The sequence below is a fragment of the Pseudomonas sp. 05N432 genome, from assembly GCF_056396945.1.
This window is the reverse complement of the sequence record NZ_JBFTMM010000021.1, coordinates 56,662-112,773: the sequence shown is the minus strand read 5'-3', so window position 1 is coordinate 112,773 and position 56,112 is coordinate 56,662. Positions and strand designations below refer to the sequence as shown.

Genomic DNA, 56,112 nt, shown 5'->3' with positions numbered 1-56,112 from the left:
CCCGGTGATGCTCGGTTTCGTCAATGGCCTGGCGATTGTCATTGCCCTGGCCCAACTGGAGCATTTCAAGAGTGGCGGGACCTGGCTGAGCGGTACAGCGCTGTATCTGATGATCGGGCTGGTGGCGCTGACGATGGCCATCGTCTACGTGTTGCCGCGCCTGACCCGAGCCGTGCCACCGGCATTGGTGGCGATCCTCGGCGTCGGTCTGGCGGTCTACCTGCTCGGCCTGCCGACGCGCACCCTTGGCGACATGGCGCACATCGCCGGCGGTCTGCCTGGCCTGGCCCTGCCTCAAGTGCCCTGGAACCTGGAAACCCTGCGCATCGTCGCCCCTTATGCGGTATTGATGGCCCTGGTCGGGCTGTTGGAAACCCTTTTGACGCTGAACCTTACCGACGAGATCACCGAGAGCCGTGGCTACCCGGATCGCGAATGCGTGGCATTGGGCGCGGCCAATATGGTCTCCGGTCTGTTCGGTGGGATGGGCGGATGCGCCATGATCGGTCAAACCGTGATCAACCTCAGTTCCAGCGGTCGTGGTCGCCTTTCTGGTGTGGTCGCCGGAGTGATGATCTTGCTGTTCATCCTGTTTCTTTCGCCGCTGATCGAGCGCATCCCGCTGGCGGCACTGGTCGGGGTGATGTTCGTCGTGGCGCAGCAGACCTTCGCCTGGGCCTCGCTGCGGGTGCTCAACAAGGTGCCGTTGAACGACGTATTGGTGATCATTGCGGTAACGATCATCACGGTGTTCACCGATCTGGCCATCGCTGTGCTCTGCGGGATTGTCATTGCCGCGCTGAACTTCGCCTGGCAGCAGGCCCGCGAGCTATACGCCGACAGTTACCTGGAAGCCGACGGCAGCAAGCTCTACCGCCTGCATGGCACGCTGTTCTTCGCCTCGACTGCACCGTTCCTCAACCAGTTCGATCCCGCCAACGACCCGCCCGAGGTGACTCTTGACTGCCGCCACCTGAGCTTTGTCGACTACTCGGCCATCGCCGCGCTGAAAACGCTGCGTGAGCGCTACATCAAGACCGGCAAACAGTTGCACGTGTATCACTTGTCCGAACGCTGCAAGAAAATGCTCAAGCGCGCTGGTGTGGCTCACGACTGAGGTCGGCGCCATGGGCGCAGCTCGAGTTTGAGTTTGCGATATCAACGCTGGGGAAGGTTCCAGCGTTCGCGAAAGTGCTCGTACTCCGCTTCGGGCAGTTGAACCAGTAGAGGCGACTGACGCGGATCCAGCCAGCTGAACAAGCGAGCAATATCTGCCGGGTCCATGGCTGTGCAGCCAAGCGTCGGTGAGGTAGGGGCACGCCAGATGTGGAAGAAAATGCACGAGCCCGCGTCGGCGGACGCCGGCGTGTTGTGCTCGATGACAATGCCTTGTCGATACATGTCGTCATCGCGACGCATGTGTTCGGAGCTGTTCCAGTCCTTGGCAATCGTCGACCCGTCGACAAGCTCGTTATAGCGTTTGGAGTGGCTGTCATCCACGCACTCGGTGGTCGGTGTCAGCGGCAGGTAAGGCAGCCTGGTATCGGCCGAGCTGTTGTAGCCAAAAGCTGTTCCCAATTTGAACAGGCCGGCAGGCGCTTTCCCGTCGCCTTCACGTTTGACTGGCCCATCGCGTTGCTCGACGACACCGAGACCCTTGCCCCAGGCCAGCCCGCTTTTGCCGACAACCACCGGAAACGGCGCCCCGTATTTTTGAAGCGTTTTCCCTTGCCGCTTGTAGCGTTGGGCGGTCCCCTGGGTATCAGTCCAGTTTTTTGTCGTGACCACAATCAGCTGGTTGCTGGTGTCCAGCGCCTGAGCCGTAATAGGGAAATCCATGACGTTCTTCAGCGCATCATTCCCGGTGTAGGTGAAGTGCCACCATTCTTTCGAGTACCCGGAAAATCCCTCTTTCTGCATGGCGTTGCTGAGCCGCTGGCGATTCTCTTTGGCGGTCGCGTTGATCGTTGAACTGTCGGTATGCGCTCGTTCATCGAAGCAATCGAACCCTGTTCCCATGTCGACGGCACCATCATGCCAACGCTGCTCATAGGGCGCGGCGCAGTCAACTTGTGCGGCCGAGGGACTCCATGTCTGGGCGGGCAGAGCCTCCGGCCCGGTCAGCGTCAAATCCACCGTGCCGCCCTTGGAGTGATTAGAAACCCGGGCCACATAGCCCAGACGCCAGAAGTCTTGCTTGTCCACGCGAGGATAGAACTCGGCCTTGCGCGGGTCACCCGGTTGCGTCGCAAAACGTCCCATGTCGGCAACAGCCCGGCTGGGCCGATAGCAGTCAAATACCTTCAAGCCGTAGCCTTGAGTGCGCAACGCCGTTTGTACCCGGGCAAGGGCCTTGGCGGCGTCCAGCGACAACAGACACTCCGCAGCGTCGTAGCCGTCGAGTGGGTGTCCGGTGAAGTTGTGAGCACTGGCGTAGCGGATGTCTTGCTCGATACCCGGATCAATCGCACGCAAATAGACCATATGCTCGGGTCTTGGCTCGGCGCTCGCCAGGCAGGGCGCGATGATGGCTAGCATCGAGAGGCACAGCGGTTTGATTCTGCACAGCAGGCGCATCGATGCCTCCAAAGGTGCCGGTTTTCAATCCAGAGCAGGCTAATGGTTGTACCCGTTTTTCTCAATCAGGGTTAGCGGCGGTGAGTTGCCTTGTTGGGTAGATGGCATTCAACCCAGGCAGACGAGCAATTACTCAAGCGTCGTATTCCTCATGGGAATGCACGGCATAAAATTAATGAATTTTTATTATCGAAGTGCGTGGCGTAGCTTGATTTGAGGACATGGAGAATCGCCTTGAAATCATCACCTCTGAACGCAGCTGAAAAATTTGATACCTCACGGGCCAATGAGTACGGACGACAGAGCCGTATTGCATTGGCAGGCTATGACGCCTGCCACGATCTTGCGGCGTGCATGCTGGCGGCAAGCCTCGGTGACGCAAGCTCGGCGAGAATACTGGTCGTTGGCGCTGGCGGTACGGCCCAGGAGATTATTGCAATGGCCAGGTTGGAGCCGAGTTGGCGCTTCACTGCCGTTGATCCCTCCGAGCCGATGCTGGAGGCCGCGACGCAGCAGCTGGAGGCAAACAACTTACTTGATAGAACGGACGTGCACCTTGGTCAGGTTGACGACCTGCCACCGGACGCGTCATACGACGCGGCGACGCTGATTGGTGTACTCCATCATCTGGCTGGAGACGACGCCAAGCGACAACTTCTACGTTCCATCCGGACTCATCTAAAGCCGGGTGCGCCGTTGATTGTCGCGGGCAATCAATATGCCTATGCCAGTCAACCATTATTGCTTGCTGCCTGGGGGCAACGGTGGCGACAGCAGGGTGCGAGTCCGGATGAAGTGAAGGTCAAACTTGGGAAAATCCTTCAAGGTGCTGACCCTCCACACTCCGAAGCGGCAGTTCAAAAACTGCTGCACGACTCGGGATTCGGAGACGCTACTCGTTTTTTCAGCAGCCTTTTCTGGGGCGCTTGGGTGACGTGTAAAACTGTCTGAATGGAACCGATAGTCGGTTATTGGCCGACAGGAGCCTTCCGCCACCGGGAGCATTGGATCGTGATTGCGGACGATGCCGGTAACGTCGCGTGGCGGGTGACGCCCGTGCCATCATCGAAGGAGGGGTGATGAGGCGAACGTCCACGTCAGGGAAAAAAACACAAACGATGAATAAAGATGGTCTTCGAATCTATCGAAGCCCGAGGACCGACAGGACAAACAGGGCGATCACAACTGCCCCGACGATGTAGACGATGCTGCTCATGATATCCACCTCTCATACTGAACGGGATTGCGACACCAGGGTATTGCCAATACAAGATACGGCACTGTTGCTCGAAATTCCGTTCGGCAGCACACATAGCTCCGTTTTCATTCGCTACCTCCACTGGCCTGTACATTGGAAGCAGCGGTATGGCTTGGGTTCAATTTTTTACCGGTGTTCCCGATGGGTATCGGCTCCATCGGGATTCAACCGTGTGACGTACGTCGTTCACCAGGTTTGATTGTCTGCCTCAGGCAGTCCTACCGACCGCCAAACACCGCCGGCCTGCGCTCAGCAAACGCCGCCAGTCCCTCATCGAAGTCGCCGCTCTCACACGCCTGTCGACGCAGTTCTGCGATCTGCTCCATCGCCTGGACGGGCATCGGTTGCAGGTCTTCGAGGATGCGCAGCTGCTCCTTGACTGCGGCAATGGCCAGTGGCGCTTTGCCGGCAATCGTGCGTGCCAGTTCCAGTGCGGTGGCCTCCAGCACGTCGCTGTCGACCAGCCGGTTCACCACGCCGAAGTGTTCAGCGCGTTCTGCATCGAGCTTGTGCGCGCAGAAAAACATTTCCTTCAACACGTGAATCGGCAGGTTGTTGAAGAAACGCAGCAGCCCGCTGGTGGTGTAGGGCAAACCGATGTTTGCCGGCGTCATCGAAAAGCTCGCACTGCGATCCGCGACCACCAGGTCGCAACTCATCGCCAGGTCGACCGCGCCACCCCATACCGAGCCGGAGATCATGGCGATCACCACGCCGGGATAGGCGCGGATGCGGCGCAAGACTTTTTCGAGTGGCTTGCCGTAGGCAACCGGGTCGTGGTCGTGTTGCAGTTCGCGGATGTCATGGCCGGCGCTCCAGACGGGCTGGCCAACTTCGCTGCCGAGTATCACCACCGGTATACGTTGTGACGCCAGTGCGGCGAGGCTTTCGTCGAGGGCGTTAAGCAGTTGCGCGCTGAGGGCGTTGCGGTGGGTGGGGTTGCTGAAGACCAGCCGACCGATTCGTTCATCGACCATGTTGACGGTCACGGTGGCGGAAGAGGTTTGCGTCGGGGTCATTGTGCGGTTCCTGTTGATTGTGCGGATGCCATGGCTGGCGAATCACTGGTGTCCTGATACACGGCCTTCGCGGCCAGCAGCGCGTTGATCGACGCCGTGTCGAAACCTGCTTCGCGCAGGACTTCGAGGGTGTGTTCACCGAGCAGCGGCGGTGGGCGCTGACTGGCACCGGGCGCAGGTTCTGCGGCGTCGGTTGCGCTGAACACCGGGGTTACGACCTGGCGCAGCGCGCCGAGTGTCGGGTGCATGAGTGTCCGGGTCAGCTGGCTATGCAGCACCTGCGGATCGTCGAACACTTCGTCGAGTGTATTGATCGGGCCTGCGGGTAAACCAGCCTCGATGAACAGCTCGGTCCACACGCGTTTGCTGCGGGTTTTCAAGCGGCTTTCCAGAATGGCTTTCAACTCGTCACGTCGCTCGACCCGGGCTTCATTGGTGGCGAAGCGCGGGTCGTCCGGCAGCGCGGGTAAATCGAGCAGCACGCATAAACGTCCCCACATGGCCGAGGTGATCGGCGCCAGGTTGAGCGGGCCGTCCTGCGTCTGGAACACCCCGTAAGGCGCAATGACCGAGTGGGCGTTGCCCGTTCGGCGGGGGACATCGCCGAGGCTGAGGTAGCGTTGCCCGTGCACACTCAGCAACCCGACCAGGCTGGCCAGCAACGAGGTGCTGACGTGCTGGCCGCAACCCGTGCGTTCGCGCTCCAGCAGGGCGGCCATGACCGCCGTTACCAGCCACATGCCCGAGGTCAGGTCGCCGATGGCCGTGCCGGTGCGGGTCGGGTCGCCATCGACGAACCCCGTCAGGCTCATCAGCCCCGAGTAACCCTGGGCGATCTGGTCGAAACCTGGCCAACTGCTCATCGGCCCGTCGCTGCCAAAGGCGTTGATGCTGCCCATGATCAGCCGCGGATTGCGTGCGCTGAGCACCTCATAGCTCAGGCCCATGCTATCGAGGGTGCCGGGTTTGAAGTTCTCGATCACCACGTCGGCCTCATCGATCAGCCGCTGGATCGCGGCCAAGCCCTGGGGATTGCGGAAGTCGATGCACATGCCGCGCTTATTGCGATTGCACGACAGATAGTAGGTGCTCACGCCCCGGTCGAACGGGCCCCAGGTCCGGCTCATGTCGCCGGTTGGGCCGGGCTCGATCTTGATCACATCGGCGCCAAGGTCCGCCAGCACCATGGTGCAGAACGGCCCCGACAGTGCGCGACTCAAGTCGACGATCTTCACGCCTTGCAAAGCTTGCATACGGTTCTCCACTGAATGTTTGAGCGCTGCGGTTTTATTGCGGCAACGGTTGATCACGGGTTTCGACGGCAAACGGCAGGATCAGAATGCCGGCCACGAAGGCCGCAGCGGTCCAGGCGATGGGGGCGCCGAGCGAGCCGTGCCAGTGGATCGCGGCGGCCAGCAGGAAGTTGACGCCGGCGCCGATGAAGCGGCCGACCGAGGCGTTGAAGGCGAACGCCGTGGCGCGGATTCGGGTTGGATACTGCTCGGGCAGCCAGAGCGAGAAAATCGCGAAGTTGCCGCCGAAGAAACCGAGGAACACCAGCGACACCATGAACAGGTGCAGACCGTCGTCCATGTAGAACACCCAGCCAAAGGCGACCACGATCGACGTCGCCATACCCGCGAAGTAGATGCCCAGCGCAAGCCGTCGCCCAAGCCGCTCGGCCAGCCACGGCGCGACGAGGCAGCCGAGAATGGTACTGAGCGACAGCACCGCCGCGCCAATGGAGGCCAGGTGCACGGCGCCGACATGGTCGATGCCGGCGCGGGTCGCCAGGGTCACCACGGCCGTCGCTTCGTAAACCGAGCCGGCCCACAAACCGACGATCGCAACTCCGACCAGGGCTGAGCTGGTCAGCGTGCGTCGGCGAAAGGCCGGGGCAAAGATTTCCCACCATGTCGTGCGTGTAGAGGTGGTTGAGGAACGTGCGACAGGGTGTGCCACCTTGTGCGTCTGGGCAGGTTCTTTCACCTTCAGTGCGGTGTAGATCGCCACCGCCGCCGGGGCGAGACCACACAGGAACATCACGCGCCAGCCGTAGGTTGCGCCGACGGTGTAGTTCAGCAACGCGGCAATGAAGAAACCGAAGTAGTAGCCCGTTTGCAGGTAACCCGCGCCCATCTTGCGCCGGTCCTCCGGCCAGCTCTCGGCCACATAGGTGCCGGCCAGTGCCCATTCGCCGCCGACACCGATCCCGGCGATCAGCCGAAACGCCGCCAATTGCCAGATGTTCTCCGAGAACGCCGCGGCCCCGGTAAACAGCGAGTACACCAGGATGCTGGCTGCCAGCATCTTCACCCGGCCAAAACGGTCGGCGAGCGGCCCCCAGATAAACGACATTCCCCAGCCGATCAGAAACAACCCGAACAGCAGAGAACCGTACATGGCGATATTGGCGGGGGTTGGGGTGATGCCCGAGTTGGGCAGCAACTCGGTCAGGGCGGGAATCAACACCAGGGCGAAGATCACCGAATCCACGCCATCCAGCACCCATCCCAGGTAGACCGTCCAGAAGCCGCGAATCTGCTCGCGGGTCAGGGGCGTTTTGATCGGCTTCACACTCGTTGCTGATGCGGTTAATGCTCTGGACATTAAGATCTCCCATTGACCTTGATCAGGCCTATTGAGGCGCTGCGAGGCGGGGGACGCCGTCAGCGCTTCGTTTATTGTGAAATCAGTCTAGGCAGCGCATCTCATAAGCCACAAATATGAAATTCCTTTGGTCCCATCGGAAATTTATATAGAGTCAGATTCTTTGGACGCCCCCCGTCATGGACCTGCGCCAGTTGCGGTATTTCATCAAAGTGGTCGAGTGCGGCAACATCACCCGCGCCAGCGAGGCACTGCATATCGCGCAGCCCGCGATCAGCCAGCAGATGCGCAATCTGGAACGGGACATGGACACGCAATTGCTCGAGCGCAGCGTGCAGGGCGTGGTGCCCACCGCGGCCGGGCAGACGCTGTACCGGCATGCCATCGAGCTGCTGCGCCAGGCCGACGGCACCCGTGAACTGCTGCGTCAGGACGCCGAACTCCCGCAGGGCAAGGTCTCGGTCGGCATGCCGTCGAGTACGGCGCGGATGTTGGCGATTCCGCTCGCACGGACGATCCGCAGTCGGTATCCGGGTATCAAGCTGGAATTGATCGACGCCCCAAGCGCCGAGCTGGGAGGCCTGATCACGGTCGGGCGGGTGGCGCTCGCGGTGAATGTCGATGTGGTCGAAACCCGCGGGATGATCTCGCAGCGACTGCTCACCGAAACGCTGTACCTGATCGCGTGGCCGGAATTTCCGTTACCCGAGGGACCGGTGACGATCGACGCCCTGGCGAAGATGCCGCTGGTGCTGCCCTGTGCCCCGAACACCATTCGCAGTCGAGTCGAATCGGCATTGCAGGAGGCTGGACTGCACTGTGAGGTCGAGTTCGAAGCCAACTCCACGGACCTGTTGTTCTCAGCCGTCCTGGCAAAGCTGGGTGTGACGATCCTGCCTTGGGCAGCCGCCCATGCTGAACTGGATCAACAGAAGCTCAAGCTGGCCAGGATCGATCATCGGCTGTTCACCCGCGAGCTGTCTTTGTGCTGGCCTGACACTGCCGTACAGAGCAACGCGGTGCAAAAGGTCAAGGCGACCATTTTTGAACTGTTCGAGGCGTTTGGACACCACCCGGGGTGGGCGGACGGGCAATGACGCCTCCGGGTGGGGGGAGAATGACGCGGCAAGAGCCTTGGAAGTCGACGCTCGGTCACCTCAATAAGAATGAGCGTCAACCACACGCTTCACCGTGTCGAGTGCGACTTGCAGGGCATCCAGTTCCAGCGAGCCGAGCGCAAGCCTGATCGCGTGAGGAATAGGGGTAGAAGTCGCAAAGGGCTCTGCGGTCGATACCGAAACGTGCTCGCGCATCAGCGCCATCGCCACCTGGTCCGCGCGAACCTCTTCTCCCAAAGGCAGCCAGAGAAAATAGGAGGCGGGATGGCCGATGTACTTCAAGTCGGTCAACGTGGCCCTGGCTATGGCCTGTCGCTTTGCGGCGTCCTGACGCTTTTCGCGCTCCAGGCGATTGACCGTGCCATCGTCGAGCCAGTTACAGGCGATTGAAGTCATCACCCCGGGCGTGTTCCAAATGGTCGCGCGTATGGCTCTCTCGATAGCGGGGATCCAGGCGGAGGGCGCCGCGACAAATCCGACGCGCAACCCGGTGGCGACATTTTTCGAAAGGCCTGTCACGTACACGGTTCTTTCCGGTGCAAGCGCTGCCAAGGGAGGCGGTGCGTCCTCTGCGAGGAACGCATAGGCGGCGTCCTCAATGATCAGCAAGTCATGCTCGCGGGCGATGCTCACCAAGCGATGCCGCCAGCTTTCGCTGGCGACCCACCCCAGTGGATTGTGCAAGGTCGGCATGGTGTAGACGGCGCGGACCTTTCTGCTCTGGCACAGTCGAACCAGGGCATCCAGATCAGGTTCACCGCCGGCAGCAGGGAGGGGGGCCAGTTCCAGGCGCTGGGTGTCCGCGAGGACTTTGAAACCGGGATAGGTCAAGGCATCCGTCACGACAACATCGCCTGGGCGCAGCAGCCCCATGACCGTCACCGCCAACCCGTGTTGAGCGCCGTTGACGATCAGTACCTGCTCGTCGCTGACGCTCAAGCCTCGGCACTGGAGATGCCGGGCAACTGACGCACGCTCATGCTGTCGCCCGCCATGGGGCTGATAACGAAGCAACGCCTCCAGATCGCCCGAAGACGCCATTTGGCGCAAGGCGCCACGCAGCAGTTCTGCCTGGCCCGGTAGAGAAGGGTAGTTGAAGTTAAGGTCCAGAACACCGGTGGCGACCGCTTGCTGATCGATGCCTAACCCGGTTGGCAACGAGGTCTCCCGGACAAACGTACCTCTCCCGGTTTCGCCGCTGACCAGGCCCATCGTTTCAAGCTCTGCGTAGACACGGGTCGCCGTGGCCAAGGCGAGGCCTTCGTTGGCCGCAAGCTCCCGGTGTGTGGGCAGGCGCGTCCCAGGTGACAGGCGTCCTGCGCGAATGTCGGCCGCGAACGCGTCGACCAACGATTTATACCGGGAGCGAGCCATGGAGATGTATCCATTACAATAATTTGATTGTACTAATTATTCGCCATAGCCTGCGCCTGTACAACCGCTTCCCTCAGGCGGATGCCAGCCACATTTGCAGGAAGGCCCAACCATGCATATCGCCATTCTCACCTTCGAAGGCTACAACGAACTCGACTCCCTGATCGCACTCGGCGTGCTTAACCGCATCAAGAAACCTGGCTGGCGCGTGTCGATTGCCAGCCCAACGGCCCGTGTCCGTTCAATGAACGGAGTGGTGATCGAATCCCAGGCAACGCTTCGCGAGGCGAGCGAAGCCGATGCGGTGATTGTCGGGAGCGGCATGCAGACTCGCGAGGTCGTGGCTGACACCGCCCTTATGGCGCAGTTGCAACTTGATCCCTCAAGGCAACTCCTGGGCGCGCAATGTTCCGGCACGCTGGTGCTGGCCAAGCTTGGCTTGCTGGAGGGTGTACCGGCCTGCACGGACTTGACCACGAAACCGTGGGTTCAGGCGGCTGGCATCGATGTCCTTAACCAGCCGTTCTTCGCCAAAGGCAACATCGCCACCGCCGGTGGATGCCTCGCTTCGGTCTATCTTGCGGCCTGGATCATTGCCCGCCTGGAAGGCGTCGAAGCGGCAGAAAGTGCACTGCACTACGTCGCGCCAGTCGGGGAAAAAGAACAGTACGTTGAGCGCGCAACGCGCAATATCGCCGCGTATCTGCCGGATGGGCAGGTTGCTTGAGGGAGAGCCAAGGCGCCGACTCAACTCGTAATGCTGTTCATTTAAGCAATTTCAGACGCGCGGCATTCTTTGTAGCAGCTGCCGAAGGCTGCGTTCGGCTGCGAAGCAGTCGTGAGTCCAGTTGCCGTGGTTTACCTGACACACCGCAATTGCTGATTTTACGACTGCTGTGCAGCCGAACGCAGCCTTCGGCAGCTGCTACAGATCGCATTACGGCTTAAGTGAAGCATTACGACTCAACTCGGCTTTTGCGCAAGCTGCGCCACCAAAAACTCGATAAACGCCCGGGTCTTCTGCGGAACCCGACGTGCAGACGAGTAGACCGCGTTGATGGTGATCGGCGGGGCCTGCCATTCGCACAACACGGCGACCAGCCTGCCGGCCGCCAAAGCCTCTTCGACAATGAAGCTCGGCAGCAAGGCGATCCCCATGCCGGCTTCTGCGGCCTGGGCCAGCAGGTCGCCATTGTTGGCATGCAGCGGGCCGGTGACATGCACGCGCTGCGTCTCGTGGCCGTTGCTCAATTGCAGGCTGACGCCACTCTGCAGGTAGCCATAATTCAGGCATTGGTGGGTGCTCAGGTCCTTTGGCGATTGCGGTGTGCCCGCGCGCTCAAGATAGGCCGGGGAGGCGACCATGATCCGCGGAGCAGGCGCCAACAGTCGGGCCACCAGGGAAGAGTCCGGCAGGCTCGCGATGCGGATGGTCACATCGAAGCCGCCGCGTACCGGGTCGACCTGCTGGTCGCTCAGGACCAGTTGCAGCTCAATGTTCGGATGCTGCTCATGAAACAACGGGATCAACGGCCCGAGGCGCCGCAGGCCGAACGACATCGGCGCGTTGACCCGCAGCACACCGCGTAGTTCGCCAATGCCGTTACGCGCCCGTTGCTCGGCTTCGTCCACGGACGCGATCACTTCACGGGCCGCTTCGTAGTACTCCGCGCCGGCCTCGGTCAGGTGCAGGCTGCGCGTCGTGCGCTGCAGCAACTGCACACCGATGGCCTCTTCCAGCGCCTGAATCTGTTTACTGACTTTTGAGCGTGGCACATCCATCGCTCGGGCTGCGGCGGCGAAGCCGTTTGCTCCGACGGTGGCGACAAAAGCACGCATGCATTCGATCCGGTCCAAGATTGTCCCTGTTTTGGAAATAATGATTATGCATTTTAGGTAATTGTTTCAGTTTTATCCAGCAACTACATTAGGTTCCAAGCCGGTAGCACACCACCTCCAACGAGACCCGCACCGCGCCTTACAGCCTGAATAACTCAACCCTCCAGAACAGCGACATCAAAAGGAACACGCCATGTCTATTCGTGAATTGCTCAACCCAACCAACTCCGCTCTGATCCTGATCGACCACCAGCCGCAAATGTCCTTCGGCGTGCAATCGATCGATCGTCAAACCCTGAAGAACAACACCGTTGCACTGGCCAAAGCCGCGAAGATCTTCAACGTGCCGACCATTTTGACGTCGGTCGAAACCGAAAGCTTCAGCGGCTACATCTGGCCGGAATTGCTCAGTGTGTTTCCCGATCATCAGCCCATCGAGCGCACCTCGATGAACTCCTGGGAAGATAAAAAACTGGTGGAGGCGGTGAAGGCCACCGGTCGCAAGAAACTGATCATGGCCGCACTCTGGACTGAAGTGTGCTTGAACTTCCCGGCTCTGGAAGCGCTGGCCGAAGGCTACGAGGTGTACATCGTCACCGACGCATCGGGCGGGACAACCAAAGAAGCTCACGACATGTCGGTGCAGCGGATGATCCAGGCCGGTGCGGTGCCAGTGACCTGGCAGCAAGTGCTGCTCGAGTACCAGCGCGACTGGGCACACAAAGAGACTTACGATGCAGTGATGGACCTGGTGCGCGAGCACAGTGGTGCCTACGGCATGGGCGTGGATTACGCTTACACCATGGTGCACAAGGCGCCGCAACGTCAGGTCAAGTAAGCCGCGGAAAAATTCCGTTGCTCAACGGCGCAGTTCGCTGCGCCGTCACTGCCAACGGGCATGCTCGGAGAGTCAGTCATGAACATCGAATTGTCGGAAGGCGTGGTCACATTGCTGGTACGCCATCGGGTCAAACAGGGAGGGGATGAGGCGTACGAAAACTGGTTGCGTCGCACCGTCGCCACGGCGCGCACGTATCCAGGGCATCTGGGCATTGATGTGATGCGCGGACAAAGCCAGGGGCTGGCGCAGTTCACCAGTGTGCTGCGTTTCGCCACGACTGAACAATTGCAGCATTGGCTCGATTCCGAGGATCGCCGCAAGCTGGTCGAAGAGGCGCGGCCATTGCTCGCCGATGGCGACCAGACCGAGGTCAAGGCCGACCGTGAGTTCTGGTTTACTCCGACTGATGAGGCTGCGCCGCCCCCACCGCGCTGGAAGCAGTCCTGCGTGACCTTTTTGGTCATCCTGCCCCTGAGCTTTCTGGTGCCGATGCTGTTCAAGCCGCTGTTTGGCTGGATGCCCTGGCTGGGCGGTTATGTGCAAAGCAATGTGCTGATCACGGCCAGCATCGTGCTGTTGGTGGTCTACGTGTTCATGCCTCGGGTGACACGTCTGTTCGGAAAATGGCTGCAGCCGTGATCCGGCGAGCGAGGTCCTGCAGAGTGCAACGCCTCGCTGACCGTGAGCAGGTTCTCGTGTTGCGGGGCGATTTCAACGCTAAGCCAGGTACCGCCGGAACCAATCCAGCGTCCTGCTCCAGGCAAGCCTGGCGGCGGCTTCATCGTATCGAGGCGTGGAGTCGTTATGGAAACCATGGTTAGCGCCAGGGTAGATATAGGCTTCGTAAGTCTTGCCGGCAGCTTTCAACGCCTGCTCAAAGGCAGGCCATCCTTCATTGGTCCGCGTGTCCAGTTCGGCGTAGTGCAGTAGCAGAGGCGCCTGAATCCGGACGACCTCTTCAGCCCTTGGCTGACGGCCATAAAAGGACACGGCAGCACCCAACTCTGGATAGGCCACGGCTGCGGCATTGGCGACGCCACCGCCATAACAGAAGCCGAGGATGCCGACTTTTCCAGTGGTCGAGTCATCCTTCATCAGCCACTCGATGGCGGCGAAAAAGTCATTCATGAGCTTTTCAGGGTCGACAGTCTGCTGCAGCGCCTGACCCTTCTCATCGTTGCCGGGATAACCTCCGACCGACGTCAGGCCGTCGGGCGCGAGGGCGATGAATCCCGCCTTGGCCAACCGTCGGGCGACATCCTCGATGTAGGGGTTGAGCCCGCGATTTTCATGCACGACCACCACCGCCGGCACCTTGCCGCTGGCTTTCGCCGGACGCACCCGATAGGCACGGACTTGCCCGTGTCCCTTGGGGGAGGGATAGGTGATGTACTCGGCGATGATGTCCGGGTCGGTAATGGGCACTTGCTCGGCGAGCGCATAATTGGGGCTCAGGGCGGTGAGGAGTGCGCTGGCCGTCAAACCGCCTAACGTGAACAACGCCGCGCGATCCAGAAACTCTCGCCTATTGATCAGACCATGGGCGTAGTAGTCGTAGAGCTCGAGCAGTTCAGGGGAAAAATCTTTTGCAGTAAGACGGTTCATCTGTGCGCTCCCTTTGCATCAACCGGATTGCCACTGTGATGTCCAGCAATGCAGCGTAGACAATAATTCGCCCATGTTGCAGCTCGGCAACCAAACCCTACGGTTCGGGCAACAGCCATGGCGCGCCTTGCGCAAATTTTGCCTCTCGCCCCGGCGTTGCAGGTAGGTCGGGACAGCACACAGGATTCGACGGTGATCGCAGAGTTTTTTGGCAACCAGTCGATTGTCTGAAAACTCACCGATACGGATCGCGGCATTGAACCCCTCGGCGACGATGTCGACGAATCGCTCCGAGTATTCAACTTCCAGCGAAACCTCGGGGTAGGCCAGGGCAAACTCCGAGACCGTCGAACTGAGCCACAATCGGCCCATTGCGGCTGGCAGTGCGAGTCGCAAGCAAACCTCGTTTATTCAACCAGACAACAGGTTCTGATGACTCAGGGCGTAAGGACGATAGCACCTTGCGAGCGTCCGCTTTCCAGATCGGCATGCGCCAAGGCTACATCAGACAACGGATAGCGACGCCAGATTCGAGGCTTGATGATACCGGCGGCCACCGCTTGCAACTCCCCCTGTGCACGCTGCTGATATTCGGGGGCAGTGGCTGTATGCGCAGCGAGGGATGGGAGGGTCAGGAACAGCGAGCCTTTGGCGTTGAGGGTGCTGATCTCGACCGCAGACGGGGCGCCCGAGGCCATGCCGAAAGACACCATCAAGCCGCGCGGGCGAAGGCTGTCGAGGGAGGCTTCGAAAGAAACCCGCCCGATAGGGTCATGCACGACGTCAACCTTTTGTCCGTGGGTAAGCCCCGTTACCTGGGCGGCAAGTGTCGCGGCGTCGAACACCAGCACCTCATCACAACCGGCGGCCCTGGCGCGTTCGACACTCTCCTGTTTCGACACCACGCCGATTACAAAGGCGCCCAGATGTTTGGCCCAGGGCACCATGATTTGCTCCAGCGCACCCGCCGCCCCATACACCAGCACTCGCGAGCCAGGGCCAACGGGGTAGGTAGTCTTGAGCAGGTAATGGGCGGTGATGCCCTTGAAGAGTACGGCCGCGGCTTCGTCGAAACCGAGGTCGTCGGGAATCTTCACCAGTCGATTTGCCGGATAGAGGCGGCCGCTTGCGTAGGCACCTATCGGGCCCGTGGCATAGCTGAGGCCCGCCAGTTTCCTGAATTGTCACGGTGCTTACCATTTGGAACTCCAGATACACATTGGTCGTATGGGGAGTCTAAAGAGTCAACGCGCAAGCACTAGTCAGGGCAGTTGCAGTTCATTGCTGCAACGGATGCAGCAATAGGGAGCGAGATAACGAATCTCGTCGCCATGTGGCTTTGCAGGCAATCAGGTACGCGGATGTCAGGTCGTTATCGTCCATCTTGCTACTCGGCCACTAAACGCTTTCAGACACGTCAATCTGAAGTGCGAGCATGAGCTTCGTGGCGATGGCTGACGACGGGTCTATCGCTGCATCTACCATCACGCTAACGGCGCTCTGCGCCAGTGCCACGACGGGATGCGACAGTACGGCTTGAACAATGCCGTCACGCAGGGCCGCTTGGGTGATGGGTGTCAGGTCGTGGCATACAACTGTGGGAAGCGCGATGTTCTGGGCTTTCAGTTCGCGCAGGGCGTTGATGACGCCTGCGATGCCGCCGCCCGCCACATACAAGCCGACAAGGTCGGGCTGGCTGCTCAGAAGGTCGAGCGTGCCGGCATAGGCGAACTCTTCGTCCTCCAGGGTGAGGCGCGTTGCCAATAGCTCCCAGTCCTGGGATTGCTCCGCAAGAAAGGAGCGCACGCTCATTTCGCACAGTTCCTGGCACTGAAAACGCTGCGTTCCTACCATCACCGCCACAGGCCCCGCGTGGGGCGCCAGGTTCTTGATGAACCAACCAGCCGTGCGACCCATTGACCGGTTGTCGACACCGACATAGCTGGCGCCGGCCGACGCACTCAGCTCGGAAACCAGGGCAACAACGGGGATGCCGGCAGCACGCAACTGCGCCATCGCTTCGCGCACGGCGGGATGATCTGCCGCCACCATACCCAGAGCGTCAACCTCTCCTTGCAGCTTGAGGATGCGTTGTGCGGTGGCGGCCGGGGCGAGGTCATCGATGTAATGGATCATCACCCGAACCTGGGCGCGGACGCTGGATGCCGCTGCCTCGGCCAAGGCCTTGGCCAGCCCTTGATAAAACGCCACACCACGCTTTTGCAGCAGAAACCCCAGGCGTACGGTCGGTCGCTGCTGAAGCAGGCGTTGCTCGATCACATTGCGACCGTAGAAGCCTAGCCGGGCAGCGGCTTCGGCAATGCGCCGCGCGGTATCGGCACGAACGTTGGCACGCAGATTCATCACCCGATCCACGGTGGACAGGCTAACGCCGGCGGCCTCGGCGACATCTTCCATGGTTGAACGACGGCCGGCCGGGTGATGGGTCTCTGACATGAAATGAAAGGCTCTTTAATGTTTTTGACGGGTTCTGACAGGTATGGCTGCAGGACTATAGCAGTCGTGCACCCTGGCAACTTAGGATTTCTCCGAGCGAAACAGCACCACTCATAACAACAATCATCGGAACCTGACATGACCCTCCATATCTCCACTGCACCCTGTTGCTGGGGCGTAGACGACGTCAACAATCCTCATCTGCCAGCGTGGCAACAGGTGCTCAGCGAAGCCGCGCAAGCCGGGTATCGCGGCATCGAACTGGGGCCGTATGGCTACCTGCCGCTTGACGCTGCGGCAGTCGGCACGGTGCTCGCCGAGCAGGGCCTGCATGTAGTGGCCGGCACTGTATTCGACAATCTGGTCGATCCGGCCAATCTGCCGAACGTGCTGACACAAACCCGAAATATTTGTGCCTTGCTCAAGCAACTGCCAGCAGTGCCGCAGGAACCAGGGCAGCGCTTCGCCATGCCTTGCCTGGTGGTTATCGACTGGGGGCATGAGGAACGTGACTACGCGGCCGGACACTCCGAACGAGCACCCCGTCTGGCGCCCGATGCCTGGCTGGGCATGATGAACCACATCCGGGCCATTGCTGATCTGGCCTGGCTGGAGTTCGGCGTTCGTACGGTGATTCACCCGCATGCCGGCGGCTACATCGAGTTCGCCGACGAGCTGGCGCAATTGGTCACCGACATTCCCTACGAAGTGGCCGGCCTGTGCCTGGACACCGGCCATCTCTACTACGCCGGCATGGACCCGGTTCAGACCCTGCGCCAGTACGCGGATCGGCTGGATTACCTGCATTTCAAAGACATTGATCAGGCGGTGTTCGATCAGGTACGGGGTGAGCACATCAGCTTTTTCGGGGCCTGCGCCAGGGGCGTGATGTGCCCGATCGGCCAGGGTGTCATCGACTATCGCGCCTTGCATGAGCTGATCACCGAGCTCGGTTACCAGGGCTACATCACGGTCGAGCAAGAACGCGATCCACGTAACGCCCATGGCAGTCTGCGCGACGTTGCTGCCAGCCGCGCCTACCTCTCTCAGGCAGGTTTCTGATTTCTCTCACGCAAAGGACTTATCGATGATCAATGGCAGCAAGCGTATTCCCGAACCTCTTCGTTGGGCCATGGTTGGCGGTGGACGCGACAGTCAGATTGGCTACATCCACCGCAGCGCGGCATTGCGTGACCAGTCGTTTGTGCTGGTCGCCGGCGCCTTCGACCTGAACCCGGAGCGCGGTCGGGCCTTCGGCGTGGAACTGGGAGTCGACCCCGAACGCTGCTATGCCGACTATCGCAGCCTGTTTGAAGGTGAGGCCGGGCGGCCGGATGGCATCCAGGCGGTTTCGGTGGCGACGCCCAATGGCACCCATTTCGCAATCACCAAGGCCGCCCTGGAAGCAGGGTTGCACGTGGTCTGCGAAAAGCCGCTGTGCTTCACCCTCGAGGAGGCGCAGACGCTGCGGGAAATTGCCGTGTCGAACAACAGGGTAGTGGGGGTGACCTACGGCTACGCCGGACATCAACTGATCGAACAGGCCCGGCACATGATTGCCCAGGGCGAACTGGGCGAGATTCGCATGGTGCACATGCAGTTTGCCCATGGTTTCCATTGCGAGCCGGTGGAGGCGCAAAGCGAGGCGACCCAATGGCGAGTCGATCCGCGTTTCGCCGGCCCCAGCTATGTACTGGGAGATGTCGGCACCCATCCGCTGTACCTGTCGGAAGTCATGCTGCCCGAACTCAAGATCAAAAGGCTGCTATGCACCCGCCAGAGCTTTGTCAAAAGCCGCGCACCGCTTGAGGACAATGCCTACACGCTGATGGAATACGAAGGCGGGGCAATGGGCAGTGTATGGTCAAGCGCCGTGAACGCCGGCTCCATGCACGGCCAGAAAATTCGCGTGATCGGCTCTAAAGCCAGCCTCGAGTGGTGGGACGAGCGGCCAAACCAGCTGTCATTCGAAGTCCAGGGCAAACCCGCGCAAGTGCTGGAGCGCGGCATGGGGTATTTGCATCCCGATGCAGTGCTCGATGACCGAATCGGCGCGGGGCACCCGGAAGGGCTCTTCGACGCGTGGTCCAATCTTTACTACCGTTTCGCCGTGGCTATGGACGCCGCCAACCGCGGCAATCATGAGCGCTTGGCGACGCTGCGCTATCCGGATATCCATGCCGGAGTCGAAGGCGTTCGCTGGGTCGAGCGCTGTGTCCAGTCTGCAGACAAAGGCGGGATCTGGGTCGATTACTGAGACGAGTCCAGCGGTGTGTCACCCTCCATAAAAACAAAGGGATTAACTCACCGCTAGCTAAAAGACTACTGAACGAAGTCACCGGCAATCGAAGTCAGTTCGGTCAGATGGTTGCCGGGCTTTGCTGAAAAGTAGCCTCGAGTGGGCGGCAGTCCACCGCCTGTTGCGTCGCATATCGAGGGTTGCCAGGTCATTAGTGAGCCGCGTCGGTGACTCCCCGGTGACTTCGCACAGCAGCGCGGTTATAGCTTCTCCGTTGACCGTGCCGTGCTCTTGTAGAAGATCCGCGACAGCGGTGACAGCGGGCCAGTAGTGACGCACCAGACAGCAGGAGCGGGCGATTGCCCGGGATTCGGCGTCGAGTAGCTTTCGTGCAGGCAGCAAACTGATCAATTCGTAACCCCGGCACCGGTCCCCCCTGCCGCTGGCCCAGGTGAACTTGTCCGATTTGGTGCGCCTGTAGACGGCTTCGGCCACCGGGCCGGCGAAGCAGTCGAGAAGGTCGCGCTCAATAGAATCGACCATTGAGGGTAGGTATTCAGCAATCCCGGGCGCGTCGAAGGATGGGTGCGGGACCAGGTAATCAGCCTCGACCAACCCCTCTACGTTTTGCGGGTTGCCGCGCAGATCAATCATTGGGCCGGTGCAGGCTTCTGTCCTGGTGCGCACAGTGATGCGCTCGATGTGCTGACCATTCCACCAAAAAGCCAGGGCGTGGCCAGCTTCGTGGACGGCCGTGCAGCGCCGGCACTTATTCATGGTCTGGTCCTCTCCCGTACAGGCGTACGTCGTGTAACAGCTCTATTCCTTCCTTGGGTGTCAGGTAAAAGACTAGGCCTATCAGGACCGAATACGCCACCTATTAGCTGAGTGCTTTATAGGGGGCTAACCTTAACGGAGCGCTGGTGAAAACTGGCCGGTTGAGACCTGATAAGAGATACGAATAAGTCAGAAGCGTACTAGGCTTGCCGTGGGCCACCGTGCTGGTAACTCGATTGCCGCTATCCGGATTGCCCGTGTGACCACGACGATCAATTGATCGAATTGTTGGCCCTGCAGCTTATGTCATTGATTTCGCTCGTCGCTATCGCACGCCCACGCGGGGCCGGATAGCCGGATGAACACGACCAAAGGTAGCTCACACATGGCAACTGAATCGAAATGCCCGTTCAATCACGCCGCCGCAGGCGGTGGCCCGTCGAACCGCGACTGGTGGCCGAACCAACTGAATCTGAAGGTCCTGCACCAGCACTCGTCCCTGTCCGACCCCATGGACGAGGGCTTCAACTACGCCGAAGCGTTCAAAAAACTGGACTTTGCGGCGCTCAAGAAAGACCTGCATGCGCTGATGACCGATTCGCAAGACTGGTGGCCTGCGGACTTCGGACACTATGGACCGCTCTTTATTCGCATGGCCTGGCACGCCGCAGGCACTTACCGCACCGGCGACGGGCGTGGGGGGGCCGGCTCCGGTCAGCAACGCTTCGCGCCGCTCAACAGTTGGCCGGATAACGTCAGCCTCGACAAGGCACGCCGACTGCTCTGGCCGATCAAGCAAAAGTATGGTCGTAACATCTCCTGGGCCGATCTGATCGTCCTCACCGGCAATGTCGCGCTGGAGTCCATGGGCTTCAAGACCTTTGGTTTTTCCGGAGGCCGTCCGGACGTCTGGGGACCGGATGAGGATGTCTACTGGGGTTCCGAAAAAACCTGGTTGGGGGGCGACGTGCGCTATGGCAAAGATGAGAGCCCTACTGTCCAGGAGCGCAACCTGGAGAAACCGCTTGCCGCGGTGCAAATGGGCCTGATCTACGTCAACCCGGAAGGCCCGGAGGGCAACCCGGACCCGGTCGCTGCTGCAGTGGATATTCGTGAAACGTTCGCTCGCATGGCGATGAATGACGAAGAAACGGTAGCCCTGATCGCCGGTGGGCATGCCTTCGGCAAGACCCACGGTGCCGGGCCTGCGTCCAATGTGGGCGCCGAACCCGAAGCCGCAGGCCTTGAACAGCAGGGCTTGGGCTGGAAGAGCAGCTTCGGCACCGGCAAAGGTGGCGACACGATCACCAGCGGCCTGGAAGTGACCTGGACCACTACGCCCACGAAGTGGAGCAACAACTACCTGGAGAACCTGTTCGGTTTCGAGTGGGAACTGACCAAGAGCCCGGCCGGTGCGAACCAGTGGACGGCGAAAAACGGCGCTGGCGCGGGCATCATTCCCGATGCTCACGACCCGTCCAAGCGGCGTAATCCGACCATGCTGACCACGGACCTGTCCCTGCGATTCGACCCGATCTATGAACCGATTTCACGGCGTTTTCTGGCCAATCCGGATCAGTTGGCCGACGCGTTCGCTCGCGCCTGGTTCAAGCTGATCCACCGCGACATGGGGCCGCTTTCGCGCTACCTCGGTCCGGAAATGCCGAACGAAGAGCTCATTTGGCAAGACCCTATTCCAGCGGTCGACCATGCACTGGTCAACGACAGTGACATCGCCTCACTCAAGAGCAAGCTTCTGGCGTCGGGCCTGACAGTCTCGCAGCTTGTATCAACTGCTTGGGCGGCGGCTTCCACTTTCCGTGGCTCCGACAAGCGCGGTGGTGCCAACGGTGGGCGCCTGCGCCTGGCCCCGCAGAAGGACTGGCCGGCCAACCAGCCTGCGAAACTGGCGAACGTGCTGGCGACCCTCGAGAAAATCCAGAGCGAGTTCAACAGCACGCAGACTGGCGGCAAGAAGATCTCGCTGGCGGACCTGATCGTGCTGGCCGGTAGCGCGGGTGTCGAACAGGCGGCGAAAAATGCCGGTCACACCGTCACGGTGCCTTTCAGTCCGGGGCGGATGGACGCGAGCCAGGAGCAGACGGATGTCGAATCTTTCGGGTTTCTAGAACCCATCGCCGATGGCTTCCGCAACTACCTCAAGACCCGATACCGCGTACCGGCCGAGGCGTTACTGATCGACAAGGCGCAACTGCTGACACTCACCGCGCCAGAAATGACGGTGCTCATTGGTGGCCTGCGCGTGTTGAACACCAACGTCGGACAAACGCCGCACGGGGTCTTCACCCAGCGAACTGAAGCGCTGACCAACGACTTCTTCACCAACCTGCTCGACATGGGCGTGGAATGGAAGCCGGTCTCGGACGCCAATGAAGAGTTTGAAGGACGCGATCGCAAAACCGGCGACCTCAAATGGACAGGCACTCGTGTCGATCTCGTCTTCGGCTCAAACTCGCAACTGCGGGCCTTGGCCGAAGTCTATGCCAGTAGCGATGCGCAGGAGAAGTTCGTGAAAGACTTCGTGGCAGCCTGGACCAAGGTGATGAACCTTGACCGCTTCGACCTCAGGTAACACGAGCGTTGGACCCTGGATCCTGGAGTGGGCCACCTTGACCTGATCGTTCAGGTCGGGGGGGGCTCCGGGAACAATCAGACAAAATGAGAAGCATCGTCTACACGATGTGACAATCAGCCGGCGCGAGACATCGGTTGCTCTGTGCACCGATCACGGCGTTCCGTCGCGATGTAGCTCGTGTCGACCTTATTCTCGAAGAAGGGACAGGGTCCTGGCGTCTGGCTCACCAGCGAAAAACTGGTCGAGGGCCCGCTGGAACAGGGGCTGTTCGGGCTTGATGCTGGCGAACAGCGTGAGGCAGGAGCGCAACTTCAGGTCATCGGGGTGACCAAGGATGGCCAGCGCACTCTTGTCGCGGTGTTGCAGGAGGGTACTGACGCTTTCCTCCAGCCGTGGTCCCAACACATCATGCAGCAGATAGGCCCGGGCTTCGGCAGCACCGGAAATGGCAAAGCGCCGGGCCATCTCGCTATGCCCTAGGCCCTGCAGTTGCGGGAAGATGAACCACATCCAGTGGCTGGTCTTGTGCCCGGCGCGCAACTCTTCCATGACTCGGCTAAAAACCGGGCGCTGGGCCTCGACGAAACGAAGAAGATTGAAGGGATCGTGCATGCGTGTACTCCCTCAGTTGGCAGACACTGCGAACGCGCTATTACTTTTTGCACTCCGCTGTCACCACATGGCAGGTACTCGGCGTGCCACCGGATTGGCCGGCATAGCGTTTGCAATTATCCAGGGATTTTTGCCGAGCCATGCCCAAAGTGGAGCCCCAGGCCAAGCCGCCTTCGCCGGCAGAGGGTAGCGCTTTGGCGTAGCAGTTCGAGGCTGTGCTTGAGGTCGAATAGCGGTGTGCGGCAGTTTTGCTTGAGCATCCGGCTGTTAGCGCCAGGTTGATGGCGAGCAGGGAGATCAGGGCCCATGACGAGCATTGGCGCGCTGTTATGACGGTCATCCCATTTTTCCTGTATCAAGAGACGAGAGGTGTGTTTGTGGTCGTGCTCTATTCAGATTAGACCGTGTTGCGCCTACCTTTGGGCCGGTTCAGCGGACCGAGTGCATTTGGGGGCGTTTTTTGCCGGGCTGGCTCTTTCCAGTCCGTGATTGTCCAAAAGAGCCGCGCAAAGAACAACGGCTTGTCAGATATCACGAGCCGCTGTTGAGAACGTGCTTATCGGGGGAAGTTCACCGATGTCGGATCGGCCTCAAAGGTGATCCGCATCAATCACAGCCTTGAATCAGGCCTGGGCGCCAGCGGTAGTTGAACACGCTTGTGTCGACATGGTCGGGGTTGTCCCGTGCCTTGGCGCTGCGGCCGTAGGTGGCGTCATCGAACACCCATTTCGGCGAAGCCAATTAAAGTTGAAATGCACGGCGTTGCCCGACAGAATCGCGCCCCGATCCAGCCAAAGGTGCCGGACGTTCGTGGTGAAAAGGGGCGGCAGTTGAACGAACAGACATTGTCCATGCGCCTGGAGCGCGTGGCGGGGCATGTGCCAGCAGGTGCGCACCTGGCCGATATCGGCTCGGATCATGGCTACCTGCCGGTGGCGTTGATGCGCCGTGGCGCTATCGCGGCGGCGGTGGCCGGTGAGGTGGCATTGACGCCGTTCTGCTCGGCCGAACGCACCGTGCGCGAGAACGGCCTGGACCAGCGGATCACCGTGCGCCTGGCCAACGGCCTGGCGGCGATCGAGCCGGCAGACGGGATCACGGCGATCAGCATCTGCGGCATGGGCGGCGAGACGATCCGCGACATCCTCGACAGCGGGAAGGCGCGCCTGAGCGGCCAGGAGCGCCTGATCCTGCAGCCCAACGGTGGCGAGCAGCCACTGCGCCAATGGCTGATGGAAAATGGTTACCGCATCCTCTGCGAGGAAGTGCTGCGGGAAAACCGCTTCGACTACGAAATCATCGTCGCCGAGCGCGCTGGGCCGGTGATGTACACCGCCGAGGAGCTGTACTTCGGCCCGCTGCAGATGCAGGCACGCAGTCCGGTGTTCCTGGCCAAGTGGCAGCGCATGCTGCGCGAGAAACAGAAGACCCTGAGCAACTTCGCCCGAGCGCGGCAGGCCGTGCCCGAGGAGAAGGTGCAAGACATCGCCCGGCAGGCCCGGTGGATCAGCGAGCTGCTGGCTTGAGCCTCGGTCCAAGGGTTTGCACGGAAAGCCACCGAGCGGCGATGTTGCGGGCTACTCAGCGACGCCACGATCCATCAGGCAATTCGACCTGTCGTTGGGCCGCCGCCAAGGCAACCTTCAGCCCCTGTTTATCCAGAGGTATGCAGTAGGCGGGTTTGGCCCGTTCGAATCGCCAGCTTTCATCAAGGCTGCCAGCATCGACAGCGTCGAATCCGATCTCGTCGAGCAACGTGATCACCAGGGTTTTCGCGGCCGGGTCATCCGCAGCGATCGGCAGTGCGCGTCGGTCGGGTGCAGCTTTTGGGCGCGAGTCCTGCACCAGGTCTTGAGCGAGGATCGCGTTAAAAACCTTGACCACTCTGGAGTCGGGCAGATGCTCGGCAAGCAGGCGGCTGGTGGTGGTTTCGAATCGGTCCAGGATGGGAATGTGACCGTCTCGTTCCGGGTAGTAGTTGTTGGCATCCAGGACGGTTTTGCCCTCCAGCCACTTGGCCGGCACGCTTTGGTAATGCGCCAGGGGGATTGCCACGAGAACCACTTCGCCAAACTGCGCTGCCTCCTCGAGGGTCCCGACTTTACTGCCGGGAATGCCACTGAGCACGCTGCTCATGGTCTGTGGCCCACGTGAGTTGCTGAGCATCGCCTCGTGCCCCGCAGCGATAACCAATTGCGCCACTGCACGTCCGATGAACCCTGCGCCAATAATGCCTATTCGCATGTCCTTGCTCCGTTGGTTGTCAGGAAGAGGCTATGATGATTGGCAACCAATGGGAGATAAATCACCATCGCGGACTTAGTCTTGTTACCAGGAGTGTTGAATGATGGATCGCTTGACGAGCATGAGCGCTTTTGTGATGGCTGCGGAATCAGGCTCCTATGCCCGTGCCGCAGAGCGCTTGGGCATGTCGCCGCAGATGGTGGCCAAGCATGTTGCCGCTCTTGAGCACCGGCTGGGCGCGCGGCTACTGAACCGTACCACCCGGCGACAGAGCCTGACTGAACTGGGAAGTGCTTACTATGAACGCTGCAAGCATATTGTGAGCGAAGCCCAGGCTGCCGACTCCCTTGCGCAGATCATGAACGACACCCCTCGTGGCAAACTGAAAATCAGTGCTCCCGTGACTTTCGGTTCCTATAGCCTCATGCCATTGGTGACGGATTTTTTGCGTCAGCACCCTGAAGTGGAAATCGATCTGCATTTGACGGATCGCTTCGTCGATCTGGTGGAAGAGGGCTATGAAGTGGCTTTCCGGATCGGTCCCCTGGCCAACTCCAGCTTGACCGCCAGACCGTTGGTGCCTTATCGGCTGGTGGCCTGCGCGGCACCGAGCTACCTGATTGAACGCGGAACGCCACAAACACCGGCTGATCTTGAGAGCCACGAGTGTTTGGGATATGCCTACTGGTCCCGCCCGGCCGACCGCGAATGGCAGTTCTGCAAAGGCTCCACCGTTCATAAGGTACAGGTCTCCAGTCGCTTGCAGGTCAACGAGAGCAAAGCACTGCTGTCCGCCGCGCTTGACGGGTTTGGAATTGTCCTTGGCCCCGAAGACTTTCTTCAGCCGGCGCTGCAAAGCGGCGAGTTGGTGCGGCTGTTAACTGATTTCGAAGCGCCGAGCCGACACATGCATTTGCTCTACACGGCAAATCGTCAGAGAACGGCCAAACTCCGTCGATTTATCGATGCAGCAATCGCCCGCTTTGGTGCGATTTGAGCAGGCTTTTGAGTTGTCCAAGCCGCATTGACCTGTGATTGATCCCGGTTGCAGGTTACCGCGTCATTGACTGGATGCTTTTTTCCATTCCCTATACGCCAGCGGCAAACACACCGCACACGGTCGATAACCCGCGGCGCGGGCCGTGGTTTCATCGGCGAAAAATACCCGGTGCGCGACATAGCCGCCACGGGCAATGGCCCGCAGTGCAGCAGGGCAGTCGAGTCGACCGTAGATTCGGGATCGTCGATGGCCGCCCATTTGTCCGGGTTCGACGCTGTCTAGCGGTTCGCCCTGAGCATTGATCAACACAAAGCGTTTCATCGGTTCGGCACTCGCCACAAATACCAGGCCGCGACGGTTCTATAGGGGCTCCACGCCTGACCGATATCGACCATCTGCTTGCGGCTTGGCTGTTGCTCCAAACCTTTGAGACGGCGGTAACCGTCGCGCACGCCAAAGTCGTCGGCGGGCAGGATATCCATGCGTTCGAGGGTGTAGATCAGCAGCATCTCGACAGTCCAGCGGCCGACACCGCGTAACCGGGTCAGGCGTTCGATCAATTCGTCGTCGCTCATCGCCAGCGCGTTTGAACGATCCGGCACCAGCCCCTCCAGCGCGCCTTGGGCGATACCTTGGAGCGTGGCGATCTTGCTGCCGGAGAAACCACAGCTGCGCAGCACCTCGAATTCGCACGCTAGCAATTGCTCGGGCGTCGGGAACAGCGAGTCGGGAAACAACGCAATCAAACGCCCGAGAATGGCATCGCCGGCCTTGGCATGGAGTTGCTGATAAGCAATGGCCCGAACCAGCGCTTCGTAGGGGTCGCGAGCCGGTTTTGGCTGATGCAGGCACGGGCCGATGGCGGCGATGTGCCGCGCCCAGTCCGGGTCGATGGCGGACAGGTAGTGGCTGGCGGGGTGATAGGGCATGGATATTCCAGACATAAGATCAGGTACTGCAGGCAGATTAAAGCTCTGCCCGCAGGATCGCACCCGGTCTCTTGCGCTCGAACTTTCGCGCAGGTGGGGCGCCATTAACGCATTCGATCATCAAAACGCCAGCTGCCGACAGTGCCGCAGCACGGATGCGCTACCGGGGTTCCATAATCCGCAGTACCGGGTGCCCGTCGATATCCTTGAGTGGAAAATACGAGCGGTGTGTCGCCGTATCCACGGCAACGACGTGCGCATGCGGGCCTACGCGGCCACTGCCGATGTTCGTGACGACGCTGTCCTTGACGTGGAACATCGACACCATGCCGGCCTCTGCCGCCACATAAAGCATGCCCGGCACGGGGTCAAACGCAAGCACATCAGGGGTTCCTCCAGTATCGAACGCCTGGATAACCCGCATCGTTTGCATGTCCAGTACCAGCAGTTTGTCGTTACCTTCGCACGCGATAAAGGCCAGCCGGTCACGCGGGGTGATCAACAAGCCATGGTTGCCTCTTGCCCCCGGCAATTCAATGCGCGCAACGATCCGGTCGGTTGCGGGATCGATTTCGATCAGTTGCCCACGTGTCTGGACATTGACGAAAATGTGTCGTGATACAGGGTCATATTGTGTATTGCCGACTTCACCTCCGAGGGGAATCGTTGCGACGCGAGTGTGGGTGCGTACATCGATTACCGTTTCGGTCTTGCCGTTTTCGTTCGATACGTAAAGCTTGTGAAGGTCGGGTACGTAAGCCATGCCGTCTGGATAGACACCGCCGGGCATACGGCTGACAACTGCCAGAGTCGCTTCGTCAATCGCCACGATTTCGTTGGTGCCCGTCGCCGACGCGTAGACACGCGACAGTTCAGGAATAACCAGCACGCCGTGCACCGACGAAACGTTCGCAATGCGTCCAACGACGCGGGACTCACGCAGGTCATAGACGATCACTTCGCTGTCGCCCAAATGGGCGATGAACAACAGGTTGCGCGCTGGATCGTAGCTCTCGTAGTCAAGCCGAGTAGCGCCACCGGGCAACGGAATGTCGGTGACATGTTTCAGTGGCAGGTCGTTGGTCGATGGTTTGTCTGCAGCCTGAACGTCACGAAGGTTCGCGATGTTGATGACGGCTAGCGCCATCAACAGGACGGCGAAGACTGGCAGAGCAAAACGTCGTTTGTGCCGTAGGGTCATGAGGTCCTCTTCTGCTTGGGCAGGGCGACGTCAATCGCCCTGCCTTTGTCCCGGTAATGCAGGATCAGAACGTTCAGTGTGAACAGGCCTCATCACATCTGCGGAGGCCAGTTATGCGTCTCGCCTTGACACTCCTTGCACCAGGCGTACAGCGCGTCATACATGATCAAGCCGTGCGACAGCATTTCCTGGTCATCGGCAAAGCGTTGCGACAATCCCAGCGAAATCGCGTACAGCCCAGCCGATTGCGGCGTCAGATCAAGACGGGAGGTATCAGCCCCGCGCACRATTTTGGCCAAATGCTGCAAGGCGGGATCACTGAGCTGGTACTTCTTCAGGAACGCATCAAAGCTGCACAGCTCACCTACGTGGGAAAGCTCAACGCCCGGAATGTCGTAAGGCGTTGCATCTTTCTCAGCGGCAAGCCGCAGAACGTCTTTGCTGGGGACGTACAGGAACTCGGCCTGTGGATCGATAAAACGAGTGATCAGCCAAGGACACGCGATGCGATCAATCTTGGGTCGTTCACGGGTAATCCACCTCATGGAACACCTCCTGCCTGGTTCGAAAGGCTGGATGATCCGGCAGGCCCGATGCCTGCCAGGAAACGTTTGATCGCCGCACGCTCGCTAGCGCAGCAGATGCACTGCCAAACCAATGAGCGCACAGGCCATCAGTACTTGAATGACGCCACGCTTGAAGCGAAACAAGGCAATCGCTGCGGCAATGGCGATCAGCGCAGAAGGCCAGTCGAGGGTGCCGCCGAACCCTTTGGGCCACAGCACGTGATAGCCGAAGAACACTGCCAGATTAAGAATCACCCCAACCACAGCGGCAGTGATCCCGGTGAGCGGCGCGGTGAACTTGAGTTCGTTGTGCGTCGTCTCCACCAGCGGGCCGCCGGCGAGGATGAACAGGAACGAAGGCAGGAAGGTGAACCAGGTCACCAGCGTCGCCGCGACGGCGCCGCCGAGAAACACCTGGTCGGCGCCGAACACCTGCGAAACATAAGCCCCGACAAAGCCGACGAAAGCCACCACCATGATCAGCGGCCCCGGCGTGGTTTCCCCCAGCGCCAAGCCGTCGATCATTTGTGTCGGGGTCAGCCAGCCATAGTGTCCGACTGCGCCCTGGTAGACATACGGGAGCACCGCATAGGCACCGCCAAATGTCAGCAGTGCCGCCTTGGTAAAGAACCAGGCCATCTGGGTCAAGGTGCCTTCCCAGCCAAAGAGTGTGGTCAGGATCGCCATTGGCAACGCCCATAACACCGCCCCAATGAGTGTCAGCAGCGCCAGCTTCAACCAGCTGAACCGGGCATGTTCGGGGGAGGGCGTGTCGTCATCGATCAATGCCGGGCCATAGGATTTTTGGGCGGCGCTGTGGCCTCCGATCCGGAATTTCTCGGGAGCAAAACGGCCACCCAGGTAGCCGATCAAGGCCGCACTGAGCACGATCAGTGGAAAGGGGACATTGAATGCAAATATCGCCGCGAACGACGCCGCCGCCATGCCCCACAGCCAATTGTTCTTCAGCGCTCGCGAACCGATTCGGTGTGCCGCCTGTACGACGATGGCGGTCACGGCGGGTTTGATGCCATAGAAAAGGCCGGCGACCATCGGCACGTCGCCGAAGGCGATATACATCCAGGACAAGGCAATCAGGATGAACAGCGAGGGCAACACAAACAGCCCGCCTGCAATGACACCGCCCCAGGTTCGATGCATCAGCCAGCCGATGTAGGTCGCCAGCTGCTGAGCTTCCGGCCCTGGCAGCAACATGCAGTAGTTGAGGGCATGCAGAAATCGCCGCTCGGAAATCCAGCGCCGTCGTTCGACCAGCTCCTGGTGCATGATCGAGATCTGTCCTGCCGGCCCGCCGAAACTGATGAAGCCGAGTTTGAGCCAGAACCAGAACGCTTCACGCAAACTGATCGCCTCAGGCCTTGGCAGTTCCGCTTCAACGAGCGATGGAGATGCCTTACTCATTGGGGTTGTTCCTCTTTCACAAACGCGGCAAGCAGGCCGTCGAAGATGGCGCTCGCAGCAGCCAGCAAGTGGTCGTCATGGGTAATGGTTTCGCGTAGTCCGGCCAGCACCCGTTCGATGCCGGCAGCCTCCACTGGCTGAATGCCCCCGATGTCGAGGTAATGCACGAGGGCGGCAATGCGCTCCAGACCGGGCTCCTGGATTTCAAAGCTGGTTTGCAGGGTTTCGAAGGTCACACGGTTGCCGACATGACTGAAGGTCGCCTCATCGAAATCAAAACCCAGAGCATCGGCTGGGCAGTCCTGCGGGCTGTTCAGCCAGAGGATCCGAGCGTCTGGATCGATGAAGCGTCGAATCAGCCAGGCGCAGGCCAGTCGATCAACCCAGGGCCGCTTGCGTGTTGCCCATACGCGACCCTGAAAGTCCGCGAGACTCAGCGGCACGATTGGCTGGTCGCGGCTACGGGGTTCGTCCGCCGACAATGCGCGACTGACGGCGGTCTCAAGTTCCTGCAAAACCGCGTCGATCTGCTGCTTAGGCTTGCCAGGAAAATAATCGATAGTGGTCAGCTGTTCGTAGGCTTTGCGCAGTTTGCGAATCTGCTTGGTGGTCGCCAGTGCATTCTCGGTATTGAGCTGTGCACGGCAGGCGTCGATCTCGGCGCCGAGCTTGCTGTAGTCATCGCTACGGTCGAACAACGCTACGAAGCGTTCGCCATGGGGGTCGACGACAGGCAGGACATAGGCGGTGCCATTGATGGCCAGAATATCGCGTTCGACCGAGGCCAGTGCTTCACGACAGGCGTCGGAGTCCGGCAACAGATAGGCGCCATCGCGTAACACCGCCGCTCCAGAGGCTTTCAGTGCGCGCCAGGCTCGCATGCGCTCGGTGGCATTGGCGGTCGGTAGACCAAGAATTAATGCGAGCCAGTTTTTCATGTAGAGATACATTCAAAAAAAGTTTGTATCTCTACAGTATTCCTCTCCGAGCCGATTGAAAAGCCCCGCGCGGCAAAGCATTTTGTCGGTTTGCTTGAACTGGCTTCAATGCTTGTGCCGGTGATGAATGTCCGGGTAGTGCGGGTGGCTATGCCGGATCGCCTGATGCTGGTGAACGTGACTGTGAGGTTCGCTGCCATCCCATTCAAAGTCATGCTCATGCTGATGGTGTTCGTCGTGAACATGCCGGTGACCATGGATGAGCGGCTCGTGCTGGTGGTCGTGCGCATGGCTTTCAGTGAGGTGAATCCAGACGCCAATGCCCATCAGCAGGGCCGCGATCCAGAATGTCAGTGAAGCCGGTTCGCCGAGGATCAGGATTGCAATCGCCGCCCCCAGAAACGGCGCGGTCGAAAAGTACGCACCGGTGCGTGCCGTGCCGAGGCCGCGAAGGGCGAGCACGAACAGCACCAGGCTAATGCCGTAACCGAGAAAGCCGACCAGAAGTATCGGCGCGAGCGTGGCGATGTTCGGCAGTTTGGCCCCCAACGAAAGCGCCAGCGTACAGTTGACCGCCCCCGCGACCAGCCCCTTGATACCGGCAATGAACAGGGCATCGGACGCCGAGATCTTGCGGGTCAGGTTGTTATCGATGGCCCAGCAGGCACAGGCCAGCGCGACGGCCAACGGGCCGATCCAGCCTTGCGCGTGTGTCGAGTCTTGCGGCCAGGCCAGGAACACTCCGCCAGCGACGATGGCCAACATCCCCGCAACGATTCGCCGATCAGCATTCTCCTTGAACACCAGCCAGGCCAGCAGCGCCGTCAGTACCGATTCCAGATTGAGCATCAGCGAGGCCGTTGCCCCTGAAGTCAGGGTCAAGCCGAACATCAGTGCCACCGGTCCAAGCACGCCGCCGAAGGCAATGGCACCGATCAGCCACGGCCACTCGCCGGCTGTCAGGCCGGTTGACTGCCAGCCGCGGTCACGGATAAACCTGACCAGGGTCAAGCCGAGGCCACTGCCCAGGTACAGCAGCCCTGCCAGTAAAATCGGTGAGACCTCCACACCCAGCAGTTTGGCCAGAGGGGTACTGGCGCCAAACAGTGCGGCCGCGCTCAAGGCGTAGAAAATACTCAGGTTCATGGGGGCTCAGTGCCTTAACGTTCAAGGAGGTTCAGGCCCTGTGGGCCATCAGAAATACCAATGCTGCCAATAATATCGCGCTACTCGAGCATGATGCCTGTTTGGCGTTCATTTCAGGCACTTACTTCGGCATTCCGGGCGAGTAGGAGAGGCAGGCTGTCGCGGTGCATTAGCAATGATCAACTTTGCGCTGGTGCGAGGCGGGCGCGGGGCAGAGTGAGGACTTAAAAGGCAAAAGGGGCCAGAGAAATGGCCCCTGAAGCCCAAGCGTCAGACTCGGCGAGCCATCAGCAGCACTGATGCCGCCGCTGACAACAACCCGGCGCAGCACCGGTTGAAAATCCGCTTGCCACGTGGCTCGGCAAACCAGCGACGCATATGCAAACCCATGTAGGCGTAGGCACTGATGGCGATCCATTCCAGACCCAGAAACAACGCACCCAGCACCGCAAACTGCGGCGTCACGGCTTTCGTCGGGTCGACGAACTGTGGGAGAAATGCGGTGAAAATCAAAATTGCTTTCGGGTTGCCAGCCGCGACAAGAAACTCCTGCCGGGCCAGCGCCATGATGCCAATCGGCGCACTCGCGACTGCGCTTTCAGCCTGCGGATTGGCTCGCCAGAGTTGAACCGCGAGGTAGAACAGATACGCCGCCCCCAGAATCTTGATTGCGTAAAACAGCAGTTCCGACGTTTGCAGGACTACCGCCAGCCCGGCTGAGGCCAGCGCAATCATGCCGGCGAACGCCAGCAAACGCCCAAGCCCGGCCACACAGGACATGCGGTAGCCGTAGCGGGTCGAGTTACTGACCGAGAGCAGATTGTTCGGGCCTGGCGCCATGTTCAGGGCGAAACAGGCGGGAAGGAACAACGTAAGCGTGGCGAGATCCATGGCAGCCTCCAAAAGCGGGACCGGTATTTTTATCACAGGTGTCGGGCGGTTTATCGGATTCTGCATCAGACTTTCAGCGCAAATCAGCCATCTCGTACAGCGGCCGGATTTCGATCTCGCTCGGTCCCGGCATGGGATTGGGGCAACGCTTCACCCAGGCGACTGCTTCGTCCATGTCCTTGACTTCCCAGAGCCAGAAGCCGGCGACCAGCTCGCGAGTTTCGGAGAAAGGTCCGTCGATGACCGTACGGCCGGGACCATCGAACGCAATACGCTTGCCTTGCGAGGAGGGCTTGAGGCCGTCGGCGGCAAGCATGATGCCAGCATTGACCAGTTCCTCGTTATATCGGCGCATCGCCTCGAACATCGCAGTCGTGGGCAGAATGCCCTTTTCACTGTCGTCGGTAGCCTTCACGAGCACAATGACACGCATCGTCTGTCTCCTTGTTTGAGCCGGCCTCATCGGCCTGGCATCGGAATGACGAACGGGGTTTTGGAAATCGATATCGTACTGCAAAATTTTTCGACGGTCGGGGCGCAGGTGCGAATGGCCGCTTCCAGGTCATGACGACCTTGCCGTTCCGACAGCGCCGCTACCGATTGGCTGCGTAAAGTTGCGGGCGACACGATCCCGGCCTATGGTCCAAGCGAGATATTTCCTGCGATGGGCGCACCTTGACTCACCGTCGGTTGCAGTCCATCCAATGTGATAGTCCGCAAGGAGGTGAAGACATGCCGAACAACTCTCGCCCGGCTGTGCTCGGGCTGATCGGCAATACGCCGCTGGTGCGCGTCAGCCGCTTCGATACCGGCCCGTGCACGTTGTTCCTCAAGCTTGAATCGCAGAACCCCGGGGGGTCGATCAAGGACCGCATCGGCCTGGCGATGATCGACGCCGCCGAGCGCGATGGCCGCCTGCAACCTGGCGGCACCATCGTCGAGGCCACTGCCGGCAACACCGGCCTCGGCCTGGCGCTGGTCGGCCGTGCCAAGGGATACCGGGTGGTGCTGGTGGTGCCGGACAAGATGTCCACCGAGAAAGTCTTGCACCTCAAGGCGATGGGCGCCGAGGTACACATCACTCGCTCCGACGTCGGCAAGGGCCATCCCGAGTATTACCAGGACGTTGCCGCGCGGCTGGCGCAGGAGATTCCCGACGCGTTCTTCGCCGATCAGTTCAACAACCCGGCCAACCCGCTGGCCCACGAGTGCAGCACCGCTCCGGAGATCTGGGCGCAGGCCGAGCATGATCTGGACGCCATCGTCGTCGGCGTCGGTTCGGCCGGCACGCTGACCGGGCTGACCCGCTTCTTTCGCCGTGTGCAGCCGGACCTGGAAATGGTGCTGGCCGATCCGGTCGGCTCGGTGATGGCCGAATACAGCCGCAGCGGCACCCTCGGCACCCCTGGTTCGTGGGCGGTGGAAGGCATCGGCGAAGATTTCATTCCGTCGATTGCCGACCTGTCCAGCGTGCGCCAGGCCTATTCGATCAGCGACGAGGAAAGCTTTGATCATGCCCGCCAACTGCTGCGTGCCGAAGGCATTCTTGGCGGTTCTTCGACCGGTACATTACTGGCGGCCGCATTGCGCTACTGCCGCGAGCAAACCGAGCCGAAGCGGGTGGTCAGCTTCGTTTGCGACACCGGCACCCGTTACCTATCGAAGATCTACAACGACCAGTGGATGACCGATCAGGGCCTGCTTGCGCGCAAGCGCTACGGCGACCTGCGCGACCTGATCGCGCGGCGCTTCGAGGATGGCCGGGTGATCAGCGTCGGTCCGGACGACACGTTGCTGACCGCTTTCCAGCGCATGCGCCTGGCGGATGTGTCGCAACTGCCGGTGCTGGTGGGCGGAAAGCGGCTGGTCGGGGTGATCGACGAGTCGGATATCCTGCTGGGCGTGCACAAAGACGCTTCGCACTTTCGGATGACCGTGGCCAGCGCGATGACCGACAAGGTCGAAACACTGCCTCCCGGCGCCAGCCTGGCTGAACTGCAGGCGGAACTCGACCGTGGGCTGGTGGCGGTTATTGCCGACGCCTCGGGCTTCCACGGCCTGATCACTCGCGTCGACATGCTCAATCACTTGCGGAGATCCCTTACATGAGTCAACACGATGAAAACGCCACGCCACGGGCCTTCGCCACCCGTGTGATCCATGCCGGACAGGCGCCGGACCCGACCACCGGGGCGTTGATGCCGCCGATTTACGCCAACTCCACCTACTTGCAGCAGAGCCCCGGCGTACACAAGGGCTTCGACTATGGGCGCTCGCACAACCCGACGCGCTTTGCGCTGGAGCGCTGTGTGGCAGACCTCGAGGGCGGCACCCAGGCATTTGCCTTCGCCTCCGGGCTAGCGGCGATCTCCAACGTGCTCGAACTGCTCGATACCGGCTCGCATATCGTCTCCGGTAACGACCTGTATGGCGGCACTTTCAGGCTGTTCGACAAGGTACGTCGGCGCAGTGCCGGGCATCGCTTCAGCTTCGTCGATCTGACTGACCTGACGGCATTCGAAGCGGCGCTGCAGGACGACACGCGAATGGTCTGGGTCGAGACGCCGAGCAATCCCTTGCTGCGCATCACCGACCTTGCCGCGGTCGCGCGTACCTGCCGCGAGCGGGGCATCATCTGTGTGGCTGACAACACCTTCGCCAGTCCGCGGATACAGCGGCCGCTGGAGCTGGGCTTCGATATCGTGCTGCACTCGACGACCAAGTACCTGAACGGCCACTCCGACGTGATTGGTGGCATCGCGGTGGTCGGGCAGAATGCGGAACTGCGCGAGCGCCTAGGCTTTTTGCAGAACGCGGTGGGGGCTATCGCCGGGCCGTTTGACGCTTTTCTCACCCTGCGCGGCGTGAAAACCCTGGCGCTGCGCATGGAACGCCACTGCAGCAACGCGCTGGAACTGGCACGCTGGCTTTCGCATCAGCCGCAGGTGGCGCGCGTCTACTATCCGGGTTTGCCGTCGCACCCGCAGCACGAACTGGCGCAACGGCAGATGCACGGTTTCGGCGGGATGATTTCCCTCGACCTGGACACCGACCTGGCCGGTGCCAAGCGTTTCCTCGAGAGTGTGCAGATCTTTGCCCTGGCCGAGAGCCTGGGCGGGGTCGAAAGCCTGATCGAGCACCCAGCGATCATGACGCACGCCAGCATCCCCGCCGAAACCCGTGCAGAGCTTGGCATCGGTGATGCATTGATACGGTTGTCAGTGGGGATCGAAGATGTCGAAGACCTGCGTGCCGACCTGGCCCAGGCGCTAGCGCAGATCTAAGCAGCGCACCCCCTGTAGCAGCTGGCGAAGCCGGCGTTCGGCTGCGCAGCAGTCGTAAAATCAGACACCACGTTTTTTCAGGTTAACCGTGGAGGCAGGATTTACGACCGCTTCGCCCGAACGCGGACCGAGCCGAACGCAGGCTTCGCCAGCTGCTACAGGTTGTGGTGATCATTCGGTCACTGGAGGCGCTGGATTATTTTTGGCGTTTCTCTAACGATTTCTTCCATCAACGCGTGTGCGCTGTCGTGCCTGACCAGAGAAACGGATTGCCCCGCTGACAGAGAAACCACGTCATCGTGACCTTGCAGGAGTGCTTCTCTTGCGAGATGCCCCGTGAACCAGGCCTGGATGGGGTAAGGCGCAACGGTTGAGCGGCCGTGACTCACCTCGGTCGTCATCCTGTTCGAAATACTCCTCGCCAGGCGCCCGGTGAAGGCCTTCGTCAGCGTCGTAGAGCCGGAATGACTTTCCCAAAGGGCTTTGCGATGAGGGGCGCTCGCCGCTGACTCTTTGCAGGCAAGAAACGCGGTCCCGATCTGAACGCCATGAGCGCCCAAGGCCAAGGCTGCTGCCACGCCGCGTGCATCCGCTATGCCACCGTTAGCGATAACGGGAATCGCCACGTGGTCCACGACCTGAGGAATCAGCGAAAATGTGCCCGTCAGCGATTCTTCAGCCGATCTCAGGAATGACCCCTTATGGCCTCCAGCTTCGAATCCTGATGCAACGATGCAATCGACGCCGGCATTTTCCAGTGCTTTGGCTTCCTGCGCAGTGGTTGCGGTCCCCAACGTCAAAATACCGAGTGACTTGCAGGCAGCCATAACGGCGGCAGGAGGAATGCCGAAAACAAAACTGAATACAGGGGGGTTATCTCCAGCATGGCCTCTAGCTGGGCGCCTACGTCAGGGATAAACCGCTCGGGCGTGAGCGGGACTTCCTTTCCCAGTTCGGCATAGTACGGACGCAAACGCTATCCCCGCTCCGCGCCCACACACGAGCGTGCTGGCAAGATCCACTGCGCGGGACTGTTGGCCGGAGACGTAACAGACAAATTGAGACATAGGCTAAAATCAGGGTTTTGAACATCAGTCCCAACACTGTGTGCAGGTTAACGATGTGCTCCGCAAGGGAGGTCAGAGTGCCATGCGGCCCTCCATCAGGCTGCTCGATCAGCCCACTCAATATATGTTCTTCGCGGGTAAGGGCGGGGTCGGCAAAACGTCGGTCTCCACGGCGGTGTCAATCGCGCTGGCGGATGCAGGCAAGAAAGTGCTGCTGGTCAGCACGGACGCCGCCTCCAACCTTGATGAGATGCTGGGCGTCGAGCTGAGCAACAAGCCCGTAGCGGTACCGGACGTACCAGGACTGTCCGTGCTCAGCATCGACCCGGATGCCGCAGCAATCGACTACCGAGCCAGAGTGGTTGAACAAATGGGGCCGCAAGTCAGCGATCAAGACATTGCTATTGTGCGCGAGCAACTCTCGGGGGCATGCACGACTGAAATTGCGACCTTCGATGAGTTCTCCCACCTCCTGTCGCGAGGTGGCGCGGCCTATGACCACGTCGTGTTCGACACCGCTCCCACGGGGCATACACTCAGGCTGTTAAGCCTGCCCAAGGCGTGGAGCGGATTTCTGGAGGGCAATGATCGTGGTGCGTCATGTCTGGGGCCGCACTCGGGTTTGAAAATGCAGGAGCAGCTTTTCAATCAGGCTTTGGCTGCGCTCAACGATCCGGCCCTTACCACCGTCGTGCTGGTGGTACGGCCTGATAAAAGCACGCTCGACGAGGCGGCGCGATCTTCCGACGAGCTGCGTGAGTTGGGTCTGCAAAACCAGCGTCTGGTTGTGAATGCGGTGTTCAAACGCAGCAACTTGAATGACCCGATCGCCGCAGCCATCGAAGCCGTTGGCCAGAAGGCGCTCGACGAGATGCCGGCTTCGCTGCGCCAGCTTGCCGTCGACTACATTCCGCTCAAAGCCGTGGATTCTGTTGGCTTGCCCGCGTTACGCGGGCTGCTCACCCCGGAACCTCCGCGGACCGCGGGCGCTGCAACCCACGAGCCATCACGCTTCGAACATCACACACTCGCGGAACTGGTTAGCGAGCTTGCGAATGGCGAGCGCGGGTTGATCATGGTGATGGGCAAGGGAGGGGTTGGCAAGACTACGATTGCGGCTGCCATTGCATTGGGCCTGGTCCGGCACGGCAAGTCGGTGCATCTGAGCACGACCGATCCGGCGGCGCATCTGGCGGTCACCCTCCATGGAAATGTGCAAGGACTCAGCGTAGGTCGCATCGACCCCAAGGTCGAGACCCAAAAATACGTGGACAAGATCGTGAACTCCCGCGCCGCGACCCTGACCGAAGATGAAAGAGCCTTGCTCATAGAGGATCTGCGCTCACCCTGTACCGAAGAGGTCGCGGTCTTCCATGCTTTCTCCCGTGTGGTTGCTCAAGCCAGAAGCTCGTTCGTGGTGTTGGACACCGCCCCCACGGGGCATTCGTTGCTACTGATGGACGCTACAGGCGCCTATCACCGCCAGATGGTTCGGGAATTTAAAGACAAGGGCTCGGGCCACATCGTCACGCCATTGATGCGCCTGCAAGACCCGGACTATACGAAAATCGTCTTGGTGACACTGCCGGAAGCGACGCCAGTGTCTCAGGCAGCAGCCCTTCAGGATGACTTGCGCAGGGCAAAAATCGAGCCGTTTGCCTGGGTGGTCAATAAGTCTCTACTGGCCACAGGCACCGAAGACCCGCTGTTGCGAGCGCGTTTGGAGAGCGAGCGAAAGCAGATGGAGAGGGTAGCCGGCCAAACCAGCCATCCGGTCATTGTGGTGCCATGGACAGCGCAGCCGCCGGTTGGCGTCGCTGCGCTAACCGGCCTGTTGGATTGACGCAGTAGCGTCGCTCAATGCCATGCCAGTCTCGGAGAAACGCCGTGTTCAAAACTGCCAGCGCCTCAATCGTTCTCTTGGCTCTTACTGGAAGCCTTCAAGCTCAGCCCCTGGATCATTCGAACGCCGAGGCACAACGGCAAGCCGAGGTTGCAGGTCGCAGCGCGGACGTCATGCCGTTCAGCCTTGCGGCGACGACTCATATCTTCACCAAGACCGCTGAAGGCGGCATTCAACAAGTGGTCGCCAATAAGCCTGCGGACGCTACTCAGGTGAAATTGGTTCGCCAGCACCTTCAGACCATTCGCGAGCGATTTCTCAAGGGGGATTTCTCGGGGCCGGCTCATATCCATGGTCAGGACATGCCGGGCCTGGCGGACCTGAAAGCCGCCAGGCCTGGGCAAATTGCGATCGCTTACAAGAACATCGAAGGTGGAGCCCAATTGATCTATACGACCTCGGATGCAGCCTTGGTAACCGCCCTTCACCAGTGGTTTGACGCTCAGCTTTCCGACCATGGCAAGGACGCTATGGAAGGCGACGCCCATCATGGCGAGTTGATGAACAAGTGAGTGCCAAGTGCTGACAACAGCGGCAGTTGGCGATTGATGCCGCGACGCCCCAGCGTTCCTGCTACCGTTTAGAGAGTGTCCAAACCCTATTGCTGAGACTCGAAATGGGTCGTTCCATCAAGAGGAGGTTCCCATGCCAGCATGGCTCTTGTTCGCAGTCATCGGAGCTTTGGGAGGGGTTACTGCCGGTTTTTTTGGAATTGGTGGGGGCATTGTCATCGTGCCCGCACTCATTTACTGGGCGGGGTTCTCGCAACACATGGCAACTGGAACCTCCCTGGCCGGTAGTCATTGCATCTCGTTTGCCACTGGCGATTGACTAAACTTAATAAGTCGGGAGTGAACTGAAACCTGAGTGATAGCAGCGATCATCGGATCTGGCTTGGCATCAAGACGGGACTCCCAAAGGAGACGACTATGTATGCGGTGATAAGAACCTACCTGGGTACTGGAGCACAGCAGCTATTCAAACTCTTGGAAGAGCGCAAGGCCGATGTCGAAGCTGCTCTTCGAACAGTGCCTGGCCTCGTCAGCTACACGCTGCTGAATACGGGGGATGGCGGTACTGCGGTGACGGTTTGCACGGACAAGGCCGGCAGCGATGCGAGCTTGAAAGTCGCGCGCGAGTGGATTCAGAAAAATGCCTCGCATATCCACGCGAGCCCGCCGATTGTCACGGAAGGCCCGGTCATTGTGCAGATCAAATAGCGCCGTTCCGGTTGATCTCACGACACTATCGCTCCCCGGTACACAAAACGGGCGCCTTCAAGGCGCCCGTTTACATTCACTTCGACGCCTGCTCCCGCAAGCGTCTGCCGATCACATCCATCACATCACACCCATCGCGCAACGGAATGGCCAGCAGCTTGGCGAAGTCGGCCAGCACCACGGTGTCGCTCTCGAGGTCGGCACGAAAAGCGATATTTTCGAGAACCTGGGTGACGGTGCGGATGCGGTAGTCGGCGGTGGCTTGCAGTACGTCGAGTGGGGCTTGGGTGTCGATGAGCAGGGAGGCCGGGATCAGGTCGATTCCGGTGAGGGGCATGTATCTATCCATGTTTGAAAACTCCGATCAATGCAAAGGTTGACCGCCCCCAATCGTCGCCAAACGATTGGGTGGCAGCTGTACGCAGGTTGGCGAACCGGGATCGGAATACCGGCAGACCCGAAGGTCTCCCGCGCACAGCTGCCATAAAGACAGCTTTGCGAGCGTGCAACAGCGCCTGCAAAAAAGCACAGCGCTTTTGCACCCGATCGACAGGTCGCCAAACCTGGTCGCCATTTGGGCGACGGGGCGGACTATAAGCTTCATCCCATAGGGGGGGCAAGGTGAGGGATTCTTAGGTTACTGTAGGATCTGTATTTATTCGGCCCTAGACCAGAACGAAAACGCCTTCCTACGCAAATTTCCAGTCCGGCTGATCAACCCATTACTGGCAAATTTTACGTAGCGACGCAGACATCAAAACACTGCCTGCGTTTTCACACAGCCTGAGCCCAAAGAAGCCAGACCTGACGGGCAGGATACGGCCCAAAGCGGCCACCGAGTGACTACGAAATTAGGGGTGATTAAAACTTCCCCTCAGATGGAGCACTCTTCGTGTGGCCTTGAACCTGCTATTTTGCTTTCTGAGTCAACTCATAGACCAATCTAAATAGCTCGGCCTGGTATCTAGCATCATGGAGGGCATTGTGGTCTCCCATGAATGAAAAGGGGACAGATTTATTTGTCTGCCATCAGCCTCGACGCAATAAAAAGTAAATCTGCCCCTTTTTTCACGAAAAACGTGCTAGGAGCCTTCAGCCTAAGCATCTTCATCTAGGAGAGTGCCAAGATCAGATTCCCAAGTATCCCCCCATTCCACCAAGACGAGCTTAGCCGCGAAGTCGTCAATGACTTTTTGGCGCTGAGTTTCATCATCCCCAGCATCGCTAACCGCACTAATCAGATCATCTGAAAGATCCTGTGCATATTGTGCTTTAGACTCAATGTTCCAACGTTCCATTGCTCTATTAGCAGCAACTGTTACCTCTGCCCAAACTCTTTGATGCTCGGTCTCAAAAGATTGCTCTGTACGAGGTAAATATGAATCAGGGGCTATCGCGTTGACTTCAAAGCGAGCAGGCTTCGACGAGCGAGGGTTGAGAACAATGCCTCTCAACGGAAGGCCAGCCTTTGGGCCGAGATTGACCGAAAAGCGCCATCCTCCAAACAACTCCACATAAGCGACCAATCGATCTTGAACATCCGTGACGATCAATGAATGCTCAAAACCGGATTGACTGGCATCTGGGGTGTTTTTGTGCGGCGTTAAACTCGTGACCTGAGGCCAATCATTTATATAGTCCCACCCTGCGAACTGGCCAATAGGCGGAGTCCCATGCCTAATGGACGTCAGCAGTTCAGGTGAAATAACCGCTTTGGCTTGGTCGTTCCCATAAAGCACAACGCATCCAACTACGGCAGTCTTTGCCACGCATCGCCACACCTTATTGCCATCAAATAAAGCGCGCAAATGGATGTTTGGGACTTTCTTAGTAACTAGCACCGCCTGATCTGTTGAAAGTGGCCATTTTCGTTTTTCGAAAATTGATTTTAACCGTTTAGCATCTTTGACGTCCCTTGCAACTATCACCTGGCCTGGCACAAGCTGATCTGGGATTTGGGCTGCTCTCACAAGCGGTACCACGCCTGGTGCAAGGTCAAATTCAACTCCGTCATCCATCGTTCCAGCTCGAAAGATCGTCGGTGGTGGTTTACCGCGTCCAGTCCAGATTTTTAGCGCATTACGAATTTGAATGAGTGCTTCAGCAAGAGCGTCATCGACCTTGCCTGTTTCCTCGCTGGCGAAAGAGTTATTGCAATCGAGGCACGTAGCTCGACGCGTAACTGCTCGCCCACCTAAAGATGAGAGGAAAACATGCTCTTCACTACCCGCCAAATTCTCACAAAACATACAGGTTTCTGGGGGCATGCAATATTCCTCAATTGACGGAAATCATTCGGGAGGCTAATAGCCTCGCATAATGGACGCTATGGGCAAATTCCGCGCCAGGATTTCGCTATTTGCCTGGCGCGAAATTCGTCGATCACGACGGCATACCTATCATAAGCGAAGCATCCTATTCTGTGCTGGGGGATCTGGCGGTTAGATTTTAGGCTTGGCTGTCATCTCAGGATGTTTTGGTCTGAACAGATCTACTGCAGGTGCAGGCCGACAAATACCTGCAGCGAAAACGCGTACTGAACCGTCCCGGTTTAGTAGACGTTTTGAGTGTCTGCTTCAGGCCGATTTCTGCCTGTCACGAATAACTGCTTCGGATCGTTACCTCCCATTCGTGACAGGCAGCTAACGACCCCGCACTGTCGCTCGATGCGTTGTGTGCCGGCGAAGGGGCGAGCATTGGCATAAGGCAACGTATGCAGGCTCCCGTGAATGGCGAGTCATCGACTCGGTCATCCACCGATTCTGAGTACATGATCGATCCCGATTATTTGTGTTCATTACTCATTCCACCCTCCGTAGAATCCCGTCACGGCATCCCCATCCGAGACGGAACCTCCATGCAAACCCCAACCACCCAACGCCCCCTCTGGCAAACCTACCTCCTGTTCCTGGCCCCCATGGTCCTGTCCAACTTCCTGCAATCCATGTCAGGCACGATCAACAGCATCTACATCGGCCAAATGCTCGGCACTCAAGCCCTGGCGGCGGTGTCCGGGATGTTCCCGATCGTGTTTTTCTTCATCGCGCTGGTTATCGGCCTTGGTGCGGGTGCCGGGGTGTTGATTGGTCAGGCGTGGGGCGCACGGGAGCCGCAGATGGTCAAGGCGATTGCCGGGACGACATTGCTGTTGGGGGCGATGATCGGCTTGGTGGCGGCGGTGGTGGGGAGTGTGTTGGCGCGGCCGGCGTTGCAGGGGTTGGGGACGCCGGCGGATGTGCTGGACGATGCGGTGGCGTATGCGCATGTGATGATGTGGACCTTGCCGTCGCTGTTGGTTTATGTGCTGTTTACCCAGTTGTTGCGTGGGGTCAGCGATACGCTGTCGCCACTGGTGGCGTTGCTGGTGTCGACGTGTATCGGGCTGGCGCTGACGCCGGCGTTGATTCGCGGTTGGTTCGGCTTGCCACAGATGGGCATTCAGAGTGCGGCGTTTGCCGGGTTGGCGGGTAACCTGTCGGCGATGGCCTGGCTGGCCTGGCGGTTGATTCGCAAGGGGCATCCGTTGGCGCCGGATCGGGCGTTTTTTGCGGCGATGCGGCTGAACCTGGAGATCCTCGGCAAAGTGCTGCGCATCGGCCTGCCCACGGGGTTGCAGATGGTGGTGCTGTCGCTGTCGGAGCTGGTGATTCTGGCGCTGGTCAACCAGCACGGTTCCCAGGCGACGGCGGCGTACGGGGCGGTGACGCAGATCGTCAATTACGTGCAATTCCCGGCGCTATCGATTGCGATCACGGCGTCGATCCTCGGCGCCCAGGCCATCGGGGCAGGGCGCATCGAGCGGATCGGGCTGATCCTGCGCACCGGGTTGTTGATCAATGTGTGGCTGACCGGTGGCCTCGTGGTGCTGGGTTATTTGCTGTCGCACTGGTTGCTGGGGTTGTTCCTCACCGATCCGTCCACCCAGGCCATGGCCGAACACCTGTTGCACATCATGCTCTGGAGCCTGCTGGTGTTCGGTTTCCAGGCGGTTATCGGCGGCATCATGCGCGCCAGCGGCACGGTGATGGTGCCGGTGGCGATTGCGATCGTGTGCGTGGTCGGGGTGCAGTTGCCGATGGCGTATGTACTGGACGCGCAGTTCGGATTGCAAGGGGTGTGGATGGCGTTTCCGCTGGCTTACCTGAGCATGCTGGCGTTGCAGACGGCGTATTACACAATGGTCTGGCAGCATCAGAAGATCGAGCGGTTGGTGTAGGTGGCTGCTACGCGCCACGCCCGGGAGAAGAGCCCGGGCATGGAGCTAAAGGAAAACAACCCACCTGGTGTCGATCAATGCCCGCCGACCACCAAGTGGCTGAACGGCACCACATACGCCTGCAACGTGACCAGCCCACCGACCAGTATCGCCAGCACGATGGAGTGGAAAAACACATAGCGCAGGATTTCCCCTTCATGCCCGTACCAGCGGGTGGCAGTGGAGGCCACCACGATCGACTGCGCGTCGACCATCTTGCCCATGACCCCGCCGGAACTGTTGGCCGCGGCCATCAATATCGGGCTGATGCCCAGCTGTTCCGAGGTCACTCGTTGCAAGCCGCCAAACAGCACGTTGGACGCCGTGTCCGAGCCGGTCAAGGCGACGCCGAGCCAGCCGAGCAGGGTGCCGAACATCGGGTAGAAGATTCCGGTGGCGGCGAAGGCCAGGCCCATGGTCGCGTCCAGACCGGAATAGCGGGTGATGAAGCCGAGGGCGAGCATGGCCGCGATGGTGGTCAGCGAATAACGCACCACCCACAGCGTTCGCAGGTATTGGCTCACCAGTTGCGGGATCGAATAACCCATCAGCAGTCCGCCGAAGATCGCCGCCAGCAAGATGCCGCTACCCGTGCTGGTGAGCCAGGTGAATTTATAGATGGCTTCCTCAGGTTTCGGTTGCGGCACCACGGGCGGAACTTTCTCGACCTGCAAGTGCAGGGTGGTGAAGGTCAGGGCCGGTGCGAAGATCGGGTTCGCCTCGCTCACTGGCTTACCCTGGGGGTCGAGCTTGGCCGAGTGGGTTTGCGGGTCCATGGCTGGACGGATGTCGAACATGTTTTTGAAGCCTTGAGTGCCCCACGCAAAGACGAAAACCGTGAGGATGATCCAGGGCATCCACGCACGCATGACGGTGGGTCGGGCATCGCTGGCAAAGGTTGCACTGGCCGCCGTTTTTTCGTCTGGCGATTCCTCAACTTTTGAGTCGTCGACTCGCCCCGACAAGGCCGCGGAGGTGTGCACGCGGGCGGGTTTCCAGACCTTGAGAAAACCGGTCAGGCAAGCCATGGAAATCAGTGCGGCAATCACGTCCACCAACATCGGCCCATGGTAGTTGGACACGAAGAACTGCGGCACCGCGAAGCTGACCCCGGCCACCAGAATCGCCGGCCAGATTTCCAGCATCTTGCGCCAACCGGCGAAGGCCCAGATCAACCAGAACGGCACGAGCACCGAGAAGAACGGCAACTGCCGGCCGACCATCATCGACAGTTGCATTTCATCCAGCCCGGTGACCTTGGCCAAAGTGATGATGGGGGTGCCCAAGGCCCCGAACGCCACTGGCGCGGTGTTGGCGATCAACGCCAGGCCGGACGCGGCCAGGGGCGAGAAACCCAGCCCGATCAGAATGGCCCCGGTTACCGCCACCGGCGTACCAAACCCGGCCGCGCCTTCGAAGAACGCGCCGAAGCAAAAGGCGATCAGCAGCAATTGCAGGCGGCGATCGTCGGTAATGCGCGCCAGGGAATCCTGCAGGACTTTGAACGAGCCGTTCTCAGTGGTCAGCCGATGCAGATAAATGATGTTGAGCACGATCCAGCCAATCGGAACCAGACCCGTCGCGGCACCCAGGAGAGCGGCGGAACCGGCCATATTCGCCGGCATGCCGAAGGCGAAGATGGCGATCAGCAAGGCGGTGCTCAGGGCCAGCAAGGCCGCGATATGCGCCTTGAGATGGAAGAACGCCAGGGACGTGAGCATCACCACCACCGGTAACGCCGCCATGAGGGTCGAGACCAGCGGGTTACCGAAGGGATCGTAGACTTGCTGCCAGACCATGTTCCACCTCTGCTACTTATTGTTGGCAGTGCAGGCCCCGAGAGGGGGAGGTGAAATTGAGTATAGGTGGCATTACGCGGCGGGCTGGCCGGCCTGCGTTTGGCGGCATGCGCTCGAATGAACGTCGTCACTGCCCGTTGATGCTAGACAGAGAGACTGTGTGAAGCTTTCTCCAGCGTTTTCCACAGTTCCAGCATGGTCGGATTCTGATTGGCTTTCGAACAGTACGAGCGGATTTCCAGCTGAGCGCTCCACTCGTTGCCACCGGCCCTGACGAGTTGCCCACGTTCCAGTGCTTCCGTCACAGCACTTTCGGGCAACCACGCCACGCCGTAGCCCTCGATTGCCATCCGCATGAGCAGCATCGCCATATCGGCTTCATAGCAACGGGAAAGTACGCAGGGAACAGGGGCGTTCTTGATGACGATATCGGCAACGCGCGCCAAAAAAGTCGTGGTGGTATAGGCCAGGTGCGGGACGGGTTTTCCGGTTTTCCCAGGCAGCCGGTGCAGCGGTTCACCCCGACGATTCGGGGCGCAGAGGGGGATGAACGAGTCGTGCCCCAAGGTCAGGCTGACGAATTTTTCGACATCCAGCAGGATCGGCGCTTGAGGGTGATGGTAGACGATCATCAGATCGCAGTTTCCCTCGGCCAGTGCGATGACCGCGTCATGGATATTGGCCGCCACCACACGTGCGTTGAAATGCGCATTGTGCTGTTGAAAGCGGGTCAACCATTTGGGCAGGAAGGTCATCGACAGGCTGTGCCCGGCAGTGACCTGAATGGAACGCCCAGGCATTCGTTCCTCTTGCCTGAGCGCTGAACGCAATTCAAGCAAGGCAGCCAGGGCTTCTCGCCCTTGTTCGCAAAAGGTACGGCCTGCCAGCGTCAATTGAATCGGGTAGGTGCCCCGATCGACCAGTTCGACACCCACCCAATCCTCCAAAGAGCGAATCCGTCTAGACAACGCCGATTGGGTCACACATCGAATCTCGGCCGCCCGGGAGAAGTTCTTGCACTCAGCGATTGCCAATAGATCGTCTAACCACTTGATTTGCATGACGCCGCCTCCAGCTGTGCTGCGCAAAATTCTACGCCTCTGATACCGGGTATTCGCGACATTTCACAAACTATTCCAAAACCGCATCGGGATATGGCGATTACTCATCATCTGCCTATCGCGCTCTTCATAGAATCGATCATGCCCCCCGCCGCAGCACAGCACCCGGGCATTTCGATCCTTTCTCCTGCCAAGCAAAAAACCAATAACACGACTTGAGGAAAACACCGTGAAGAACAACAGACTCCCTCGGCATATCGCCTACGCCATCGCATTGGGCGTGCTCGTTGGCTGGCTTTGCCACCATTTCGCAGCAGACGCCAAGTCTTCGAAAGAAATCGCTACCTACTTCTCGATGGTCACCGACATCTTTCTTCGCATGATCAAAATGATCATCGCGCCACTGGTGTTTGCGACGCTGGTTGGCGGTATCGCCAGCATGGGCAGTTCGAGATCCGTGGGGCGCATCGGCACCCGGGCGATGGCCTGGTTCATCACCGCATCGGTGGTTTCACTGTTCATTGGCATGCTACTGGTGAACGTGTTCCAGCCGGGTGCCGGGCTCGATCTGCAAGCCAGCCAGGTGGGCGCCACACCGTTGGCGGTGAACACCGGTGATTTCAGTCTCAAGGTGTTTATCAGTCACGTGTTCCCGCGCAGCATTGCCGAGGCGATGGCCAATAACGAGATCTTGCAGATTGTCGTGTTCTCGCTGTTTTTCGGTTTTGCCCTGGCCGCAGTGAAAAAAGCGGGTTTCACGCAGATCACCCAGGGTGTGGATGAGCTGGCCAAGGTGATGTTCAAGATCACCGACTATGTCATGGCCTTTGCGCCCATCGGCGTGTTCGCCGCTATCGCGTCCGCGATCACCACTGAAGGGCTTGGCTTGTTGCTGGACTACAGCAAGCTGATCGCCGAGTTCTACCTGGGTATCGCTATCCTCTGGGCGGTGCTGTTCGGTGCAGGTTATCTGTTTCTCGGTCGTTCGGTTTTTACCTTGGGGAAGTTGATCAAGGAACCGATCCTGTTGGCGTTTTCCACGGCGAGCAGCGAATCCGCCTACCCGAAAACCATGGAAGCCCTGGAGAAGTTCGGCGCTCCGAAGCGGGTGTCCAGCTTTGTGCTGCCGTTGGGGTATTCGTTCAACCTCGACGGTTCGATGATGTACCAGGCGTTTGCAATCATGTTCATCGCCCAGGCCTATAACGTTGAGCTGAGCTTTACCCAGCAACTGCTGATATTGCTGACCTTGATGGTGACGAGCAAAGGCATGGCCGGTGTCGCAAGAGCTTCGGTTGTGGTGGTGGCGGCAACGTTGCCGATGTTCAACCTTCCTGAAGCGGGGATTTTGTTGATTCTCGGTATCGACCAATTCCTTGATATGGCCAGGACCGCGACCAATGTCGTGGGTAACAGCATCGCCACGGCTGTGGTCGCGAAATCGGAGCCGGCCGAGGAGGTTGATGAAGCAGCGCCGGCCATCCAGGCGTCAACAGCACCCAGAGCTTCCTCGGTTGCAGTGTGAGAATCATGATGATGAAAGCCCGATCCCAACGAACAAACACGCCAGCCCTGACCCGAAAACTGGGTATCGTCGGCGGGCTTGGCTCCCTGGCGGGAGGCGACCTTTTCTTCAAGCTGGTCAAGTCGAGAGCCGTGCTGGCTGATCAAGGTCGATACCACTTCCTCTTCGAGCAACATCCCTTCAAGGACATTCTGTTACCGCTGGACAGGGTCGCGAGCATGACCTCCAGAAAGTTCTATGTCTTTCAAGTCTGCCAATCGTTTGAGGCGAGCGGGGTGGACGCGATCATGTTGCCTTGTTTTGCGAGCCACACCTTCCGGGAGGAGATCCAGGAGGAATTGGGCATTCCCATCCTCGACATGATGGCGGCCCTGAGCGAGAACATCCGTCATGTTGCAGATCCGGGCAGCACGCTGGGGGTTCTGGCCTCGGACTACGTTCGTCACTCAGGGTTATTTGAGCGCTACCTTGGGGCTGACTTCCAACTGGTCTATCCGGCTGAGCAGGATCAATCGGCGATGATGGAGGCGATGTACGGTGTCGATGGTATCAAGGACGGACAGCTTGAGGGTGTCCCGTTGGAACGTGTGCATCAGGCCTGCCTGTCGCTGCAAAACCAGGGTGCGAGCCTGATCGTACCGGGGATGACAGAGCTTTCGCTGGTGTGTGCCGACCTGCAACGTCGCGGCGTGAAGCTGCTCGATGTGAATGAAATATACGCTGCGGTGGCGACCCTTCCAGAGAATCAAACGGCTCGTCCACCGTTCAAGCTTGGCATCGTGGGCGGCGTAGGCCCGGCGGCGACGGTGGACTTCATGGCCAAGGTGGTCAGGCATACGCCGGCTGGCCGGGATCAGGAACACATCAAGATGGTCGTCGAACAGAATCCGCAGATTCCGGACCGAACCGCGAACCTGTTGTTCAATCAAGCCGATCCGACCATGGCCATGTATGCCGCCTGCAAACGGCTTGAGAGTTATGGTGCAAACGCCATTGCGATCCCGTGCAATACCGCGCACGCGTTCGTCGAGCGTATCCAGGCTTACCTTCGGGTTCCCATTATCAATATGCTCAACGAAACCATAGGCGCTATCGCTGAGCGATATGGTTCAGGCAAGACAATTGGACTGCTGGCCACCTCCGGCACGATCCAGAGCCGGGTCTATCATGACGCTGCACGGCTCGCCGGTTTGCAACTGATCACTCCGGGCTTCGATTATCAGGGGCTGGTGATGGATGCGATCTATGGAGAGCGTGGGATCAAGGCAGGTTTTGTCGACGGGCATTGCAAGGATCAGCTACTGCTTGCTGCAGAGCATCTGTGCGAATTGGGGGCGGATGTGCTGATTCTGGGATGCACGGAACTGCCGCTGGTCTTGAGCCATTGCGACGATTTCAAAATACGTGAGCACACGGTCGCGTTGGTGGATCCGACCACTATTCTGGCGATCAAATGTGTTCAATGGGCTTCGCAGTGATGATGTTGACCGGCTTGCGCGAGCAACGACGACGCCGACTCACGGTCGTGCCGTCGAACCCTTGCGCGAGAGTTCGACTCGAGGGTCCACCGTTGTCAAGTTCACGCAATGTTCGTTGCACCCAACGGGGCCTGTCACTGACCTGTGTCGTTCATCTCTAGTGATCCGCAGGTGCCCCGGATTGAACGAGCAGCGCCTGGGCCAGCTCTTCGTCACTGGCCTGGAGGCCAGGATGATCGTGTCGAGCCTGCATCAACATCGACTCCAGATTGGCGTCGCGAATGGCGCCGCCGCTCGCGACGAAGCTGGAGAGGTCTTCGCGGGCTGGCGTGACGATTTTGTCGTCTCTGAACGTCGAGTACAGCGACACGGAGAGCCCTGCCGACGTTGCCACTTCGCGCGCATCAATATCGGGCATATGGCGCCTGTGGGCCATGGCCGAACCAAAGGGCAGGCAAAGCACCAGCAATGGAATGAGGAATATACGTCGCATGGCGAACCCTCCTAAAACATGAGGCCTGAATGACCGGCCTTATGTTTTTTGTTCCGCGCTGTCGGACAGGAGTTCCTGGTCGGCGGTGCACGTCAGCACAGAGGCTGAGGACCTGGACATTAGGCCAGCCTCATCATCCCGGTGAGCCCCAAGGCCTGTCACTGACGTGCGTATGCCTCTAGTGATCAGCAGGTGCCTCGGATTGAAAGAGGATCGCTTGGGCCAGATCTTCGTCGCTGGCCTTGAGCTCTGGGTGCTCGCGTCGAATCTGTTGCAACTCCGACTCCAGGTAGGCACCGCGAATGGCACCTCCACTGGCCACGAAGCTGGAAGCGTCATCGCGGGCAGAAACAACCAGTTTGTGATCCTTGAACGTTGAGTAAAGGGATGCGGAAACACCTGCCGAGGTGGCGACATCGCGTGCATCCACACGGGCAAAGGCCGAACCAAAGGGCAGGCAAAGTATTAGCGAAGAGATGACAAGTGTGCGACGCATGACGGCGTCCTCCGAAAGGATGAAGCAACGGATGTGCTACATGAATTTGGATGTGTGGCGACAGTCAGGAGTTCCCCATCGTCGGCATATCTACACGTAAAGCAGAAGGGTGAGCGGACGGTCGGGTTGATATGCAGCAGTAATAGCTGCCTGCTGTCAGTCTGTTGGAATGATTGGGCTGCTGCGGTGTCGACCGCTATAAGCGGAGTCGTCAATATGACTCGGTCGGCAGGTTCGTCATGCGTCTGATCTGGATTGCTACTTGTTTCTCAATCGCCCTTCTCGGGGGGCAGGTGGGCGCGGCTGACCAAGCGCAAAACAAGGAGGTGGCGGTGGACAAGGCGCAAGTCCTGGAACAGAAGACTGCAGAGAAGGGCAGTGTGGCACCGGTGCCCAAAGCCGAGGCGATTACCCCCTCTGAAGCGCAGGCGGTCGATCCGGCAGGCAAAGCACCCTTGAAGGATGCAATAACTTGCCTTTCACGCACTATTTTCTGGGAGGCCAAAGGTGGGGAATTGGCCGACATGGAAGCGGTTGCCAATGTGGTGTTGAACCGGCTAGGCCATGAAGGTTTTCCAGGTACGGTGTGCGAGGTGGTCAAGCAAGGTTCGCAAAAGCATGCCTGCCAGTTTTCGTGGTGGTGTGATCGACGTTCGGATCATGCCGACGAAGACGCTCCCTATGCGGCTGCCACGGAAATAGCGCGAAAAGCGCTCAATCACCAACTCACGGACCGAACCCATGGCGCCATGTATTTCCACAGTAAACACGTGAAACCCGAATGGGCCAGGGAATACATCAAGACCGCCGAGACCCGAAAATTTGTCTTTTATAAGCCTCACGATGGTACTGCACGATAGGGGCGTTCGCTCAGGCTTCGTCAGGACGCAAACGTGGCTAAGCACCTCGCGCAGTGCCAGTATGAATGGGAGTTATCGGCATTTTCCGGGTGCGCAACATGGACACCACCGAGCGCTTGTCATCACTGACTGCCAACCGCCTTCAAGCCTTGCATCGGGACGGTTTTGTGGTACTGCCTGGCGTGCTGGACAGTGCCCGGATCAGCGCGCTGCGCCATGCAATAGACGGCCTGAAACCCCAGCACTGGGACTACAGTGGCTTGCTTGACCATTACAAGTGCGTGTTCAACCGTGACCCGTTTTGGCTGCCGTTTCTCGACCTGGACGGGATCATCGAACTGGCCGAAGCGTCCCTGGGAGAGGATTGTCACATCATTGGCCAGACCGCCTGGCGCTGCCATCCCGGCTTCATCGGCGCTCCATTGCACCTGGATTACCTGGTGATGGAGTTGCCGCGAAGCCTGCTGGCCGACCCGGCCTTCGAGTTGCCGATGCAGATCTGCACCGCGCAGCTCTACCTCAACGATATCGACGCCGACCTTAGTCCCACCCAGGTGATTCCCGGTAGCCACCGAGCCGGGCGACCACCTGCTCGCGGCGAAAACCAGTGGCATGGCTGTATCGCGAAGCCAGTGCTGTGTCGGGCCGGGGACGCTCTGATGTTTCGCAGTGAGCTGTGGCACGCCGGTAGCGACAACCGAACCCCCGACCGCGTGCGCTACCTGTTGCAGGTACACTACGGCCGGCGAATGGTGGCGCAGAAGTTCTCGCCTTACCTGCACTGGCACTTCAACCCCGATGTGCTGGCCGCCGCGACACCGCGTCAACGCCGCCTGCTGGGGGAGCATCGGGAAGCGGAATACGACTGACCTGTTTTGCGTGATTGCAGTGCAACGCAGGTGAGGCGGCTCATCATCAGAGCCGGTGATTTGCCGGACTCCAGCTTGGTAACGCGAAGGATCGGCACCGGGAGGACACGCTGGCTGAAGGCGAGCGACCTGCAGGGCCGGTTCAGCTCTAAAGGGCGCTTAGAACCAGGTTTCCATCTGCACTCCGAATTGCCAGACCCCGCCAGACTTGAAGCCCTTCTGACCAAAATCGTCTGTTGCACTGAAGTTATCGAGGTCCCTGGACCAGTTCATGTACGTGGCGAACAGGCGCAATTCAGGGCGAGCGAAGAAGTCTCCGGTTTGTGCCTTGAAGGTGGGCGCCAACGTGAATTTCCAGTAGTCACCATTGGCTGTTTGCCGGTCCTTATAGCCAAGCGCATTCAGGTCCATCTTCTGCCAGCTCAGCTCATATTGCATTTCGAAGTTGCTGCTCAGTTCATTGGCCAGACGCATGTTGAGCGTCACATAGCGATAGTCGTCGCCAGGGACATAGCGATCCTTGCTGCGCTCGGCAATCACCGCGGGCGCGATGCTCCAATCCTGATTCAGGCGGGTATGGCCATAGAGCGCCAGCCGCACGGTCTGAGCCTCGTCCAGCAGGTCGCCATCGGCACCGATGTTGTTGACCTCCGCCCCCAACCCCTTGCCATACAGCAGTGCCGCTTTGAAGTAGCCCTCACGGCCGAAAAAGTCAGGCTGATGGTAGGCGAGCATGCCGTGCGAACCGCTTTCGGCAGGGCTGAACCCAGCCTTGTTCACCCGGGTACTTGTGGTGAATGCCTGGTGGCTCTTTTCGTTCAGGCTGGCATCGTTCTGGCGCGAGGAAATGCCGTTGAGCATGACTTGCCAGCGACCCTCATCGAAAAATTGATTAAGGGTGGCGACATAGCTCCTGATGTCCTTGTTTTCCTCGGTACCGAAGTCGCCGTAGGAGCGACTCATCAGCGATGCATTGATGCGCCAGTCATCGGTCAGGCGCACGTCGTAGATACCACCACCGGTCCCGGCAAGGAATACGATCCCTCTGTCGAGCCAATGGACGTCGAAATTGTCCCGATCAAAGCGCTTGCCGGCCCACAGTGTTGCATCGCGCAACAGCGGGTTGTCTCGAAAGGACGCCAGATGATCCAGTTCGGCGTAGACCTGCCGCACGTTGAGTGAGCTTTCTGATGCGGTCCAGTCATTGGGTGTTTCGAGGCCGTCGGCGAGCATCAGCGTGTATTTCGAATGCGTGCCGTTGCTGGCTTGGCTTTCCTTCGAAAACTTCGCCTCCACGTAGGTATCGACTTCATTGCCAAGCCTGCCAACAGCTCCCCCCACGGAGCCTGCGGGAGTGACGTAGGGGCCGCCATGACCGGCACCTGATCCGTTGGTCACTATCCCCGAGCGGGCATAGCCACCGAACGTGAAGCCATCGTTCGGAAGCCCGGTTGAACTGGCTGACGACGCGGTCGTTGGGGGAGGGTTTTCAAGGACCTGCTGGTTCGCCTCTATCCGGGCAACGCGCTCGTTGAGAGAGGCTTGTGCGATCGCCGGCGGGGTGATCGCGATTTGCCGATTGAGTTGCTCGACTTCCTTGCGCAATCGAGCTGCGTCAGCTTCCGCCAGCAGGGCTCTGGCCTCGGCGACGGAGGTTCTGGCTTCAAGCCTGGCAAGACGTTCCTCAATGCTTTGCACCGGTGCGGCGAGCAGTTGAGTGGAGAGAAAAAGCAAAGAAAAGCCAGCCAAAGGCCGACAGACCACAGCACTCATAGGTAACCCTCTTGTTTTTGTATTCGGGTACTGCAATGACCTGTTGAACAGATCCTTATCCCCACCCCTGGTACTTGGATCCACTTGACAACGAGCAGGGAGAGGACGCGTAATGCGCTGCGATGTTAACGTTAACTTAAATAAAAACAAGAGGGTCGTCACATGCAGCTATCAGTCAAACGTGAGTACTGGCTCATCAGTGGTTTACTGTTTTTCTTCTTTTTTTCGTGGTCATCCAGCTACTCGCTGTTCTCGATATGGCTTCATCGAGTCATCGGTCTGAATGGAACGGAAACCGGGTTTATTTTTGCCGCCAACGCGATTGCGGCACTGCTGATTCAACCGTTCTATGGCGCTCTTCAGGATCGGCTTGGTCTGTCGAAAAAACTGCTGGTATGGATTGGTGTACTGCTCTGCGCCTCGGCCCCCTTTGCGATCTACGTTTACGCCAACCTTTTGGCCCAGAACGTGGTGTTGGGGGCCGTGGTCGGCGCGGCTTTCCTGGCGTTTGCCATGCTCGCGGGCGTGGGTGTCATCGAGTCCTATACGGAGCGATTGTCGCGTCACGCGGGTTTCGAGTTTGGCACCACCAGAATGTGGGGCTCGCTGGGTTGGGCGAGTGCGACAGGTGTCGTTGGTGTGGTCTTCAACATTGACCCGAACATTGCGTTTTACATGAGCAGTGCCGCCGGGGTCGTGTTCTTGCTGATCCTGTTCCGCCTGGATCTGCAGCGCTTCAACAAACCAGAAGCGCACGCGGGTGGCGAAGC

General features: G+C 59.5%; 51 protein-coding genes and 4 pseudogenes (2 of these 55 cut by a window edge). 23 read left to right on the top strand and 32 right to left on the bottom strand.

Annotated elements, in window-relative coordinates; genetic code table 11:
* A protein-coding gene (locus AC1DHT_RS24535; RefSeq protein WP_427546170.1) for a SulP family inorganic anion transporter crosses the window boundary here: on the top strand, nucleotides 1-1,117 show its 3' portion. The gene continues 329 nt to the left of window position 1, outside the view; 1,117 of the gene's 1,446 nt are visible here — the last part of the coding sequence; its start codon lies beyond the left edge, outside the window; the stop codon is at nucleotides 1,115-1,117.
* A 41-nt stretch (nucleotides 1,118-1,158) separates the two neighbouring features.
* Here the strand turns inward: AC1DHT_RS24535 and AC1DHT_RS24530 are convergent, their stop codons facing one another.
* The gene (locus tag AC1DHT_RS24530) at nucleotides 1,159-2,577 is read right to left on the bottom strand and encodes a M15 family metallopeptidase (protein WP_427546172.1); all 1,419 of its coding nucleotides are present in this window, start codon (nucleotides 2,575-2,577) and stop codon (nucleotides 1,159-1,161) included.
* Nucleotides 2,578-2,811: 234 nt separating this feature from the next.
* On the opposite strand from AC1DHT_RS24530, the gene AC1DHT_RS24525 reads away from it, so the two are divergent.
* Complete coding sequence (locus AC1DHT_RS24525; protein WP_427546174.1) at nucleotides 2,812-3,528, top strand: class I SAM-dependent methyltransferase; 717 nt, start codon at nucleotides 2,812-2,814, stop codon at nucleotides 3,526-3,528.
* Nucleotides 3,529-4,053: 525 nt separating this feature from the next.
* Here AC1DHT_RS24525 and scpB read toward each other — a convergent pair.
* From scpB to AC1DHT_RS24510, 3 genes are read right to left on the bottom strand one after another with little or no spacing between them, the layout of a single operon-like run.
* Entirely contained in the window at nucleotides 4,054-4,854 is an 801-nt protein-coding gene (scpB, locus tag AC1DHT_RS24520) for a methylmalonyl-CoA decarboxylase (RefSeq protein ID WP_427546176.1), read from the bottom strand.
* Entirely contained in the window at nucleotides 4,851-6,107 is a 1,257-nt protein-coding gene (locus tag AC1DHT_RS24515) for a CaiB/BaiF CoA transferase family protein (RefSeq protein ID WP_427546178.1), read from the bottom strand. The genes scpB and AC1DHT_RS24515 overlap by 4 nt, the downstream gene beginning before the upstream one ends.
* Nucleotides 6,108-6,141: 34 nt before the next feature.
* Entirely contained in the window at nucleotides 6,142-7,464 is a 1,323-nt protein-coding gene (locus AC1DHT_RS24510) for an MFS transporter (protein WP_442114794.1), read from the bottom strand.
* A 179-nt stretch (nucleotides 7,465-7,643) separates the two neighbouring features.
* On the opposite strand from AC1DHT_RS24510, the gene AC1DHT_RS24505 reads away from it, so the two are divergent.
* Nucleotides 7,644-8,561, top strand: a complete 918-nt coding sequence (locus AC1DHT_RS24505) for a LysR substrate-binding domain-containing protein (RefSeq protein ID WP_427546182.1) — start codon at nucleotides 7,644-7,646, stop codon at nucleotides 8,559-8,561.
* 60 nt (nucleotides 8,562-8,621) lie between these two features.
* Here the strand turns inward: AC1DHT_RS24505 and AC1DHT_RS24500 are convergent, their stop codons facing one another.
* Complete coding sequence (locus AC1DHT_RS24500) at nucleotides 8,622-9,956, bottom strand: aminotransferase-like domain-containing protein (protein ID WP_427546184.1); 1,335 nt, start codon at nucleotides 9,954-9,956, stop codon at nucleotides 8,622-8,624.
* Between the two features lie 112 nt (nucleotides 9,957-10,068).
* Between AC1DHT_RS24500 and AC1DHT_RS24495 the strand changes: the two genes are divergently transcribed.
* Nucleotides 10,069-10,683, top strand: coding sequence for a DJ-1/PfpI family protein (locus AC1DHT_RS24495; protein WP_427546186.1), 615 nt, complete (start codon nucleotides 10,069-10,071; stop codon nucleotides 10,681-10,683).
* 236 nt (nucleotides 10,684-10,919) lie between these two features.
* Here AC1DHT_RS24495 and AC1DHT_RS24490 read toward each other — a convergent pair whose 3' ends face one another.
* A complete protein-coding gene (locus AC1DHT_RS24490) occupies nucleotides 10,920-11,813 on the bottom strand; it encodes a LysR family transcriptional regulator (RefSeq protein WP_427529075.1) in 894 nt (297 codons plus the stop codon).
* Between the two features lie 175 nt (nucleotides 11,814-11,988).
* On the opposite strand from AC1DHT_RS24490, the gene AC1DHT_RS24485 reads away from it, so the two are divergent.
* Nucleotides 11,989-12,633 (top strand): hydrolase, encoded by a 645-nt coding sequence (locus AC1DHT_RS24485; RefSeq protein ID WP_054597057.1) that lies wholly within the window; start codon nucleotides 11,989-11,991, stop codon nucleotides 12,631-12,633.
* 78 nt (nucleotides 12,634-12,711) lie between these two features.
* Nucleotides 12,712-13,275 (top strand): antibiotic biosynthesis monooxygenase, encoded by a 564-nt coding sequence (locus AC1DHT_RS24480; protein ID WP_427546188.1) that lies wholly within the window; start codon nucleotides 12,712-12,714, stop codon nucleotides 13,273-13,275.
* A 78-nt stretch (nucleotides 13,276-13,353) separates the two neighbouring features.
* Here AC1DHT_RS24480 and yghX read toward each other — a convergent pair whose 3' ends face one another.
* From yghX to AC1DHT_RS24460, 4 genes and pseudogenes are all read right to left on the bottom strand, one after another.
* Entirely contained in the window at nucleotides 13,354-14,241 is an 888-nt protein-coding gene (gene yghX / locus AC1DHT_RS24475) for a YghX family hydrolase (protein WP_427546190.1), read from the bottom strand.
* 111 nt (nucleotides 14,242-14,352) lie between these two features.
* Nucleotides 14,353-14,637 (bottom strand): annotated as a pseudogene (locus AC1DHT_RS24470) (LysR substrate-binding domain-containing protein); the annotation flags it as partial.
* A 41-nt stretch (nucleotides 14,638-14,678) separates the two neighbouring features.
* A pseudogene (locus AC1DHT_RS24465) lies at nucleotides 14,679-15,404 on the bottom strand (zinc-binding dehydrogenase); the annotation flags it as partial.
* Between the two features lie 235 nt (nucleotides 15,405-15,639).
* Complete coding sequence (locus tag AC1DHT_RS24460; protein ID WP_427546192.1) at nucleotides 15,640-16,698, bottom strand: LacI family DNA-binding transcriptional regulator; 1,059 nt, start codon at nucleotides 16,696-16,698, stop codon at nucleotides 15,640-15,642.
* 138 nt (nucleotides 16,699-16,836) lie between these two features.
* On the opposite strand from AC1DHT_RS24460, the gene AC1DHT_RS24455 reads away from it, so the two are divergent.
* Nucleotides 16,837-17,760 carry a TIM barrel protein gene (locus AC1DHT_RS24455; protein WP_427546194.1) on the top strand — a complete coding sequence of 308 codons (924 nt, stop codon included), beginning with the start codon at nucleotides 16,837-16,839 and terminating at the stop codon, nucleotides 17,758-17,760.
* Between the two features lie 25 nt (nucleotides 17,761-17,785).
* Nucleotides 17,786-18,955 carry a Gfo/Idh/MocA family protein gene (locus AC1DHT_RS24450; protein WP_427546196.1) on the top strand — a complete coding sequence of 390 codons (1,170 nt, stop codon included), beginning with the start codon at nucleotides 17,786-17,788 and terminating at the stop codon, nucleotides 18,953-18,955.
* Nucleotides 18,956-19,033: 78 nt separating this feature from the next.
* Here the strand turns inward: AC1DHT_RS24450 and AC1DHT_RS24445 are convergent, their stop codons facing one another.
* Nucleotides 19,034-19,714, bottom strand: coding sequence for a hypothetical protein (locus AC1DHT_RS24445; RefSeq protein ID WP_442114793.1), 681 nt, complete (start codon nucleotides 19,712-19,714; stop codon nucleotides 19,034-19,036).
* Nucleotides 19,715-20,072: 358 nt separating this feature from the next.
* Here AC1DHT_RS24445 and katG point away from each other — a divergent pair, with 358 nt between their 5' ends.
* Nucleotides 20,073-22,307 carry a catalase/peroxidase HPI gene (gene katG, locus AC1DHT_RS24440; protein ID WP_427547394.1) on the top strand — a complete coding sequence of 745 codons (2,235 nt, stop codon included), beginning with the start codon at nucleotides 20,073-20,075 and terminating at the stop codon, nucleotides 22,305-22,307.
* Between the two features lie 189 nt (nucleotides 22,308-22,496).
* Here katG and AC1DHT_RS24435 read toward each other — a convergent pair whose 3' ends face one another.
* The 3 genes and pseudogenes from AC1DHT_RS24435 to AC1DHT_RS24425 form a co-directional block, all read right to left on the bottom strand.
* On the bottom strand, nucleotides 22,497-22,922 hold the full coding sequence (locus AC1DHT_RS24435; RefSeq protein WP_427547391.1) for a DUF1810 domain-containing protein: 426 nt from the start codon (nucleotides 22,920-22,922) through the stop codon (nucleotides 22,497-22,499).
* 40 nt (nucleotides 22,923-22,962) lie between these two features.
* Entirely contained in the window at nucleotides 22,963-23,262 is a 300-nt protein-coding gene (locus tag AC1DHT_RS24430) for a hypothetical protein (RefSeq protein ID WP_427547388.1), read from the bottom strand.
* 275 nt (nucleotides 23,263-23,537) lie between these two features.
* Nucleotides 23,538-23,663 (bottom strand): annotated as a pseudogene (locus AC1DHT_RS24425) (alpha/beta hydrolase); the annotation flags it as partial.
* Between the two features lie 89 nt (nucleotides 23,664-23,752).
* Here AC1DHT_RS24425 and AC1DHT_RS24420 point away from each other — a divergent pair.
* Nucleotides 23,753-24,448 carry a tRNA (adenine(22)-N(1))-methyltransferase gene (locus AC1DHT_RS24420; protein ID WP_427544932.1) on the top strand — a complete coding sequence of 232 codons (696 nt, stop codon included), beginning with the start codon at nucleotides 23,753-23,755 and terminating at the stop codon, nucleotides 24,446-24,448.
* A 55-nt stretch (nucleotides 24,449-24,503) separates the two neighbouring features.
* Here AC1DHT_RS24420 and AC1DHT_RS24415 read toward each other — a convergent pair whose 3' ends face one another.
* Nucleotides 24,504-25,166 carry an NADPH-dependent F420 reductase gene (locus AC1DHT_RS24415; protein ID WP_427544930.1) on the bottom strand — a complete coding sequence of 221 codons (663 nt, stop codon included), beginning with the start codon at nucleotides 25,164-25,166 and terminating at the stop codon, nucleotides 24,504-24,506.
* Nucleotides 25,167-25,266: 100 nt separating this feature from the next.
* On the opposite strand from AC1DHT_RS24415, the gene AC1DHT_RS24410 reads away from it, so the two are divergent.
* Nucleotides 25,267-26,163 carry a LysR family transcriptional regulator gene (locus AC1DHT_RS24410; protein ID WP_427544928.1) on the top strand — a complete coding sequence of 299 codons (897 nt, stop codon included), beginning with the start codon at nucleotides 25,267-25,269 and terminating at the stop codon, nucleotides 26,161-26,163.
* Nucleotides 26,164-26,226: 63 nt separating this feature from the next.
* Here the strand turns inward: AC1DHT_RS24410 and AC1DHT_RS24405 are convergent, their stop codons facing one another.
* The 9 genes from AC1DHT_RS24405 to AC1DHT_RS24365 form a co-directional block, all read right to left on the bottom strand.
* Nucleotides 26,227-26,487 carry an Ada metal-binding domain-containing protein gene (locus AC1DHT_RS24405; RefSeq protein ID WP_427544926.1) on the bottom strand — a complete coding sequence of 87 codons (261 nt, stop codon included), beginning with the start codon at nucleotides 26,485-26,487 and terminating at the stop codon, nucleotides 26,227-26,229.
* Nucleotides 26,484-27,095, bottom strand: a complete 612-nt coding sequence (locus AC1DHT_RS24400; protein WP_427544924.1) for a DNA-3-methyladenine glycosylase family protein — start codon at nucleotides 27,093-27,095, stop codon at nucleotides 26,484-26,486. Before AC1DHT_RS24400 ends, AC1DHT_RS24405 begins: the two co-directional genes overlap by 4 nt.
* Nucleotides 27,096-27,255: 160 nt before the next feature.
* Complete coding sequence (locus AC1DHT_RS24395; RefSeq protein ID WP_427544922.1) at nucleotides 27,256-28,296, bottom strand: hypothetical protein; 1,041 nt, start codon at nucleotides 28,294-28,296, stop codon at nucleotides 27,256-27,258.
* Between the two features lie 92 nt (nucleotides 28,297-28,388).
* Complete coding sequence (locus AC1DHT_RS24390; RefSeq protein WP_427544920.1) at nucleotides 28,389-28,841, bottom strand: chromate resistance protein ChrB domain-containing protein; 453 nt, start codon at nucleotides 28,839-28,841, stop codon at nucleotides 28,389-28,391.
* An 84-nt stretch (nucleotides 28,842-28,925) separates the two neighbouring features.
* Nucleotides 28,926-30,284, bottom strand: coding sequence for a chromate efflux transporter (chrA, locus tag AC1DHT_RS24385; protein WP_427544918.1), 1,359 nt, complete (start codon nucleotides 30,282-30,284; stop codon nucleotides 28,926-28,928).
* Nucleotides 30,281-31,222 carry a chromate resistance protein ChrB domain-containing protein gene (locus AC1DHT_RS24380; protein ID WP_427544916.1) on the bottom strand — a complete coding sequence of 314 codons (942 nt, stop codon included), beginning with the start codon at nucleotides 31,220-31,222 and terminating at the stop codon, nucleotides 30,281-30,283. The genes chrA and AC1DHT_RS24380 overlap by 4 nt, the downstream gene beginning before the upstream one ends.
* A 105-nt stretch (nucleotides 31,223-31,327) precedes the next feature.
* Nucleotides 31,328-32,368, bottom strand: a complete 1,041-nt coding sequence (locus AC1DHT_RS24375) for a DMT family transporter (protein ID WP_103314420.1) — start codon at nucleotides 32,366-32,368, stop codon at nucleotides 31,328-31,330.
* Nucleotides 32,369-32,638: 270 nt separating this feature from the next.
* Nucleotides 32,639-33,259, bottom strand: a complete 621-nt coding sequence (locus tag AC1DHT_RS24370) for a LysE family translocator (protein ID WP_427544914.1) — start codon at nucleotides 33,257-33,259, stop codon at nucleotides 32,639-32,641.
* Between the two features lie 73 nt (nucleotides 33,260-33,332).
* The gene (locus AC1DHT_RS24365) at nucleotides 33,333-33,692 is read right to left on the bottom strand and encodes a YciI family protein (RefSeq protein WP_427544912.1); all 360 of its coding nucleotides are present in this window, start codon (nucleotides 33,690-33,692) and stop codon (nucleotides 33,333-33,335) included.
* A 299-nt stretch (nucleotides 33,693-33,991) separates the two neighbouring features.
* On the opposite strand from AC1DHT_RS24365, the gene AC1DHT_RS24360 reads away from it, so the two are divergent.
* Both AC1DHT_RS24360 and AC1DHT_RS24355 read left to right on the top strand, forming a co-directional pair.
* Nucleotides 33,992-35,368 (top strand): pyridoxal-phosphate dependent enzyme, encoded by a 1,377-nt coding sequence (locus tag AC1DHT_RS24360; RefSeq protein WP_054597090.1) that lies wholly within the window; start codon nucleotides 33,992-33,994, stop codon nucleotides 35,366-35,368.
* The gene (locus AC1DHT_RS24355; protein ID WP_427544910.1) at nucleotides 35,365-36,543 is read left to right on the top strand and encodes a cystathionine gamma-synthase; all 1,179 of its coding nucleotides are present in this window, start codon (nucleotides 35,365-35,367) and stop codon (nucleotides 36,541-36,543) included. The genes AC1DHT_RS24360 and AC1DHT_RS24355 overlap by 4 nt, the downstream gene beginning before the upstream one ends.
* 179 nt (nucleotides 36,544-36,722) lie before the next feature.
* On the opposite strand, the pseudogene AC1DHT_RS24350 reads toward AC1DHT_RS24355, so the two are convergent.
* Nucleotides 36,723-37,406, bottom strand: a pseudogene (locus AC1DHT_RS24350) (NAD(P)H-dependent flavin oxidoreductase); the annotation flags it as partial.
* A gap of 286 nt (nucleotides 37,407-37,692) precedes the next feature.
* On the opposite strand from AC1DHT_RS24350, the gene arsA reads away from it, so the two are divergent.
* The 4 genes from arsA (at nucleotide 37,693) to AC1DHT_RS24330 (ending at nucleotide 40,733) form a co-directional block, all read left to right on the top strand.
* A complete protein-coding gene (gene arsA / locus AC1DHT_RS24345) occupies nucleotides 37,693-39,453 on the top strand; it encodes an arsenical pump-driving ATPase (protein ID WP_427544908.1) in 1,761 nt (586 codons plus the stop codon).
* 44 nt (nucleotides 39,454-39,497) lie between these two features.
* On the top strand, nucleotides 39,498-40,025 hold the full coding sequence (locus AC1DHT_RS24340; protein WP_427544907.1) for an aspartate carbamoyltransferase: 528 nt from the start codon (nucleotides 39,498-39,500) through the stop codon (nucleotides 40,023-40,025).
* Between the two features lie 133 nt (nucleotides 40,026-40,158).
* Nucleotides 40,159-40,344, top strand: coding sequence for a TSUP family transporter (locus tag AC1DHT_RS24335; protein ID WP_237142919.1), 186 nt, complete (start codon nucleotides 40,159-40,161; stop codon nucleotides 40,342-40,344).
* A 98-nt stretch (nucleotides 40,345-40,442) separates the two neighbouring features.
* Nucleotides 40,443-40,733 (top strand): hypothetical protein, encoded by a 291-nt coding sequence (locus tag AC1DHT_RS24330; protein ID WP_427544905.1) that lies wholly within the window; start codon nucleotides 40,443-40,445, stop codon nucleotides 40,731-40,733.
* A 76-nt stretch (nucleotides 40,734-40,809) separates the two neighbouring features.
* Here AC1DHT_RS24330 and AC1DHT_RS24325 read toward each other — a convergent pair whose 3' ends face one another.
* Both AC1DHT_RS24325 and AC1DHT_RS24320 read right to left on the bottom strand, forming a co-directional pair.
* Nucleotides 40,810-41,082 (bottom strand): hypothetical protein, encoded by a 273-nt coding sequence (locus AC1DHT_RS24325; RefSeq protein ID WP_427544903.1) that lies wholly within the window; start codon nucleotides 41,080-41,082, stop codon nucleotides 40,810-40,812.
* 748 nt (nucleotides 41,083-41,830) lie between these two features.
* Nucleotides 41,831-43,000: a hypothetical protein gene (locus AC1DHT_RS24320; RefSeq protein WP_427544901.1), complete on the bottom strand. Its 1,170-nt coding sequence runs from the start codon at nucleotides 42,998-43,000 to the stop codon at nucleotides 41,831-41,833.
* A gap of 590 nt (nucleotides 43,001-43,590) precedes the next feature.
* Between AC1DHT_RS24320 and AC1DHT_RS24315 the strand changes: the two genes are divergently transcribed.
* A complete protein-coding gene (locus AC1DHT_RS24315) occupies nucleotides 43,591-44,949 on the top strand; it encodes an MATE family efflux transporter (protein ID WP_427544899.1) in 1,359 nt (452 codons plus the stop codon).
* Between the two features lie 74 nt (nucleotides 44,950-45,023).
* Here AC1DHT_RS24315 and AC1DHT_RS24310 read toward each other — a convergent pair whose 3' ends face one another.
* Together AC1DHT_RS24310 and AC1DHT_RS24305 are read right to left on the bottom strand one after the other, a co-directional pair.
* On the bottom strand, nucleotides 45,024-46,787 hold the full coding sequence (locus AC1DHT_RS24310) for an L-lactate permease (protein WP_054597098.1): 1,764 nt from the start codon (nucleotides 46,785-46,787) through the stop codon (nucleotides 45,024-45,026).
* Nucleotides 46,788-46,930: 143 nt separating this feature from the next.
* Complete coding sequence (locus AC1DHT_RS24305; RefSeq protein ID WP_427544897.1) at nucleotides 46,931-47,848, bottom strand: LysR substrate-binding domain-containing protein; 918 nt, start codon at nucleotides 47,846-47,848, stop codon at nucleotides 46,931-46,933.
* 229 nt (nucleotides 47,849-48,077) lie between these two features.
* On the opposite strand from AC1DHT_RS24305, the gene AC1DHT_RS24300 reads away from it, so the two are divergent.
* Both AC1DHT_RS24300 and cuyB read left to right on the top strand, forming a co-directional pair.
* On the top strand, nucleotides 48,078-49,373 hold the full coding sequence (locus tag AC1DHT_RS24300) for a dicarboxylate/amino acid:cation symporter (protein WP_427544895.1): 1,296 nt from the start codon (nucleotides 48,078-48,080) through the stop codon (nucleotides 49,371-49,373).
* 11 nt (nucleotides 49,374-49,384) lie between these two features.
* Entirely contained in the window at nucleotides 49,385-50,851 is a 1,467-nt protein-coding gene (gene cuyB, locus AC1DHT_RS24295) for a cysteate racemase (protein WP_427544936.1), read from the top strand.
* A gap of 157 nt (nucleotides 50,852-51,008) precedes the next feature.
* On the opposite strand, the gene AC1DHT_RS24290 is transcribed toward cuyB, so the two are convergent.
* Nucleotides 51,009-51,344 carry a DUF2388 domain-containing protein gene (locus tag AC1DHT_RS24290; RefSeq protein WP_427544893.1) on the bottom strand — a complete coding sequence of 112 codons (336 nt, stop codon included), beginning with the start codon at nucleotides 51,342-51,344 and terminating at the stop codon, nucleotides 51,009-51,011.
* A gap of 178 nt (nucleotides 51,345-51,522) precedes the next feature.
* Entirely contained in the window at nucleotides 51,523-51,840 is a 318-nt protein-coding gene (locus tag AC1DHT_RS24285; RefSeq protein ID WP_123580473.1) for a DUF2388 domain-containing protein, read from the bottom strand.
* 239 nt (nucleotides 51,841-52,079) lie between these two features.
* On the opposite strand from AC1DHT_RS24285, the gene AC1DHT_RS24280 reads away from it, so the two are divergent.
* Both AC1DHT_RS24280 and AC1DHT_RS24275 read left to right on the top strand, forming a co-directional pair.
* The gene (locus tag AC1DHT_RS24280; RefSeq protein ID WP_427544891.1) at nucleotides 52,080-52,700 is read left to right on the top strand and encodes a cell wall hydrolase; all 621 of its coding nucleotides are present in this window, start codon (nucleotides 52,080-52,082) and stop codon (nucleotides 52,698-52,700) included.
* A 98-nt stretch (nucleotides 52,701-52,798) separates the two neighbouring features.
* Nucleotides 52,799-53,569 carry a phytanoyl-CoA dioxygenase family protein gene (locus AC1DHT_RS24275; RefSeq protein WP_427544889.1) on the top strand — a complete coding sequence of 257 codons (771 nt, stop codon included), beginning with the start codon at nucleotides 52,799-52,801 and terminating at the stop codon, nucleotides 53,567-53,569.
* 159 nt (nucleotides 53,570-53,728) lie between these two features.
* On the opposite strand, the gene AC1DHT_RS24270 is transcribed toward AC1DHT_RS24275, so the two are convergent.
* On the bottom strand, nucleotides 53,729-55,342 hold the full coding sequence (locus AC1DHT_RS24270) for a carbohydrate porin (protein WP_427544887.1): 1,614 nt from the start codon (nucleotides 55,340-55,342) through the stop codon (nucleotides 53,729-53,731).
* 162 nt (nucleotides 55,343-55,504) lie between these two features.
* On the opposite strand from AC1DHT_RS24270, the gene AC1DHT_RS24265 reads away from it, so the two are divergent.
* Nucleotides 55,505-56,112, top strand: the start of a protein-coding gene (locus tag AC1DHT_RS24265) for an MFS transporter (protein ID WP_427528996.1). Its footprint extends 685 nt past the window's final position; the window shows 608 of its 1,293 coding nt (coding positions 1-608); the start codon lies at nucleotides 55,505-55,507; the stop codon falls past the right edge of the window.

Bases quoted from the DNA above. Each gene is read 5' to 3' on its own strand.
- katG (WP_427547394.1), top strand. From the start codon at position 20,073: ATGAACACGACCAAAGGTAGCTCACACATGGCAACTGAATCGAAATGC.
- AC1DHT_RS24405 (WP_427544926.1), bottom strand. From the start codon at position 26,487: ATGAAACGCTTTGTGTTGATCAATGCTCAGGGCGAACCGCTAGACAGC.
- AC1DHT_RS24370 (WP_427544914.1), bottom strand. From the start codon at position 33,259: ATGGATCTCGCCACGCTTACGTTGTTCCTTCCCGCCTGTTTCGCCCTG.
- AC1DHT_RS24455 (WP_427546194.1), top strand. From the start codon at position 16,837: ATGACCCTCCATATCTCCACTGCACCCTGTTGCTGGGGCGTAGACGAC.
- AC1DHT_RS24285 (WP_123580473.1), bottom strand. From the start codon at position 51,840: ATGCGTCGCACACTTGTCATCTCTTCGCTAATACTTTGCCTGCCCTTT.
- AC1DHT_RS24415 (WP_427544930.1), bottom strand. From the start codon at position 25,166: ATGCGAATAGGCATTATTGGCGCAGGGTTCATCGGACGTGCAGTGGCG.
- AC1DHT_RS24380 (WP_427544916.1), bottom strand. From the start codon at position 31,222: ATGAAAAACTGGCTCGCATTAATTCTTGGTCTACCGACCGCCAATGCC.
- AC1DHT_RS24510 (WP_442114794.1), bottom strand. From the start codon at position 7,464: ATGTCCAGAGCATTAACCGCATCAGCAACGAGTGTGAAGCCGATCAAA.
- AC1DHT_RS24270 (WP_427544887.1), bottom strand. From the start codon at position 55,342: ATGAGTGCTGTGGTCTGTCGGCCTTTGGCTGGCTTTTCTTTGCTTTTT.
- AC1DHT_RS24365 (WP_427544912.1), bottom strand. From the start codon at position 33,692: ATGCGTGTCATTGTGCTCGTGAAGGCTACCGACGACAGTGAAAAGGGC.
- AC1DHT_RS24485 (WP_054597057.1), top strand. From the start codon at position 11,989: ATGTCTATTCGTGAATTGCTCAACCCAACCAACTCCGCTCTGATCCTG.
- AC1DHT_RS24480 (WP_427546188.1), top strand. From the start codon at position 12,712: ATGAACATCGAATTGTCGGAAGGCGTGGTCACATTGCTGGTACGCCAT.
- cuyB (WP_427544936.1), top strand. From the start codon at position 49,385: ATGAAAGCCCGATCCCAACGAACAAACACGCCAGCCCTGACCCGAAAA.
- AC1DHT_RS24355 (WP_427544910.1), top strand. From the start codon at position 35,365: ATGAGTCAACACGATGAAAACGCCACGCCACGGGCCTTCGCCACCCGT.
- AC1DHT_RS24460 (WP_427546192.1), bottom strand. From the start codon at position 16,698: ATGTCAGAGACCCATCACCCGGCCGGCCGTCGTTCAACCATGGAAGAT.
- AC1DHT_RS24445 (WP_442114793.1), bottom strand. From the start codon at position 19,714: ATGAATAAGTGCCGGCGCTGCACGGCCGTCCACGAAGCTGGCCACGCC.
- AC1DHT_RS24530 (WP_427546172.1), bottom strand. From the start codon at position 2,577: ATGCGCCTGCTGTGCAGAATCAAACCGCTGTGCCTCTCGATGCTAGCC.
- AC1DHT_RS24435 (WP_427547391.1), bottom strand. From the start codon at position 22,922: ATGCACGATCCCTTCAATCTTCTTCGTTTCGTCGAGGCCCAGCGCCCG.
- AC1DHT_RS24290 (WP_427544893.1), bottom strand. From the start codon at position 51,344: ATGCGACGTATATTCCTCATTCCATTGCTGGTGCTTTGCCTGCCCTTT.
- AC1DHT_RS24495 (WP_427546186.1), top strand. From the start codon at position 10,069: ATGCATATCGCCATTCTCACCTTCGAAGGCTACAACGAACTCGACTCC.
- AC1DHT_RS24315 (WP_427544899.1), top strand. From the start codon at position 43,591: ATGCAAACCCCAACCACCCAACGCCCCCTCTGGCAAACCTACCTCCTG.
- AC1DHT_RS24410 (WP_427544928.1), top strand. From the start codon at position 25,267: ATGATGGATCGCTTGACGAGCATGAGCGCTTTTGTGATGGCTGCGGAA.
- AC1DHT_RS24335 (WP_237142919.1), top strand. From the start codon at position 40,159: ATGCCAGCATGGCTCTTGTTCGCAGTCATCGGAGCTTTGGGAGGGGTT.
- AC1DHT_RS24500 (WP_427546184.1), bottom strand. From the start codon at position 9,956: ATGGCTCGCTCCCGGTATAAATCGTTGGTCGACGCGTTCGCGGCCGAC.
- AC1DHT_RS24450 (WP_427546196.1), top strand. From the start codon at position 17,786: ATGATCAATGGCAGCAAGCGTATTCCCGAACCTCTTCGTTGGGCCATG.
- AC1DHT_RS24330 (WP_427544905.1), top strand. From the start codon at position 40,443: ATGTATGCGGTGATAAGAACCTACCTGGGTACTGGAGCACAGCAGCTA.
- AC1DHT_RS24515 (WP_427546178.1), bottom strand. From the start codon at position 6,107: ATGCAAGCTTTGCAAGGCGTGAAGATCGTCGACTTGAGTCGCGCACTG.
- AC1DHT_RS24280 (WP_427544891.1), top strand. From the start codon at position 52,080: ATGCGTCTGATCTGGATTGCTACTTGTTTCTCAATCGCCCTTCTCGGG.
- AC1DHT_RS24275 (WP_427544889.1), top strand. From the start codon at position 52,799: ATGGACACCACCGAGCGCTTGTCATCACTGACTGCCAACCGCCTTCAA.
- arsA (WP_427544908.1), top strand. From the start codon at position 37,693: ATGCGGCCCTCCATCAGGCTGCTCGATCAGCCCACTCAATATATGTTC.
- AC1DHT_RS24375 (WP_103314420.1), bottom strand. From the start codon at position 32,368: ATGAACCTGAGTATTTTCTACGCCTTGAGCGCGGCCGCACTGTTTGGC.
- AC1DHT_RS24310 (WP_054597098.1), bottom strand. From the start codon at position 46,787: ATGGTCTGGCAGCAAGTCTACGATCCCTTCGGTAACCCGCTGGTCTCG.
- AC1DHT_RS24400 (WP_427544924.1), bottom strand. From the start codon at position 27,095: ATGCCCTATCACCCCGCCAGCCACTACCTGTCCGCCATCGACCCGGAC.
- AC1DHT_RS24430 (WP_427547388.1), bottom strand. From the start codon at position 23,262: ATGACCGTCATAACAGCGCGCCAATGCTCGTCATGGGCCCTGATCTCC.
- AC1DHT_RS24505 (WP_427546182.1), top strand. From the start codon at position 7,644: ATGGACCTGCGCCAGTTGCGGTATTTCATCAAAGTGGTCGAGTGCGGC.
- AC1DHT_RS24395 (WP_427544922.1), bottom strand. From the start codon at position 28,296: ATGACCCTACGGCACAAACGACGTTTTGCTCTGCCAGTCTTCGCCGTC.
- AC1DHT_RS24305 (WP_427544897.1), bottom strand. From the start codon at position 47,848: ATGCAAATCAAGTGGTTAGACGATCTATTGGCAATCGCTGAGTGCAAG.
- chrA (WP_427544918.1), bottom strand. From the start codon at position 30,284: ATGAGTAAGGCATCTCCATCGCTCGTTGAAGCGGAACTGCCAAGGCCT.
- yghX (WP_427546190.1), bottom strand. From the start codon at position 14,241: ATGAACCGTCTTACTGCAAAAGATTTTTCCCCTGAACTGCTCGAGCTC.
- scpB (WP_427546176.1), bottom strand. From the start codon at position 4,854: ATGACCCCGACGCAAACCTCTTCCGCCACCGTGACCGTCAACATGGTC.
- AC1DHT_RS24360 (WP_054597090.1), top strand. From the start codon at position 33,992: ATGCCGAACAACTCTCGCCCGGCTGTGCTCGGGCTGATCGGCAATACG.
- AC1DHT_RS24320 (WP_427544901.1), bottom strand. From the start codon at position 43,000: ATGCCCCCAGAAACCTGTATGTTTTGTGAGAATTTGGCGGGTAGTGAA.
- AC1DHT_RS24325 (WP_427544903.1), bottom strand. From the start codon at position 41,082: ATGGATAGATACATGCCCCTCACCGGAATCGACCTGATCCCGGCCTCC.